This is a genomic window from Halopseudomonas xiamenensis (genome assembly GCF_014219065.1).
In the GTDB taxonomy this organism is placed as follows: Bacteria; Pseudomonadota; Gammaproteobacteria; order Pseudomonadales; family Pseudomonadaceae; genus Halopseudomonas; species Halopseudomonas xiamenensis.
This window is the reverse complement of sequence record NZ_JACLGO010000004.1, coordinates 112,344-167,851: the sequence shown is the minus strand read 5'-3', so window position 1 is coordinate 167,851 and position 55,508 is coordinate 112,344. Positions and strand designations below refer to the sequence as shown.

Here is a 55,508-nt window from a genome sequence, read left to right as displayed (position 1 = left end):
GATCTGTGCCTTGAGCGCAGCGATCTGCGCGGTGGCCGAGCGCAGGCTGGCATCGGCCTGTTCCACCGATTCCTGGCTGGTGGCATCGAGCTTGATCAGGTTGCGCTGGCGCTCGGCCTGCAGGCGTGCCAGCACCTGGGTGGCTTCGCGGTCAGTGAGCTGGGCCTTGAGGTTTTCCAGCTGCGCCTCGGTGGCCTCGACCTTGGCCAGGTAGATGGTCGGATCGATTTCCGCCAGCAACTGGCCTTCCTCTACCTGCTCGCCCTCGATCACGTGCAGCACCTTGAGCTGGCCGGACACCTGGGTGCCGACGTCGACATAGTTGAGCGGCTCCAGGGTGCCCAGGGCGGTAACGCTGTCTTCTATATCGATCCGCTCGACCGGGGCAGTGACCGGCTCGGGCGCCTTGTTGTTGGCGCCAAGCCAGAAATACCAGAGCGATCCGGCAATGATCGCCAGGGCGGCGAACAGCCATAGAAAACGCCGGGATGAGGCCATACAGAGATTCCTTTGCTGCAGATGGGGCAATGGCGCACAGTGTACCGACGCCGAGTGTCAATCGGGGCGCCGGCTGGGTAAAGAAACTGTAAAGCCCACCTGTTCCGGGGAGCGGAGCGCTGGATGTCGTCGCGCAGGCGCGCGACAACCCGGTATGGGGTGTAGCGCGCCTGCGCTACGCCAGCGAGCTGGCAATCAGTGCCGACCTCACTCCAACCAGCGATACAGCGTACGCCGGGTGATGCCGAGGATATCGGCGGCGCGGCGCTTGTTGCCGCCGGTGGCGTGCAGCACCTGATGAATATAGTTGCGCTGCACGGTTTCCAGGCTCGGCAGGCCGTCCGGGTCGCTGTTGCCGGGCAGTGGCGTGGTGGTTGTGTCCTCTGTGACCGGAGCCGCCTGCCCGGTGGGTTGTTCGATGATGCGCTGGGGCAGGTGACGGACCTCGATCAGCGCCGTGTCGCAGAAGGTCGCCGCCCGTTCCACGGCATTCTGCAGTTCGCGGACGTTGCCGGGGAAGGCGTAGCGCTGCAGCGCCACCAGTGCCGCGTCGCTGAAGCCCTTGATGCGGCGTTGCTGACGCGCGTTGAAGCGGGTCAGAAAGAATTCCGCCAGGCGCTGGATATCCTCGCCACGCGCACGTAACGGTGGTACCTGCAAAGCGAAGGTCTCCAGTCGGTAGAACAGGTCCTCGCGAAAGCCACCTTCGGCCACCGCCTCGGTCAGGTTGCGGTTGGTGGCGCCGATGATGCGCACGTCCACCTGGATCTCGTGGTCGCTGCCCACCGGGCGCAGCTTGCCGTCCTGCAATACCCGCAGCAGCTTGGCCTGCAAGGCCAGGGGCATTTCGCCGAGTTCGTCGAGCAGCAGGGTGCCGCCGTCGGCCTGCTGGAACAGACCGGCGCGCTGGTGGCGAGCGCCGGTGAAGGCGCCGGCGGCGTGACCGAAGAACTCGCTCTCCATCAGCTCGCTGGGGATGCCGCCGCAGTTGACCACCATGTAGGGGCCGTCCCGGCGGCTGCTCTGGTCATGCAGGGCGCGGGCCACCAGTTCCTTGCCGGTGCCGCTTTCGCCCTGCACCAGGACCGGACCGTCGGCGGAGGCGATCTGGCGGATCTGGTGGAACAGCTGCTGCATGGCCGGGCTCTGGCCGATGATGCCGTTGAACTGCTCCACCGCCAGCAGGCTGCGGTAGTGCTGGACCTCGTTGCGCAGGCGGCGGTTTTCCAGCAGGCGGCTAACCGTCAACAGGAAGTGATCCATCTCCAGCGGCTTGGTCAGGAAGTCATCGGCTCCGGCCTGCAGTGCCTTGACCGCCTGCTGCACCGAGCCGAACGCGGTAATGATCAGCACCGCTGGTGGCGTGCTGCACTGGCGCAGCGCCGGCAGCAGGCTCAGGCCGTCGGCGCCGGGCAGGCGCAGGTCGCTGACCAGCAGGTCCGGCGTCTGGCTGCGTAGCAACTGCAGGCCGGTTTCGGCATCGGCGCAGGCGCTGACCCGGTAGCCTTCGGCTTCCAGCTCTTCCTGCAGCAGCTCACGCAGGCCGCGATCGTCCTCGACCAGCAGTATATGTTCGCTATGGGTCATGCTGTGGCTTCCTCGGCGATGCCGGTCAGTGGCAGTTGCAGGCGCGCTTCGCAACCACCGCCGGCGCTATTGACCAGCTCCAGGCGACCGCCATGTTCTTCGGCGACGGCCTGCACTATGGCCAGGCCCAGGCCGGTGCCCTCGCCGGGTGACTTGGTGGTGAAAAAGGGTTCGAGCAGGGTTGGCAGGTCGTGCTCCGGCGGCAGCCCGGGACCGTCATCGGTGACGCGGATGGTCAGCCAGGCGGCGTCCGCCTCGGCCGCGATGCCGATCTGGCTGGTCGAGGCCTGCAGGGCGTTGCGCACCAGGTTCAGCAGGGCCAGTTCCAGGCGTCCGGCATCGCCGCAGAAGGCCGGCAGTTCCGCTGGGATACGGGTCTGCAACTGGCGCTCGGCGGCTTCCAGCTCCGGGCGGATGGCTTCGATGACGCCTTCGATCAGCAGCGCCGGCGTCAGCTCCCGCGGCTGGGTGGCGGCGGGTCGGCAGTAGTCCAGCAACTGGCGTACGGTACGGGTCAGGCGTCCGACCTGGCTGCGGATGCCTTCGACGTTGCGCAGCTGTTGCGGGTCGAGGCTGCCGGAACGTTCCAGGCGCCTGGCGCGGCCATCGATCACGCTCAGCGGGGCGCCAAGTTCATGGGCGATACCACGGGCCATGCTGCCGATGGCGACCATCTTCTCGTTATCCTTGAGCCGCGCTACCAGCTGGGTTTCCGCTGCGCGATGTTCATCCAGGTCGCGGTGCGCCTGCTCGATGCTGTCGAGCATGCGGTTCAGGCCGCGGGCCAGGTTGGCCACTTCGCTCGGCCCATCCAGCGCGGCGCGGTGCGACAGCTCGCCTCCGGCGACCCGTTGCATGTGTTCGAGCAGTTTGTCGACATGGCGCCCGACACCGCCGTAATGGCCGAGCAGCACCCCGGCGAGGATCACCAGGCTGAACGAGCCCCAGACCAGCCAGGCGATGATGGTCAGCTGTTGCAGGGCATGGCCGAAGTCGCTGGCGCGGCGGGTGATCTGGATCAGCCCCTGGATCTGCCCGGCCGCATCGAACAGCGGCAGGAAGTGGGAGAACAGGCTGCGCCCGGCGACTCGGCTGAAGGCTTCCTGGCCTTCGCCGGTGGTACGGATGCGATCGGGAATGGTGGTGCCGCTCAGGTCGGTCTCGGTAATGCCGGCCGAGGCGATGCGGTTGCCGGCGACATCGAACACCGAGGCGCCATACACCTCACCGAGCACGAATACCGAGCCCAGTGCCAGTTCCACCGCGTGCATGTCGCCCTTGTCCAGGGCGGTCCCCACCGGAATGCTGATGGCTCGACCGATCAGCTCCAGGTCGTTCTTCAGGCGTTTTTCCTGGAACTGACTGGCCTGGCCCAGCCCGAAACGAATGCCCAGGGCGGTGAACAGTACCAGTGGCAGGACCACGAACAGCAGCAGGGTGCGTTGTAGACTGCTGATGCCGAGACGATAGCGGGAGGTCGAAGATGTGTTCATTTTGACCGGGTCTTTTTTGCTCATGTGCATTATGTATACACATTATTGCTGGCGGATGCAGCTTTGGTGATCTTGATGATTCTAGCGGTTTTTAATTTTCTCCATTTTAATCAATGAGATATGGAGTTATTTCGAATTCTGGCACGCTTTGTGGATCGGTCTACTTACTTTCAACAGAAGGAGAAGCACCCATGAACCATCTCAAGACACTGACCGCCGCCATTGCCTTTGCCACCTTCGGTATCGGTGCACCCGCTGTGATGGCGCAGGCCGAGGGTACCGCTCCTCAGCAATACGAACAGGGCCAGCCTGCCGCAGCTCCGATCAGCGATGACAACCTGAAGAAGTTCGTCAAGGCTGATGAAGAAGTTTCGGATATCCGTGACGAGTTCTCGGAGAAGCTGAGCAAGGCAGAAGATCAGGAAGAAGCACAGAAACTGCAGCTTGAAGCGCAGGAAAAAATGGTCGAAGCAGTACAGGATGCCGATCTGGACGTACCGACCTACAACGAAATCGCCACCCGCCTGCAGACCGACCCGGAACTGCAGCAGCGTGCCGAAGACCTCAAGTAAGGTTGGCAGCGCCGTACAGAGGGAGCCTTCGGGCTCCCTTTTTTGGGTTCAATGCCGGTACTCCACCCGCTGACTCAATCCCTGTTTCAGATACTCCACCAGTTTCCTCACCTTCGGTGACAGGTGTCGCTGCTGCGGATACAGCGCCCAGACCGCGGTATGCGGTGGCTGGTGCTGGCTGAGCAGGGCGCGCAGGGCACCGCTGCTCAGGTGTTCCTGCACATAATAGTCCGGCAGCTGGCATAGCCCGAAGCCGCGCAGTGCCGCATCCAGCACCGCGCGACCGCTGTTGCAGCGCCAGGTGCCCTGTACCCGCACCGGAATCTCGCGGCCGGCTTCGGCGAAGCTCCAGGTATCGCTGCTGCCGATCAGGCAGTTGTGCCGTGGCAGTTCGGACAGACTGTGTGGTGCGCCATGACGCTCGAGGTAGGCCGGCGCCGCGCACAGGTACATGCGTCGCGGTGCCAGGCGGGTTGCCACCAGCCGCGAGTCCTGCAGCCGCCCGAGGCGGATGGCCAGGTCGAACTGGCCGTGCAGCAGGTCCAGGGTCTGGTTGGTCAGGCTCATCTCGATGCGCAGCTGCGGATGCTGCTGCATGAAGTCATTGACCAGCGGCATGATGAACTCCTCGCCGTAGGCCACCGAGCAGGTCATGCGCAGCAGGCCCTTGGGCTCGCTGGACAGGTCGGTGACCGCCTGCATGGCTTCGTCCCGCGCATCCTGCAGGCGTTGGCAGTGTTGCAGGAAGGTCTGTCCGGCCTCGGTCAGGGTCACCCGACGGGTGCTGCGGTAGAACAGCCGCGTCTGCAGCCGGTCTTCCAGCCGGGCGATCTGGCGGCTGACGTGCGAGGAGGACACGCCGAGCTTCTGCGCCGCGCCACTGAAATGCCCCAGTTCGGCCACGCAGACGAATTCATCCAGCCCGCTCCAGCGGCTCATGATTGACAGACCTGCATAGGTATTATCCCTGTATGGCAATAATGTTTTGTCTCGCGGGCTATTATCCACACCTGGCTGGTCTACTACACTCCCTCCTGATATTTCATTCATCAGGAGACGGAGGGTCCCATGATCAAGTCCCGCGCCGCTGTGGCGTTCGAAGCAGGCAAGCCTCTGGAAATCGTGGAAGTGGATGTGGCCCCACCGCAGGCTGGTGAGGTGCTGGTGCGTATCGTCGCCAGTGGGGTCTGCCACACCGATGCCTTCACCCTGTCCGGGGAAGACCCGGAAGGAGTGTTTCCGGCGATTCTCGGTCATGAAGGCGGCGGCATCGTCGAGGCCGTGGGCGAGGGCGTTACCTCGCTTGAGGTCGGCGACCATGTGATCCCGCTGTATACCGCCGAATGCCGCCAGTGCAAATTCTGCAAGTCCGGCAAGACCAACCTGTGCAGCTCGGTACGCGAGACCCAAGGCAAGGGCCTGATGCCCGATGGCACCAGCCGTTTCTCCTACAAGGGTCAGCCGATCTATCACTACATGGGTTGCTCGACCTTCTCCGAGTACACGGTGCTGCCGGAAGTGTCGCTGGCGAAGATCCCCAAGGAGGCACCGCTGGAGAAGGTCTGCCTGCTCGGCTGCGGTGTGACCACCGGCATCGGTGCGGTGCTCAACACCGCCAAGGTGGAAGAGGGCGCCACGGTGGCGATCTTCGGCCTGGGCGGTATTGGTCTGGCGGCGATCATCGGTGCCAAGATGGCCAAGGCCGGGCGCATCATCGCCATCGACATCAATCCGGCCAAGTTCGATATCGCCCGCGAGCTGGGCGCCACCGACTTCGTCAATCCAAAGGACCATGAGCAGCCGATCCAGCAGGTGATCGTCGAAATGACCGACGGTGGCGTGGACTACTCCTTCGAATGCGTCGGCAATGTGCAGCTGATGCGTGCGGCGCTGGAGTGCTGCCACAAGGGCTGGGGTGAGTCGACCATCATCGGCGTGGCCGGGGCCGGCCAGGAGATCAGCACCCGTCCGTTCCAGCTGGTCACCGGCAGGGTCTGGCGCGGCAGTGCCTTCGGTGGGGTCAAGGGCCGTACCGAGCTGCCCGGCTATGTGGAGAAAGCGCAGAAGGGCGAGATTCCGCTGGATACCTTCATCACCCATACCATGGGGTTGGAGGATATCAACAAGGCGTTCGAGTTGATGCACGAAGGCAAGAGCATTCGTTCGGTCATCCACTTCTGATTGATGCGGTATCGGGTTGTCGAGCCTGTCGTCGAGCTGATCGCAGCCCGGTCAACGTGACCCGGTCAACGTGACCCGGTCCAATCGCGGCCCGAGGCGCTCGACAACCCGGACGTCTGGCGAGAGGAGCTGCAAATGGACTCTGTGATTGAACTGGTGTCAGCCAACAAGTGCTTTGGTGGCTGGCAGAAGCGTTACCGGCACCGTTCCCGGGTGCTGGGCTGTGACATGGTGTTCGCGATTTTCCTGCCGCCGCAGGCGGATCAGGGCGAACCCTTGCCGGTGCTGTACTGGCTGTCTGGACTCACCTGTACCGATGAGAACTTCGTGCAGAAGGCCGGTGCCCAGCGCCTGGCGGCGGAACTGGGCATGGTCATAGTGGCACCGGACACCAGCCCGCGCGGCGAGGGTGTGGCGGATGACCCGGAGGCGGCCTGGGACTTCGGCCTGGGTGCCGGTTTCTATGTCAACGCCACCCGGCAGCCTTGGGCGCGGCACTACCAGATGTACGATTACGTGGTGGACGAGCTGCCGGCGCTGGTGGAGGCCAACTTCCCGGTCTCGGACCGGCGTGCCATCAGCGGCCACTCCATGGGCGGCCATGGTGCGCTGGTCTGTGCCTTGAAGAACCCCGGGCGTTACCGCTCGGTGTCGGCCTTCGCGCCGATCGTCAATCCGATCGACTGTCCCTGGGGCCAGAAGGCCTTCAGCAACTACCTGGGCGATGACCGTGAGCAGTGGAAGCAGTGGGACAGCTGCGAGCTGATCGCCAATGCCAGTGAGCGCCTGCCGCTGCTGGTCGACCAGGGCGAGGCCGATAACTTCCTCGTCGAGCAACTCAAGCCGGAGGCCCTGGAAGCCGCTGCGGAAGTTGCCGGCTACCCACTGACACTGCGACGTCAGCCCGGCTACGATCACAGCTACTTCTTCATCGCCAGTTTCATCGATGATCACCTGCGCCATCATGCCCGGGCGCTGAAGGGGTAGGGCGTCTTGTTATCTGCTGCATGCTCCGAGTTTCCTTTACACCGGGAGCGGCCTACCTGCGACACGCCGTGAATACGTCCCTGTAGGCTCGTTGATGCCATCCCTGGCATCAAACGGTCGCAGGTAGGCCGCTCCCGGCGCAAAGGCGCAAGCATTGGTGCTGCTGAGGGTTTAAAACCATCAGCAGCACAGATATTTGCGGAACAGGTTGGCCGGCAGGGTTGGGCCGACCGTCTGCCGCCAGGGATGGCGGCAGCGAGCCCCCAGGGATGGGTTCACGGCGTGTCGGCACGGCCCTGCCGGCCAACCTGTTCCTGGCAGGCTCTGGAAAAAGACTCCCGGCACTAAACGCGGATGACGCCGCCCCGACCAAAGTGCTTCTGCCCGTCATCCGCACACTGTAAGATCTGTCCTTCGTTTTCAGCAGGGCAGGTCTCTCATGCGTATTGGTCACGGCTACGACGTTCACCGTTTCGGTGATGGCGATTTCATCACCCTGGGCGGGGTGCGTATACCCCATGATCGCGGCCTGGTGGCTCACTCCGATGGTGACGTGGTGCTGCATGCCCTGACCGATGCGATTCTCGGCGCCGCCGCGCTGGGTGATATCGGCCGGCATTTTCCCGATACCGATCCGCGCTTCGCTGGCGCCGACAGCCGCATACTGTTGCGCCAGGCGCTGGCGCTGGTGCATGCCAAGGGCTGGAAGGTCGGCAATGTGGACGTCACCATCGCCGCCCAGGCGCCGAAACTGGCACCGCACATCGAGTCGATGCGCGAGCGGGTAGCGGCAGATCTACAGGTGGAACTGGATCAGGTCAACGTCAAGGCCACCACCACCGAGAAGCTGGGTTTCGTCGGGCGCAAGGAAGGCATAGCCGTGGATGCGGTTGCCCTGTTGCTGGCGCTGTGAGCGACACTGACAGCCAATGGCTGGGACCCCGGGCCCATGGTGAGCCCTGCGGTCGTGCGGTACTCAAGGCGCAACCGGCGGATTTCCGCGTCACCGAGGTGCTGGATATCGAGCTGAGCGGGCAGGGCGAGCACCTGTGGCTACTGATCGAGAAGTGTGATCTCAACACCGAGGAGGTCGCCAGGCTGCTGGCCCGGCAGGCGGGCATCAAGCTGAAGGACGTCAGCTATGCCGGTCTCAAGGATCGCCGTGCGGTCACCAGCCAGTGGTTCAGCCTACAGCTGCCGGGCCGCGCCGACCCGGATCTGACCGGGCTATGGCATGAGCACCTGCGCTGCCTGGCCAGCCAGCGGCATTCGCGCAAGCTGCAACGGGGCGCGCACAGTGCCAATCGTTTTGTCATTCGCCTGAGCAGTCTGCAGGCCGAACGCGAAGCGCTGGACCAGCGGCTGCGGTGTGTGGCCGAACTGGGGGTGCCGAACTATTTCGGTCCGCAGCGTTTCGGTCGCGACGGCGGCAACATCCAGCAGGCGCGGCAGTGGGCCGAGCGCGGCGCCTTGCCGCCGGCGCGGGGTACCCGTTCGCGGCTGCTGTCGACGGCGCGCAGTCTGCTGTTCAACCGGCTGCTGGCACAGCGGGTGGCCGATGACAGCTGGAATCACCTGCTGCCCGGCGACTGCCTGGCCTTCACCGACAGCCGCAGCCATTTCGCCGCCGAGCGGCTGGCCGCCGACGACCGGCGCTTCGATGAGTTGGATGTGCATGTCACCGGTCCGTTGTGGGGCACGGGCGTCCCGCCGGTGGGTGCCGAGGTGCTGCAGATGGAGCAGCAACTGGCCAATGCCGAGCCGCAATTGTGCGAATGGCTGGAAACTGCCGGGCTGGAGCAGCAGCGGCGTATTCTGCGCCTCCCCATCAGCGGCCTGACGTGGCATTATCCCGCACCGGATAGCCTGGAAATTGAATTCACCCTGCCCACCGGTTGCTTTGCCACCGCAGTGCTGCGCGAGCTGGTACTGCTGGTAGACGAGCCGGGCGGCGGACTGGAAAGCGAAATCTGATGCGTATTCTGATTGCCAATGACGATGGTGTGCTGGCGCCGGGCCTGAAGGCCCTGCACGGCGCCCTGGACGACTATGCCGACTGCGTGGTGGTCGCCCCCCATGAGGACCGCAGCGGGGCCAGCAGTGCACTGACACTGGACAAGCCGCTGCGGCCGTTCTACCTGGACAACGGCTTCGTCGGTCTCAACGGTACGCCCACCGACTGCGTGCACCTGGGGGTCAACTCACTGTTCGCCGATAGCGTCGATATGGTGGTCTCGGGCATTAACCTGGGGGCCAACCTGGGCGACGACGTGCTGTATTCGGGCACCGTGGCGGCGGCGCTGGAGGGGCGCTTCCTGGCTCATCCGGCGATGGCCTTCTCGCTGGTCAGCCGCCAGACGGACAACCTGCCGGCCGCCGCCGCCATCGCCCGCACCCTGGTCGAGGGGCATGCGCAGCTGGAACTGCCGCCGCGCACCATCCTCAATGTGAACATTCCCAACCTGCCGCTCGAACGTATCAAGGGCATAGTGCTGACCCGCCTGGGGCACCGGGAGCGTGCTGCCAAGCCGGTCAAGTGGACCGATCCGCGGGGCAAGGAGGGCTACTGGATATCGGTGGCCGGGGATGCCGAGGATGGCGGCGAGGGAACCGATTTCAACGCGGTGATGCAAGGTTATGTCTCGGTTACGCCACTGCGTATCGACAAGACCCATTATGAGGTATTCGATCATCTGGATGGCTGGTTGGGCGGCCTGAGGGTACGGCACGGTGCGTGAGGACCTGTTGAAAAGCGGTATCGGCATGACCTCGCAGCGCACCCGCGAGCGCTTGCTCGAACGGCTGTTCGAAGAGGGCATCCGCAATCTGCATGTGCTCGAGGCGATTCGGCGTACGCCCCGGCATCTGTTCGTCGATGAGGCGCTGGCGCACCGCGCCTATGAGGACACGGCGCTGCCCATAGGGCACAACCAGACGCTGTCGCAACCCTATATCGTGGCGCGCATGACCGAGCTGCTGCTCGGTGGCGGACCGCTGGACAAGGTGCTGGAGGTCGGCACCGGCTCGGGTTACCAGACCGCCATCCTGGCGCAGGTGGTGGAGCGGGTATTCAGTGTCGAGCGTATTCTGCCACTGCAGGAGCGGGCCAAGGCGGTGCTCAAGGATGTCGATATCCGCAATGTGGTGTTCCGTCATGCCGACGGCAACTGGGGCTGGCCGCAATACGGACCCTACGATGCGATCCTGGTCACTGCCGCCCCGGCCGAGGTACCCAGCGAGCTGCTGGGACAACTGGCTGACGGTGGGCGCATGGTGATTCCGGTGGGTGAGCGGGAACAATTTCTCACCCTGGTGACCCGCGAAGGGGATCAATTCATTCGTCAGCAGGTCGAACCGGTACGTTTCGTCCCTCTACTGACAGGAGCCATACGCTTTTGAACCGCCTCTTCTCGGAATATGTGCTGATTTTCTTCAAGGGCATGGCCATGGGGGCCGCCGATGTGGTGCCGGGGGTTTCCGGCGGCACCATTGCCCTGATCGCCGGTATCTATGAGCGGTTGCTGGCGGCGATCAGCGCCTGTACCCCGGATAAGCTGCTGTGGCTTCTGCGTGGCCGGGTGCGCGAAGCCTGGCGGGCGATCGATGGTACTTTCCTGGTCTCGCTGCTGGCCGGGGTCCTGACCAGTATCGCCGCTTTCGCCAACCTGATCGGTTACCTGCTGGAGGCCCATCCAGAATTGATCTGGTCGTTCTTCTTCGGCCTGATCCTGGTCTCGGTCTATGTGGTCGGGCGCGAAGTGCGTCGCTGGAATATCTGGACGGCGCTGCTGGTATTGCTCGGCGCTGTCTTTGCCTACATGATCACCGTGGCTGGGCCACTGCAGTGGTCTGCCGCGCCGCTGATGATCTTCCTGGCCGGGGCGATCGCCATCTGCGCCATGGTCCTGCCGGGCATCTCGGGCAGTTTCGTGCTGGTACTGCTCGGCCTGTATGCAACCATTCTCGGCGCGGTCAGGTCCTTCGACCTGGCGCTGCTGGCGGTGTTCGCTCTCGGCTGCGTGGTGGGGCTGCTGAGTTTCTCCCGGTTGGTGTCCTGGTTATTGCAGCATGCGCGCAGTGCCACCATGGCGTTGGCTACCGGCTTGCTGATAGGTTCGCTGAACAAGGTCTGGCCCTGGAAGCAGACACTGAGTTGGCGGGAGAACAGCAAGGGCGCCATGGAACCGGTGCAGCAGAGCAACCTGCTGCCGGGCAGCTACGAGACCCTGACCGGGGAGCCATCCTATTGGCTGGGCGGCTTGGGTTTGATGCTGGCGGCGATTATCCTGGTGCTGTCCCTGGAATGGGTCGGTCAGCGTATGCGTCAGCGTTGAGCGACCGGCCGGGTACCTACCCTAACCGAACATGGGGAGCGACTGTGAGGCAATGGAGTATCGGCAGTATCGGATTACCCGCAGTCATGCTGCTGGCGGCGCTGCTGGCCGGCTGTGCCGGCCCGGCGGGCACCGTGCCGGTGGATGATCGCAGCCGTGGCAGCGCCCGTGTGCCACAGGTCACCAGCGGCAGCCATGTGGTGCAGCGGGGCGATACCCTGTATTCCATTGCTTTTCGCTACGGATGGGACTGGAAAGCGCTGGCAGCAAACAATGGCCTGCGCGAGCCCTTCACCATCTATCCCGGTCAGCGCCTGAGTCTGGCCAGCCGTTCCGGCTCCGCCGCCCCTCGTTCCAGCGCGCCGGCCTCCACTGCCTCCAGACCGCCCAGTGGCGGGGCGGTACAGTCGCGTCCAACTACCCCGGCGGCCACACCGACTCCGGCACCTCGCCCATCTTCGCAACAAACTGTTACACAAAAGCCGGCAAGCACGCCCGCTCCCGCTGCGCTTACCGGCTGGCAATGGCCGGCGCAGGGCCCATTGATCGCACGTTTTCAGTCAAATACCAGTTTGAACAAAGGGATTGATATTGCCGGTCAATTGGGTCAGCCTGTGAAAGCTGCGGCAAACGGTTCAGTGGTATACGCGGGGCGTGGGCTCATCGGTTATGGAGACATGATCATCATCAAGCATGATGAAAACTATCTCAGTGCCTACGCCCACAACAGCCGCTTGCTGGTAAAGGAAGGAGAGCAGGTCAAGGTTGGGCAGCAGATTGCTGAAATGGGCAGCAGTGGTACCGACAGGGTCAAGCTGCATTTTGAGATCCGTCGTCGTGGCCAGCCTGTTGATCCGCTCGGTTATTTGCCCAAATTGTGAACTTGTTCAAAACAAAGCTGTATCAGCATTGTCATAGTTTCCAGACACACTGCAGGAAGCACCGGGATGGCGAGCGGGGCTGTCATTCCCGGCGGTAGTCAGCGGAGACTGACGCGCACCGGATTGCATTGAGCAATTCGATCGTGTTTCGACTGAAGATGGGGCATGCACATGGCAGTTAATAATAATGCGCCTGACCGGCACATCAGCGACGATACGGAGTTGATGGACCAGGCCAGGCTCGAAACCTGCGACGATACGCAGGAACCAGCCCGAACCCGGGTGACCACTCCGCGCAATCATCAACGCGAAAACGCGTTCGAATTCACCCGCCAACTCGATCCTACCCAGATGTATCTCAACGAGATCGGCTTCTCTCCGCTGCTTACACCAGAGGAGGAGGTGCATTTCGCTCGATTGGTGCAGAAGGGCGATCCGGCCGGGCGCAAACGCATGATCGAGAGCAACCTGCGGCTGGTGGTCAAGATTGCCCGTCGCTATGTGAACCGCGGCCTGGCATTGCTGGATCTGATTGAAGAGGGCAACCTCGGGCTGATCCGGGCAGTGGAGAAGTTCGATCCCGAACGCGGCTTTCGTTTCTCCACCTATGCCACCTGGTGGATTCGCCAGACCATCGAGCGGGCGATCATGAACCAGACCCGGACCATTCGCTTGCCGATCCATGTGGTCAAGGAACTGAACATCTATCTGCGCGCCGCCCGAGAGCTGACCCAGAAGCTCGACCATGAGCCCACCCCCGAGGAAATCGCCGAACTGCTGGATCGTCCGGTGGAGGACGTCAAGCGCATGCTCGGCCTGAACGAGCGGGTGGCTTCGGTGGATGTGCCGCTGGGGGCGGACTCGGACAAGACCCTGCTCGATACCCTGCCGGACGATATGGCCGGTGATCCCAGCGAGCTGCTGCAGGACGAGGATCTCAACGCCAGCATCGATCAGTGGTTGTCGGAACTGAGCGAGAAGCAACGCGAGGTGGTCACCCGCCGCTTCGGGCTGCGTGGTCATGAAAGCAGTACCCTGGAAGAGGTAGGCCGGGAAATCGGCCTGACCCGCGAGCGGGTACGGCAGATTCAGGTCGAGGCACTCAAGCGTCTGCGCGATATCTTCGAGCAGCATGGCCTGACGGGGGAGTCGCTGTTCACTTAGAGCCTTGGACATGCAGTAGGTAAACTTGTAGGAGCGCCGCCCCGGCGCGAAGCAGACTGGCGGCGAGTACTGTCTTGCCTGTAATTGCATAGCCTGCGAGCCCGCTTCGCGCCGGGGCGGCGCTCCCGCAGGCTACTCCCACAAGCGGTGCGCTCCTACAGGATTGCTTGCTGCCCGTTTGCCTGTTGGGCTTTGGCCTTGCCGCTGAGCATGACGTAGACCGCCGGCAGTACGAACAGGGTGAACAGCGTACCTATGGTCAGGCCGCTGGCGATCACCACACCGATGTCGAAGCGGCTCACCGCGCCGGCGCCGCGTGCCAGCAGCAGGGGAACCATGGCGAAGACCATGGCTGCGGTGGTCATCAGTACCGGTCGCAGGCGGATGGCTGCGGCGGCCTCGACGGCCTCGCGTACGCCCAGTCCCTTCTCGCGCTGCAACTGGTTGGCGAACTCGACGATCAGGATGCCGTGCTTGCTGATCACCCCGATCAGTGTCACCAGTCCGACCTGGGTATAGATGTTCATGCTGGAGATCCCCAGGAACAGCGGTATCAGTGCACCGCAGATCGACAGCGGCACCGTGACCAGGATCACCAGCGGATCGCGGAAGCTCTCGAACTGCGCCGCCAGCACCAGGTAGATCAAGGCCAGGGCCAGGACGAAGGTGACATACAGCTCGGCACCTTCCTGCTTGAACTGGCGTGATGCGCCGGCATAGTCCACGGTGTAGCCCTGCGGCAGTTCCTCGCTGGCGATCTGCTCGAGGGTGGCCAGTGCCTCGCCCATGCTGACCAGCGGAACGCCCTGGATGCGCGCGGCATTGAGTTGCTGGAACTGGTTGAGCTGGGTGGGGCGGGCATGCTCGCTGGCGCTGATCAACGAGCCCAGCGGCAGCATCTCGCCCTGGCGGTTGCGCACCTGGTACTGGTTCAGCCAACTGCTGTTGTCGCGGTAGGCCCGCTCGACCTGGGCGATGACCTTGTAGCTGCGACCCTCGATACTGAAGCGGTTGATCTCGCCCTCGCCGAGCAGCGAAGCCAGGGTGATACCGATATCCTCCATGGCCACATCCATCTGGGCGGCTTTCTCGCGGGAAATCTCCAGAGCGATCTCCGGCTTGTCGAAGGCCAGATCCACATCCAGGAAGGCGAACTTGCCGCTTTCCTGGGCGCGCTGGGCGACGCGCTCGGTGACCTGCAGCAAGGTTTCGTAATCGCCCGGTGTACCGATCACGAACTGCAATGGCAAGCCTTCGCCGGCGCCGGGCAGCGCTGGCACGTTGAAGGCGAAGACCTGCAGGCCGGCAATCTCATCCAGGCTGCGCTGGACCAGCGGCAACAGTTCCTTCTGCCCCAACTCACGCTGATCCCAGGGGGTGAGAATGAAGCCGCCGACTCCACTCTGCACGCCATCGATACCATTGATCTGGAAGTGGCCCTCGTACTCGTCGAACTCCTGGAGACGCCGGTTCAGCTCATCGGTGTAGTGGGTCAGGTAGTCCAGGTTGGCGGTCTTCGGGGCGTTGGCCAGCATGAAGATGAAACTCTGGTCTTCCTCGGGCGCCAGCTCGCTGCGGGTGAACATCAGCAGCGCCGGAATCAGCAGCAGTACCAGCACGCCGAAAGTCAGGGTCACGCCGCGGGTGTCCATGCTGCTGTGCAGGGTACGCTGGTAGCGTTGCTGCAGGCCATCGAACAGCCGGTCCAGGCGCGCCGCCAGGCCGCTTGAGGCATGTGTCGGGCGCAGCAGCCGCGAGCACATCATCGGTGACAGCGTCAGCGCGACGATGCCGGAGATGATCACCGAGCCGGCCAGGGTGAAGGCGAATTCCTTGAACAGCGCGCCGGTGACACCCTGCAGGAAGCCGATCGGCGCATACACCGCCGCCAGGGTGATGGTCATGGCCACCACCGGCATGGCGATCTCCCGGGCACCATGCAATGCCGCCTGATAGGGCGGCTGACCCTCCTCGATATGGCGGTGGATGTTCTCCACCACGACGATGGCATCATCCACCACCAGCCCGATAGCCAGCACCAGCGCCAGCAGGGTCAGCAGGTTGATCGAGTAACCCATCAGTTGCATGAAGAACAGTACGCCGATCATCGACAGCGGGATGGTTACCACCGGAATGATCACCGAGCGTACCGAGCCGAGGAACAGGAAGACCACGATGATGACGATGATCACCGCTTCGATCAGGGTCTTGATCACCTCGTCAATGGAGGCCTGGATAAATACCGTGGCGTCGTAGGCGACCGACAGCTTTAGTTCCGGCGGCAGCTGCGCCTCGATCTCCGGCAATGCTGCGCGTACTTCGGCGATGACGTCCAGCGGGTTGGAGGTGGTGGTGCCTTCGATACCGATGTAGACCGAAGGAATGCCATTGAAGAAGCTGATGGCATCGTAGCTTTCGGCGCCCATCTCGACCCGCGCGATGTCGCTGATCAATATGCGGTTGTCACCGTCGGTGCGCACCGGGATGGCGGCGAACTGTTCGGGGTCCTGCAGGTCGGTGAAGGCGTTCACGCTGGTGACCACGTACTCGCCCTTGGTTTCCCCGGCGGCGGCGAGAAAGTTGTAGCGCCGCACCGCCTGGTTGACATCGCTGGCGGTAACCCCCAGTGCGCCCATGCGCACCGGGTCCAGCCACAGGCGCATGGCGAAGGTCTGGCGACCGAGGATGGCGGCCTCGGCGATGCCGGGCAGGGTCGCCAGGCGCGGCTGCACGATGCGCGACAGGTAATCGGTGATCTGCGGGTTGCTCAGGGTTTCGCTGTAGAAACTCATGTACATCAGCGCGGTAGTATCGGCGGCCTGGCGGCTGATCACCGGCTCTTGGGCCTCGACCGGCAACTGGTTGCGCACCTCGGCGGTCTTCGACATCACGTCGGTGAACAGCCGGTCGGTATCCACGCCGAGGCGGGCATGGACCTGGATCACCGAGAAGTTCTGCCGGCTCACCGAGCTGATGTAGTCGACACCCTCGGCGCTGGCCAGGCTCTGCTGGATCGGCTGGGTGATATAGCCCTGGATCACCTCGGCGTTGGCCCCCGGGTAGGAGGTGGTGACGGTGATCAGCGCATTCTCCATTTCCGGGTATTGGCGTACGGTCAGGCTATTGAAGGCCTGCATGCCGAGCAGGATGATCAGCAGGCTGACCACCGAGGCCAGCACCGGGCGGCGGATGAAGATATCGGTGAATGCCATGATCGGGACCTTACAGCGGATTGCTGTTGTTGATGATGACCGCGGAACCGTCATCCAGCTTCAGCTGCCCGGCACTGACCACCCGCTCGCCCTGCTCCAGCCCCTGCAGTACCACGACCTGACCCGCACGCCGCTCGCCGGTGGTGACGAAGCGCCGCTGGACCTGCAGCGCCGGCGGTTCGCCATCGGCACTCTGTTCACTATCCTCGGCGCCTGGCGATGCTGGCTGGATCACATACACCGAGTGGCCGTAGAGGCTGAAGTTGACTGCGGTTTCCGGCACCACGATGCGGGGCTGGGCGTCCGGCAGCAGGACATTCAGTTCGGCGAACATACCCGGCAGCAGTTGCTCCTCGGGGTTGTTCACCTGGGCGCGCACCAGCAGGGTACGGGTGCTGGCATCGACCCGGGGGTTGATGGCGGTTATCTCGCCGCTGAAGCTCTGGTCGCTGAAGGCCGCCACGCTCAGCTCCACCTGTTGTCCCGGGGCCAGCTGCGGATAGTGCTTTTCCGCGAGACTGAAGTCGACGTACAGGCTGGACAGGTCCTGCAGCGTGGCGATCAGCGTACCGGGGGAAAGGTAGTCGCCGGGATCGACCCGGCTGATGCCGATGCGTCCGGAGAAGGGTGCGCTGATGGTCTTCTTCTGCAGAATGGCGCGCAACTCGTCGGCCCTTGCCTGGGCCTGGCGCAGGGTCGAGGCGGCCTGGTCGAACTGTGCCTGGGAGATGCTCTGGCGCTGCAGCAGGTTCTGCTGGCGATCGAAATCCAGGCGCGCTAGCGAGACCTGCGCCTCGGCGGTGGCCAGGCTGGCTCGCTCGACATCATCATGCATCACCAGCAGTTTCTGCCCGGCCTCGACCTGCTGGCCCGATTCGAACAGCACCTGCCCGACGGTGCCGGCGGTTTCCGCGGTCAGCTCCACCCCCAGATTTGCGGTCAGGGTACCGATGGCGGGCAGCCGGCTTTGCCAGTCGAGGGTCTCGGCTGGTGCGGCACTGATCTGGATGGGCGGCTTGGGTGCGGTAAAAGCAGCTATCTGCTGCTTGATCGACCAGAATTTCCAGGCGCCGAGGGCGGCTACGACAAGAATGAACACGACCAGCATCAGGATGAGTCTACGCAGCATGAAGAGCAGCCCTGCAGTGGTGTCGGTGGCGAAATCTGCCTTCGCCCCGTACAGCTGTTGTTGAATTATGTGCGAAGATTACCGGGTCTGTGGTTTGAAACAAAGTGCTGGAGTGTCTCTGGCCGCAAAAAAAGGAGCGCGGTGAATGGACTGGGGCAATGTGACGGTCGTTATCCTGGTGGCGACGTTGGTGGTGGCGCTGATCTATGGCATCACCCTGTATAACCAGTTGGTCAATCTCAAGCATGGGGTCAGCCAGGCCTGGGCCAACATCGACGTGCTGTTGCGCCAGCGTCATGAGGAGCTGCCCAAGCTGGTGGAGGCGTGCCGGCAGTACATGCAGTACGAGCAGGCGACCCTGGAGCGGGTGATCAGTGCGCGCAATGCGGTCGGCCAGGCCCGGGACCGCTCCGACCTGAAGCAGCTGGGCCAGGCGGAGACGGCGCTGCGCAACGGTCTCGGCCAGTTGTTCGCGCTGGCGGAAAACTACCCGCAACTGCAGGCCAGCAGCTCGTTCCAGCATCTGCAACAGCGTATTTCCGGCCTGGAAAGCGGTATTGCCGACCGCCGTGAGCTGTACAACGCGGCGGTGAATATCAACAACGTGCGTATCGAGCAGTTCCCCGATGTACTGGTGGCACGGCTGTTCTCCTTCCATGGCGCCGAGCTGCTGCAGTTTTCCGAAGCGGAAAAGGCCGATGTGAACCTGCGCCAGCTGTTTTCATGATCGAACTGCCCGGTGGCCTGGTCACCTCCAGCAACGTCCATGCCATCGCCACCGCGCTCAGCTCGCTGCTGACGTTGTGGCTGTTGTACCGCATGTTCAGCCGGCTACGCCGTGCGCGTTGGGTGGAGGATACACCGACCTCGAAGGTCCGCTCCGCGGCCCAGGGGCTGGTGGAGCTGAACGGGCGGCTGGAAGCGGGTGGGCACGCACCACTGATATCGCCATTGGGCGGTCGTGCCTGCCTGTGGTACCGCTTTACCGTGGAGGAATATCGCCGTAGCGGGCGTAATCGCGAGTGGCGAACGGTGGAGCGCGGCATGTCCGACCGGCCATTCCTGCTATGCGATGACACCGGTCAGTGCTGGATACAGCCCAAGGGCGCCGAGGTGCATCCGCGTCAGCGCCGGCGCTGGGAAGGCAACCGTCGCTGGCCCCTTTCGGCCAGTGCCCAGACCGGCGTGCTGGGAGTCCTGCTCGGGCGGCGCTATCGCTATACCGAGGAATGGCTGCAGCAGGATGATGTGCTCTATGCGCTGGGCTGGTTCGAAAGCCGCGGCGGGGGGCGCGAAGCCATGGACCCGCAGCGCATTGCGCGGCAGGTCATCAGCAGTTGGAAAGCCGATTACACCGACCTGCTGGCGCGCTTCGATCGCAACCGCGATGGTCAGCTCGACCAGCATGAATGGCAGCAGGTACGCGCCGCCGCGGCCAGCGAGGCGCAGCGGCAGGTGCAGGACGCGGCCGGGGCGCCGGTGGTGCACATGCTCGGCAAGCCACCGCACCGGGGATTGCCGTTTCTGCTGTCGGACCACCATGAAGAGCATCTGAGCCGCCGCTTGCGGCGTCAGTCGGGCTGGAGCCTGGCCGGCATGCTGCTGGCCGGTGGCGTCGCCGGCTGGTTGTGGCTGGCGCTGGTCTAGGCACTGCTCAGACCCTAGGATTGATCGGCTGCTGCCAGGGTCTGCTCATAGTCGTCCATCCATGTCACCAGTGCTGCGGCGGTCAGCGGGCGGCTGTAGAAGTAGCCCTGGCCTTCATGGCAGCCCTCGGCGCTGAGATAGGCTTCCTGTTCGGCCGACTCCACACCCTCGGCGATCACCTGCATGTTCAGGTTGCGGCCCAGCTGGATGGTGATACGCACGATATTGCGGTCGTCGTGATCGACCAGCAGGTCGCCGGTGAAGCTCTTGTCGATCTTGATCTTGTCCAGCGGCAGGCCACGCAGGTAGCTCAGCGAGGAGTAGCCGGTGCCGAAGTCGTCCAGGGCGATCTGCACGCCGGTGGACTTCAATTCGTTCAGGTGTTTCGCAGCTGCCTGGATATCTTCCATCAGGCCGGTTTCGGTGACCTCCAGTTCCAGGCAATTGCGCGGCAGGGCGTAGCGCTGCAGCACGCGGGTGACCATGCAGCTCAGGTCCGGGTGATGCAGTTGCACGGTCGACAGGTTGACCGACATGCGCAGCTCCGGCCTGCCGGCCTGCTGCCAGTCGCGTAGCTGCCGACAGGCCTGGTCCAGCACCCACTCGCCGATGGCGATGATCGCTCCGCTCTGTTCGGCCAGGGGAATGAACAGGTCCGGCGGCACCAGGCCGCGTTCGGGGTGATGCCAACGCAGCAAGGCCTCGACGCCTACCACGCGGCGGGAGGTAAGGTCGATCTGCGGTTGGTACACCAGATGGAACTCGTTGCGCATCAGCGCATCGCGCAGGCTCGATGCCAGCTCGCGACGCACGCGCATCTCGCTGTCGACGCTGGCGATATAGAACTGGTAGCGATTGCGTGAACGGATCTTGGCCAGCATCATGGTCTGCTCGGCCTTCTGCAGCAGTTTGCTGGCATCCATGCCGTCGTCGGGGAACAGGGTGATGCCGATGGTGGCCCGCAGGATCACGCTGCTGTCGTCCAGCGGGAACGGCTGGCTCAACTCGTCCAGCATCTGCTGCGCGAGTTCGGCTACCTCGTAGGGCTCGTTCACGTCGGCGACGATCAGGGCGAACTGGTCGCCGCCCAGGCGCGCCACGCTGGTCAGGCGGCCACTATGGGATTGCAGGCGTTCGGCGACCGCGACCAGCAGTCTGTCGCCGGCCTGGTAGCTGAATTTCTCGTTGATTTCCTTGAAGTCATCCAGCCCGCAGCACAGCACCGCCACGCTGCGCTGGCGGCGCCGGGCGTCGGCCAGCACCCGGGTCAGCTGTTCCAGCAGTATGCTGCGGTTGGGTAGGCCGGTCAGGTTGTCGTGCTGCGCCATGTGCAGCAGGCTGGCCTCCGCTTCATGGCGTTGGCTGCGGTGGCGTTCGATGGCATCCAGCAACTGGTTGATCTTGGTGATCAACAGCCCCAGTTCGTTCTTTTCCTGGCCGGGCAGCATCGGGACCATCATCCGGCCCGACTGCTCCGGGTTGATCTCACTGATGTGCTCGATGATGCGTGCCAATGGCCGGGTCAGCAGCACGTGGTAGACCAGATAGACCGCACCGGCCATCACCAGCGCGCGCAGCAGGCCCGAGACCAGGATGATCATCGAGTTGCGCAGGAAGGTCTGACCGTAGAGGCCGGTCTCCAGGGTCAGCTGCAGGTCGCCATAGTATTCGTTGTAAGGTGCGCGACCGAGCAGGGGAATGCTGAAGCGCTGTTCGACGCCGAACAGCAGGTCGGTGAGATAGCGATAGGGGAGGTCGCTCAGTGGGCGCTCGCGGCTGGCCAGCGGCGCTTCCTGTGGATGGCCGATGGCGGCGAAGTGCACCGCCCGGTTGGCGAACAGACCCTCGATGACCTGGGTGGCCATTTCCTTGTCCAGGCTGAAGATCGCCTGACTGGCCGGATCATGAAACATCGCCAGAATCTCATCGGCGTCGCGGGCGATGGACTCACGTACGGTGCGAAAGTCGAAGAGTATCTGCGCCAGGCTCAACAACATGCCGGCCAACAATGCCCACAACAACACCAACTGCAACAGTTTGACCGAAAGACTGTGCCGGGGATCTACTTTCACTCGGGTCGTCCTTTTCTCCATTTATTTGCATCATGCATTCGGAACTGCTTGCGGCGCAACTGCTGAAAACACAACACCCCGCCGGGGCGGGGTGTTGTGTTATTCACATCAAGCGGGGAGGCCTCAGCCAGCGAAGTTCTTCGCCACGAAATCCCAGTTGACCAGATTCCAGAATGCCTCGACGTATTTCGGACGGGCATTGCGGTAGTCGATGTAGTAGGCGTGTTCCCAGACGTCGCAGGTCAGCAGCGGGGTGTCGCCGGAGGTGATCGGGTTGCCGGCGCCGATGGTGCTGGCCAGGGCCAGGGAGCCGTCGGCCTTCTTCACCAGCCAGCCCCAGCCGGAACCGAAGGTGCCGATGGAAACCTTGCTGAACTCGTCCTTGAACGCCTCGAAGGAGCCGAATGCCTTGTTGATGGCATCCGCCAGTTCACCGCTGGGCTGGCCGCCGCCGTTCGGGCTCAGGCAGTTCCAGTAGAAGGTGTGGTTCCAGACCTGGGCGGCGTTGTTGAACAGGCCGCCGCTGGAGGTCTTGATGATATCTTCCAGGGTCTTGCCTTCGTACTCGGTACCGGCGATCAGGTTGTTCAGGTTGACCACGTAGGTGTTGTGGTGCTTGCCGTAGTGGTATTCCAGGGTCTCGGCGGAGATGTGCGGCTGCAGAGCATCCTGGGCGTAGGGAAGTGCGGGTAGTTCGAAAGGCATGGTCTCTCTCCATCTTCAGGTTGTCGGGGCGGTTCGTGGGCAAGCCCGGTCAGGGTCTCCTGGCGCCGGCCATATAGCGGCTGCCGCCCCTGTTTATAGCAGCAAGATCATAGCATCACCCGACCGCGCTAGCCATGTCATGCGGGCGACGAACGGCGCTCAAGTGCTCTGCAATGCCGGTGACACCAATGTCCACGCGACCTTGAGCATCATTGCCGCTACCGCCAGGTCGATCACTCGCCAGGTCAGCGGGCGTTGCAGAACGGGGGCCAGGCGGGCGGCACCCAGGGCCAGACTGAAGAACCAGAGAATCGAGGCGCTGGCCGCGCCCAGAGCGAACAGCAGCGGCAGGCTCTGCTGGGCCCCGACCGAACCGATCAGCACCAGCGTGTCCAGGTACACATGGGGGTTGAGCAGGGTGATCGCCAGGGTCGCCAGCAGTACCGTGCGGCGGGTGCGCTGCGGCCGGCTGGCGGCCTGGGCGGCCAGTGCCTGGGTGCCGAAGGCGCGGCGGATGGCCAGCAGGGCGTAGCCGACCAGGAAGATCACCCCGCCCCAACGGGTCACTTCCATCGCCAGCGGGTGCTGCTGCAGCAGCACCGCCAGGCCGAAGGTGCCAGCGACGATCAGCAGCGCATCACAGCTCATGCATACCACGGCCACGCTCAGGTGATGCTCACGGCGCAGCCCCTGGGCGAGGACGAAGGCGTTTTGCGCGCCGATGGCCATGATCAGCCCGGCAGCGACCAGCAGGCCGTTCAGGTAGCTCGAAAAATAGTTCATGGGGTGGCTCCGGCCCAGGGAAAGGCTGGTAGTCTGCGGGCAGTGCGCGTATAAGAGAAACAAATATCGCTAATGGGGTATAAGCTTATCTGATGTTGGACTACAAGCTTCTACAGGCGCTGGCCAGCGTCGTCGAGCAGGGCGGATTCGAGCGTGCCGCGCGCCTGCTGGGGCTGTCGCAATCGGCGGTCTCACAGCGCATCAAGCTGCTTGAGGCGCGGGTCGGCGCGCCGGTACTGCTGCGGGGCTCGCCGCCGGCGCCCACCGGCATCGGCCAACGCCTGCTCAACCATGTCCAGCAGGTTCGCCTGCTGGAGCGTGATCTGCAGCACGACGTACCCATGCAGTTGGAGGACGAGGTGCTGCCGCGTTTGCGGGTGGCGCTGAATGCCGACAGTCTGGCGACCTGGTGGGCAGCGGCCGTGGCCGGGTTGTGCCAGCGTCAGTCACTGTTGCTGGAGCTGCTGGTGGATGACCAGGATGTCGGCCTGCGGCGCATGCGCGCCGGCGAGGTGGTCGGTTGCGTGTGCGCCAGCGAGCAACCGGTGGCTGGCGCCCGGGCGGTGCCGCTGGGCGCCATGCGCTACCTGGCGGTGGCCAGTCCCGGCTTCATGCAGCATCACTTCGCCGCCGGCCTGGATGCGGAGGCGATCCGCCGGGCACCGGCCATCGTGTTCGGTCCGGACGACCGCCTGCAGCACCGTTTCCTCGCCAGCTGTGGCTATGACGGCGAGTTTGCGCATCACCTGTGTCCCTCCTCGGAGGGCTTTGTGCGCCTGTTGTGCGCCGGCCTTGGCTGGGGCATGGTACCGGCACTGCAGGTGACGGCCGAATTGGCGGATGGACGCTTGCAGCAGGTGCTGCCCGGCCAGCATGTGGACGTACCCTTGTACTGGCACTACTGGCGCAACGGTGGGCGCCTGCTGGAAGCGCTGACCGAGCAGTTGCTGCAGCAGGCGCCGCGCAGTCTCGGTATGGAATGAGCTACCGCTGGTCAGCGGCCAGCGCAGCACGCAGAATGGCTGCCACTTTCGATGGTCAACCAGATTTGGCAATGACAGGGGGAACTATGCGCGATGACGATATCGACGGTGAGCTGCCGGATATCCGGGCGACCGACGATGACCGCGTGACAAGGCAGCCGGGGGAGCGCCGCAGTGCCGCGGCCGAGCCACCGGTGGTGCGTGCACTGCGTGAGCCGGCGCCGCGCCGTCAGCGTAACGGCGCGCTGTGGGCGGTATGCCTGAGCCTGCTGATCGCGCTGGTCGGGCTCGGTTACTGGAGCCACCAGCAGCAGACCCGGCTGCAGCGCCAACTGGTGGCGACCCAGGAGAGCTTCGCGCGGATCAGCGAGGAAGCGGCGGGCCGCCTGCAGGATATAAGTGGCAAGGTCATCGCCACCGAATCCACCCTCAGCCAGGGTGAGCAGGACCGCATTCAGCAGCTCAGCCAGCTGGAAAAGAAGGTCGAGCAACTGCTGGCGACGCAACAGGCGCAACAACAGACGCTGCAGGAGCAACAGCAGCGGTTGCAGCGGGCCAGCGAGACCCAGGCGCAGCGGCTGACAGCCCTGGACCAGCTGAGCGGAACCCAGGGTGAACAGCTCGAACGCCAGCAACAGGATATCGCCGGACTGACGCAACAGGTCGAGAGCTCCGCCGAGGCCCAGACCGCCTTGCGCAGCGAACTGGCGCAAGCGGATGAGCGGCTGCAGGCATTGGCCGAGCTGGAGCGCAAACTGGCCGAGCAGGAGAGCCAGCTGGCACGTCAGCGCGGCGAGCTGCAGGCCCTGTTGCAGGCCTCCGCCGGGCCCAGTGTGGAACAGGAAATGCTGGTGCTGCGCAGTGAAATCGATCAGCGCCTGGCTTCGGCCGAGGAGGCGCTGCGGGCGATCGACAGCTTCCGCGTGCAGGCCAACCGCAATATCTCCACCCTGCAGAGCCAGTTGAGCAACCTGCAGCAACAGATGAGCCAGCGCTAATGAATTTCCTCGCCCACCTGCGCCTGGGGCCCGATGATCCACAGCAGGCGCTGGGTGGCCTGCTGGGTGATTTCGTCAAGGGTCCGGTGGCCGCCATGGACCTGCCGGACCCGGTACGCCAGGGCATCTGGCTGCACCGGCGCATCGATGCCTTCACCGACCGGCATCCGCTGGTGCTGCGCAGCAAGGCGCGGGTCACCGACGAGCGCCGGCGCTACGCCGGGATCATGGTCGACATGTTCTATGACCATCTGCTGGCGCGGCACTGGACTCGCTTCGCCGACCAGCCGCTGGCGCTGTTCACCCAGCGCATGTACCAGGCAGTACTGAGCCAACAGGTGCTGATGCCGGAGCGCGCCCGGACGGTACTGGTGCGCATGGCCGAGCAGGACTGGCTGGGCAGCTACGCCGAACTGGCGAACCTGCACATGGCACTGGACAACATGGCCCGGCGCCTGCGGCCGGGCAATCGCCTGCCGGGCGCCGTCATCGAGCTGGAGCGGGACTACCCTGGTTTCGAGGCCGACTTCCTGGCGTTCATGCCCGAGGTGATCGACTTTGCCGAGGCTCAGGCGGCTGCGCTCAGGGCCTCGGCGGACTGGCAGGGCTTGCTGGCCTCCAGGCCCAACGCCTGAATCACCGCCTGGCGCGTACTGCGCGCCAACCGGTTGCGCTCGAGCTGGCTGCTGTCGATCAACGGCAGGAAATGCAACTCGACCTCGATGCGCGATGAACCCAGCAGACGCCACAGGTGGCGGGAGAATTCGTCGTCATCGATGAAGGGCGCAATATCGTCCCGCCGACCGTCGCGATGATAGGCCAGGGCTACCGGCTGCACCGGTATGTCGCCGCCGGCCACACAACCCAGCAGACGGCCGTGGAACGTGCGCACCCGGTCGCCGGCGGTGGTGGTGCCTTCGGCGAAGATCACCAGGCCCTGACCTTGCTCCAGCACGCCGGTCATACGCTGGCTGACCTCGGTGCTGGTCTGCCCGCGCTGTATGAACAGGGTGCCGGCCTGGTGCGCCAGCCGGCCCAGCAGCGGCCAGTGGCGTACCTCGGCCTTGGAGACGAAGCGCACCGGCGCCTGCGCGCCAAGCAGGATGATGTCCAGCCAGGAAACATGATTGCCGACCCACAGCGCGGTGCGCCGGGGCGGGCGCCCGTGGCAGCGGATACGCAGCGGCAACAGGCGCAGCAGTCCGCGCATCCACCAGCAGGTCACGGCCTGGCGCGGGCGGGTGCGCCAGCGCAGCGGCGGCAACTGTAGCAGGCCGCTGAGCAGCAGGCCGAGCACAACCCAGCCGGCGACCGCCGGGGCCCGCCACAGGCGACGCAGCCAGGGCATCAGCTGACCGCCTTGAAGTGCCGCGCATAGCGTGGGCAGAGCTGTTCCCGGCGCAGCAGGATGAACACATCGGCGACATTGAATGCCGGGTCCCAGCAGGGCTCGCCGCAGATCTTCGCGCCCAGGCGCATGTAGGCCTTGAGCAGAGGCGGGATCTGCGCGGTGACGTTGACCGGCAGGTCCATGTCCGCCAGCGGCAGGCGTGGTACCGCGTTCAGCCACTCGCGGCTCAGGTAGCGCTCGCGCAGGCGCTGCATGATGGCGTGGGCCTGAATGCCACCATCGCCCATGCCGATGCTGGCGCAGCCCATCAGGAAACTGTAGTTGCGCTCGTTCATCAGTTGCGCCAGACCCGACCACAGCACCGCTATGGTCGCGCCATTGCGATAGTCGGCATGCACGCAGGTACGGCCTATCTCCAGGATCGGCCCGCGCAGCTGGGGGAGTCCGACCAGGTGGAACTCGCCTTCGCTGTAGAAGCCGCCGGCCCGCACTGCGCCATTGCTGTCGAGCAGGCGGGTGGTGGCTACTACCTGGCCGGTGTCGCGGTCGCGTACCAGCAGGTGTTCGCAGTGGGTATCGAATTCGTCGAGGTCGAGCCCCTCGACCGGGCTGTCCAGGCGCGCACCGCACTCCTCGCTGAAGATGCGGTAGCGCAGCGCCTGGGCTTCCCGCAGGGCGGCGGGGTCGGTGGTCAGCTCGACCATCAGTGGAGACGGGCTGATCTGCTGTGTTACCTGTGCTGCATATGTCATCGATACCTCCAGCGCATCCTTGGTCTGTGGCATATGCTGACCAGCGGCCATGTCACCTGGATGACGCATTGGTGGCGTTTGGATGACATGCACGGGCGCCGATGCCTGTGCCCGGGCTGCTATGATCAGTGAGGTGTTCGAATGGGACACTACCCAATACCCTGACAACAAAGGTGCGCATGGCAGCCCCGGTCTATCCCTGGCGTGAAGGCAACAGCTTCAAATTGATGATGGACGGGGACCGCTTCTTCCCGCGTATGCTGCAGGCCATGGTCCAAGCCTCCTGCAGCATCGATATCGAACTCTACCTGGTCGAGTCCGGCGACAGCACGCAGCAGGTCATGGATATCCTGCTGCAGGCGGTGGCGCGTGGCGTGCAGGTGCGTTGCCTGTTCGACAGCCTGGGCAGCCGCGAGCTGCAGGACAGCGACCGCCAGCAGCTGCTGCAGAGCGGTGTCGATCTGCGCTTCTACAACCCGCTGAACCTGCTGGGCGGGCGTTCCAACCTGCACCGCGACCACCGCAAGCTGTTGATCGTCGATCAGCGCCGGGTGTTCATCGGCGGCGCCGGTTTCACCGATGCCTTCTGCATCCCCGGTGCCGAGGGGCGCTGCCTGTGGCACGAACAGATGCTGGAGGTGCAGGGGCCGGTGGTGGCGGACTGGGTGGCGGTGTTCGAACGCCAATGGCAGGCTACCGGGCGGCGTAGCGGACGGCAGCCGCCAAGGTTGCGGCGGATGCGTCTGCCGCCGCATCCGCAGGGTAGTGACGGCCTGGCGCGGGTGTCACTGACCGACGGTCGCACGCACCGGGAGCTGGTGCAGGCGGTGCTGGCCAATATCGCCCGTGCCCAGCACCAGGTATGGTTGGCCACACCTTATTTCGCCCCGACCTGGCGCATTCGCCGGGCCCTGGCCCGGGCCGCCCGGCGTGGTGTGGATGTACGTTTGCTGCTGTGCGGCGAGGTCACCGATCATCCGCCGGTGCGGTATGCCGGGCAGCGCTACTACCGGCGCCTACTGGCGGCCGGGGTGCGTATTTTCGAGTATCAGCCGCGCTTTCTGCACCTGAAGACGGTACTGGTGGACGACTGGGTGAGCCTGGGCTCGTCCAACTTCGACCACTGGACCCTGCACTGGAATCTCGAAGCCAACCAGAACGTGGTCGACACTCGCCTGAGGCGGGTGGTGGAGCAGAGCTTCAGCGATGACTTCGCCGAGTCGCGCGAATGGACCCTGCACGACTGGCTGGCCTTGCCCTGGACGCATCGCATGAAGATCCGTCTGTGGGGCACCATCAACCGTATTGCCATCCAGTGGCTGGATATCCGTAGCTAGGTGCTCAGGCAAAAGCCTCATGGTGAGTCTGGGTGCAGTTGCGGCCGCCGGCCTTGGCCCGGTACAGCGCCTCATCGGCCTGACTGATACGCCACTCCAGGTCGTCCTCCGGGTGGATCAGGCACAGGCCGGCCGACAGCGTGCAGTGCACGCCCTGGGGTAGCGCCGGGAAGGGGAAGGCGGCCAGTGCCAGGCGGATGCGTTCCACGCAATGCTGCACCGTGGGCAGGTCGCACTGGCCCAGCAGCAGGATGAATTCCTCGCCGCCGAAACGCGCGACCATGTCCTCGCTGCGCAGGCTGGCGCGCACGATGCGGGCGAAGCCCTGCAGGACCTCGTCCCCGGCGCTGTGGCCGTACAGATCGTTGATACGTTTGAAATGGTCCAGGTCGATCAGCGCCAGGCCCAGGGTCTGGCCACTGCCCAGCAGGGTCATGCGGCGCTGTGCCTCGTCGATGAAATGGCGGCGGTTGGGCAGGCCGGTCAGCGCATCGGTGGCGGCCAGGTTCTGCAGCTGGTCCATCATGCTGCGCAGCGTCTGCTGGTGCTGCTGCAGGGTACTGTGGCGTTGCTGCAGGCGCTCGCGCAGCTCACGGATATAGCTGGCCAGAATGGTCAGCCAGAGCAGGAAGCAGGCCAGCACGAACCATTCGAGCAGGGCCAACGACAGCTCCTGGGGGTAGATATGGAATACCTGGTTGAGCGCGATCAGACCGCCATAGCACAGCAGCGCCAGGCCCGCATGCACAGTGTAGGCCCGGCGAGACAGGTGGAATACGCCGAACAGCAGGATCAGGCAGTAGGCCACCAGCACGGTGCCGCGAATCGGCCCGACCAGCGCCAGCAGGTAGGTCTGCAGCAACAGTGCGACTATGATCTGCGCGCTGGTCAGGCTGGGGTCGCGGAAGTGCAGGTTGAAGCCGGTGCGGAACATGACCAGAAACACCACCTGGGTGATCAGTCCGATGAGGTAATGGCTCAGCATCATGGCATTGCTGCCGATATAGCTGCCGGTGGCCCAGGCCACGGCAATCACCACGTAGGCGATCAGGTAGGTGGTCTGGGCGAGGTAGAATCGTTGCAGGCGCAGGGCCTGGAAGCGCGCCTGCTGGTCGAAGTCCGTATCTGTCACGATATATCCTTCTTGATATCATTGTGATGTCACTGTAGCTGGCGCTGCGTGCTTTGCCCAGTCGATAGCGCAAAGCTATCAGCCGAACGGCTGACCAGGCTTTGCAAGCTCGGGTATACTCTGTCGCCTGTTTTCATTCTGCCAGGGTCCCTGCGGCCCGGCCCAAGCATTCCGTGAACCTGGCCGCATCGCCTTGCAACGGTGATCCCGCGGCCAGCAAGCCTATAGAGGAGCCTGTCCGAGAATGGCCGTAATAAAGCAAGATGATCTGATCCAGAGCGTTGCCGACGCGCTGCAATACATCTCCTACTATCACCCGGTGGACTTCATCCAGGCGGTACACGAAGCCTATCAGCGTGAGGAATCCCCGGCGGCGCGCGATGCCATGGCGCAGATCCTGATCAACTCGCGGATGTGCGCTACCGGCCACCGGCCCATCTGCCAGGACACCGGGATTGTCACCGTGTTCGTCAAGGTCGGTATGGACGTGCGTTGGGACGGCGCCACCATGGGCCTGGACGACATGATCAACGAAGGTGTACGGCGTGCCTACCAACTGCCGGAAAACGTGCTGCGCGCCTCCATCCTCGCCGACCCGGCGGGCAAGCGCACCAACACCAAGGACAACACCCCGGCGGTGATCCACTACCAGGTGGTCCCCGGCAATACCATCGAGTTCCACGTCGCGGCCAAGGGTGGCGGCTCGGAGAACAAGTCGAAGATGGTCATGCTCAACCCCTCCGACTCCATCGTCGACTGGGTGGTCAAGACGGTCCCGACCATGGGCGCTGGCTGGTGCCCGCCGGGTATGCTCGGTATCGGTATCGGCGGTACCGCCGAGAAGGCCGCGGTACTGGCCAAGGAATCGCTGATGGACCCGATCGACATTCACGAGCTGCGCCAGCGCGGCCCGCAGAACCGCATCGAGGAATTGCGCCTGGAGATCATGGACAAGGTCAACGCACTGGGCATCGGTGCCCAGGGTCTCGGCGGCCTGACCACGGTGCTGGATATCAAGATCAAGGACTACCCGACCCACGCCGCCAGTCTGCCGGTGTGTATGATCCCCAACTGCGCAGCCACCCGCCACGCGCACTTCGTGCTGGACGGCAGCGGCCCGGCTGTGCTCGAGGCGCCGCCGATGGAAGCCTACCCGGACATCACCTGGGAAGTCGGCAGTGGTGTGCGCCGGGTCAACCTGGACACCGTGACCCCGGAAGATGTGCAGAGCTGGAAGAGCGGCGAAACCGTACTGCTGTCGGGCAAGATGCTGACCGGCCGCGACGCCGCGCACAAGCGCATGGTCGACATGCTGAACAAGGGCGAGCAACTGCCGGTGGACCTGAAGGGACGCTTCATCTACTACGTTGGTCCGGTCGATCCGGTACGTGACGAAGTGGTTGGACCGGCTGGCCCGACCACCGCTACCCGCATGGACAAGTTCACCCGCCAGATCCTCGACCAGACCGGTCTGCTGGGCATGATCGGTAAGTCCGAGCGCGGCCCGATTGCCATCGAGGCGATCAAGGACCACAAGGCGGTCTATCTGATGGCGGTGGGTGGTGCAGCCTATCTGGTGGCACAGGCGATCAAGAAGGCCGAGGTGCTGGCATTCCCCGAGCTGGGTATGGAAGCCATCTACGAGTTCGAGGTCAAGGACATGCCGGTCACCGTGGCGGTGGACACCACCGGCGAGTCGGCACATATCACCGGGCCGCAGATCTGGCAGAAGAAGATCGCCGACAGCCTGGCGGTCGAAGTGCAGTAACAGCTGGTGCATAAAAAAACCCGGTCTTCGGACCGGGTTTTTTTATGCAAGCTACCCGGAGCGGGTAGCTTCGAGGGCAGCCCTTAGACCAGCTTTTCACCCACCTGCAGCAGCTTCATCGAGTTGGTGCCGCCGCGTGAGTTGTAGACATCGCCCTTGGTCAGTACCACCCAATCCCCCGCCTTGACATGACCCAGTTCCAGCAGCTTGTTGACCGCGTGCTGGTTCACTTCGCTGGATGGCATCTCGGTGGGGTTGAAGGCGATGCTCTGCACGCCGCGCATCAGCGCCACCCGGCCCAGGGTCTGGGTGTTGGGTGACAGGGCGTAGATCGGCAGGTGCGAGCGGATGCGCGACATGATCAGCGGGGTGTAGCCGCTTTCGGTCAGGGTGATGACCGCGGTGACGCCGGGGAAGTGGTTGGCAGCGTACATGGCGGCCAGGGCGATGGTCTCGTCGCAGCGGCCGAACTCCATGTGCAGGCGGTGACCGGACTGCTGGCTGGTGGGGTTCTTCTCGGCGCCGCGGCAGACACGGTCCATGGCGGCGACGGCTTCGACCGGGAAATCACCGGCAGCGGTTTCGCCGGAGAGCATGACCGCATCGGTATAGTCCAGCGCCGCGTTGGCCACGTCGGAGACTTCCGCACGGGTCGGCAGCGGGCTGCTGATCATCGATTCCATCATCTGCGTGGCGGTGATCACCGTCTTGTTCTTGCGCCGGGCACGGGCAATGATGATCTTCTGGATGCCGACCAACTCGGCATCACCGATTTCCACACCCAGGTCGCCACGGGCCACCATCACGCAGTCGCTGGCGTCGATCAGGCCGTCCAGCGCGGCCTCGTCGGCCACCGCTTCGGCGCGCTCGATCTTGGCCACCAGCCAGGCCTGGGAGCCGGCGTCGCGCAGCAGCTTGCGCGCCAGATCCATGTCCTTGGCGTCACGCGGGAAGGATACCGCCACGTATTCCATCTGCATTTCCGCAGCCAGCACTATGTCGGCGCGGTCCTTGTCGGTCAGCGCGGCAGCGGAGAGGCCACCGCCGCGGCGGTTGATGCCCTTGTGGTTGGACAGCGCACCGCCTGCGGTCACCGTGCACACCGCCTCGTCGCCGGTGATGGCGTCAATACGCAGTACGATACGACCGTCATCGAGCAGCAGTTCATCGCCGGCATGGCAATCGGAAACCAGTTCGGGGTAGTCGATACCCACCACCTGCTGGTTGCCGTCGTCCAGCGGGTGGCTGGTGGACAGGCGGAACTGATCGCCGACCTTCAGCTGGATCTTGCCTTCCTTGAAGCGGGCGATGCGGATCTTCGGCCCCTGCAGGTCGCCCAGCAGGGCCACGTGGGTACCCAGGCGTGCGGCGGTCTCACGCACCAGGTTGGCGCGAGCCCGGTGCTCGTCGTGGGTACCATGGGAGAAGTTGAGGCGGGCGACGTTCATGCCGGCCCTGATCAGGGCCTCGATGCGTTCCGGGGTATTGCTGGAGGGTCCGAGGGTGGCGACGATCTTGGTACGACGCAGGGTCATGAATGTTTTCCCCTTCAATGACATATCAGTGGCTTACAATAGGGATCATACCTTTTTAAGCATGACAGGCAGAAGCCAGCAATCAATTACATTCGCAGGAGGACTTTGCAATGCATCCCCGGGTAATCGAGGTGACCGAGCGTCTGCGCCAGCGCAGCCGGTTATCGCGTGCGGCCTATCTGCAGCAGATGGCGGAGGCGGCGGCGCGTCCGCGTGGTCGATGGGACCTGTCATGCAGCAATTTCGCCCATGGCATCGCCGGCTGCCCGGCCACGGACAAGCAGCGCCTGCGCCTGCCCGATGAAGTCAATATCGGCATGGTCACTGCCTACAACGACATGCTCTCGGCGCACCAGCCGTATGAAAGCTTCCCGGCGCAGATCCGCGAGGCGCTGCGTGCCATCGGCGCAACCGGGCAGGTGGCCGGTGGTGTGCCGGCGATGTGTGACGGGGTCACTCAGGGTGAGCCGGGCATGGAGCTGTCATTGGTCAGTCGCGATGTCATCGCCATGGGCACGGCGGTAGCGCTGTCGCACAACATGTTCGATGCCGCGCTGTGCCTGGGTATCTGCGACAAGATAGTGCCGGGGTTGCTGATGGGGGCGTTGCGCTTCGGTCATCTGCCGGTGCTGTTCGTGCCGGCCGGGCCGATGCCCTCAGGGCTACCCAACAGTGAGAAGGCCATGGTCCGCCAGCGCTACGCCGAAGGGCTGGCCAGCCGCGAGGAGCTGCTCGATGCCGAGTGCCAGGCCTACCATGCGCCGGGTACCTGCACCTTCTATGGCACGGCCAATACCAACCAGATACTGCTCGAAGCCATGGGCCTGCAGTTGCCCGGCGCCTCCTTCATCAACCCCAACACCCCGCTGCGCGATGCCCTGACCGTGCATGTCGCCGAGCAGGCCGCACACCTGGCGCGGACGGGGCAAGGCAGCCTGGCGTCGATTCTCGATGAACGGGCACTGGTCAACGCCCTGGTGCTGCTGCTGGCGACTGGTGGCTCGACCAACCTGACCCTGCACCTGGTGGCCATCGGCCAATGCGCCGGTCTGCAGTTGAACTGGGATGACATGGGGCTGCTCTCGGAGGTGGTGCCGACGCTGGCGCGGATCTACCCCAATGGCCAGGCGGATGTGAATCACTTCCAGGCCGCCGGTGGCACTGCCTTGCTGTTTGCCCAGTTGCTGGACGGCGGCCTGTTGCATGCTGATGTGAATACCATCGCCGGGCCGGGATTGCAGCGCTATACCCGTGAGCCGGTCCTGGAGCAGGGGCGGCTGATGTGGCGCGATGGCCCGCAGACCAGCCTGGATGAGAACATAGTGCGCAGCCGGCACAAGCCGTTCAGTGCCGATGGTGGCCTGCGGGTGATCGATGGTGATCTCGGTCGAGGGGTGATCAAGGTCTCGGCGGTCAACCCGGAGCACTGGCAGGTCACCGCACCGTGCCGGTTGTTCGACACCCAGGAGGCCTTCGTCGAGGCATTCCAGAACAACGAATTCGATAGTGACGTGATCGTTGTCGTGCGCTTCCAGGGTCCGGCCGCCAATGGCATGCCGGAGTTGCACAAGCTGACGCCTTATCTCGGTGTGCTGCAGGACCGTGGGCTGCATGTGGCGCTGGTGACCGACGGGCGCATGTCCGGCGCCTCGGGCAAGGTCCCGGCGGTCATTCACCTGACCCCGGAGGCGCATGCCGGTGGGCCGCTGGCCTATCTGCGCGACGGTGATCGTCTCAGCCTGGATGCCGGGCGCGGTGTATTGGCGGTGCATGTCGAGCAGAGCGAATGGCAGGCGCGGACCGCTGCCACGCATGCCGCACCGGTGCGACGCGGCTGGGGCCGTGAACTCTTCGCCTTCGCCCGGCAGGGTGCCAGCAGCGCCGAGCGGGGCGCCAGTTGCTTTACCGACAGCCTTATCCAGGCCGATGGAGGTGCCATATGATTGAAGCCCTGGTGACAGCCCGTGGGTTGGGTTGGAATGAAAGTTGTTCGGCACAGGAGCAGGCCGAGGCGGTTGCCGCCCATATTCGCCGCGCACTGCAGCAGGCTATCGCGCTGCGTGGCCGCGCCAGCCTGGCGTTGTCCGGAGGTCGGGGGCCGGAGCTGTTCCTGCGCCGCCTGGAGCAGCTGGAGCTGGCCTGGGAAAAGGTCACCATCACCCAGGTGGATGAGCGCTGGGTGCCTCCGCAGGATGCGCAGAGCAATGCGCGGCTGATCCAGCAATGCATGCCGGGCGTGCTGCAGCGTGCCACCTGGCTGCCGATGTTCCAGGGCCAGGGGCTGCAGGCCGATGCCCAGTACTGCCACGTCATGCTTGAGCCGCTGCTGCCGCTGGATGTGGTGGTGCTGGGCATGGGGCCGGACGGGCATACCGCCTCACTGTTCCCGCACATGCCGCAGCTGGCCGAGTATCTGTCAGAACGCGCCAGCGCCAGCTGCATCGCGGTGCCCGCCGAGGGCGAGCGGCTGGCACGCCTGAGCATGACCGCGCGGGCAATCCAGAGTGCCCGCCTGAAGTTGCTGGTGATCGCCGGCGAAGACAAACGGCGGACGTTGGCCAGCGCCCTGGGCGAAGACGATCCTCTGGCCCGGCCGATCACAGCTTTTCTTACTCCACCCATGGACATTTTCCACACCGAGGAACATCAAGCGTAATGAGATTGGCCGAGAACAGCAGCAACCTGGATCGTATCTTCAATGGCCAGCGCATACTCCCAGTGCTCAGCATTCGCCGGGAAAGCGATGTGTTGCCGTTGGCCGATGCGCTGGCCGCGGGTGGCATCACCAACCTGGAAGTCACCCTGCGCACACCGCTGGGGCTGGCGGCGATTCGCCTACTGGCCGAACAGCGCCCGCAGCTGTGCGTTGGTGCCGGTACGGTACTGGATGGTCGCCAGTTCCAGTCGGTGCTGGATGCGGGGGCACGCTTCGTGGTCAGCCCCGGCTGCACCGATGAGCTGCTGACCCTGGGCCTGGACAGCCCGGTGCCGCTGCTGCCGGGGATTGCCACCGCATCGGAAATCATGCGCGGATACCGCCTGGGATACCGACGCTTCAAGTTGTTTCCGGCCGAGGTTTGCGGTGGCACGGCCCTGCTCAAGGCATTTGCCGGGCCCTTTCATGATGTGCGCTTCTGCCCGACTGGCGGTATCGGGCCTGCGAAACTGCCCGATTACCTGACGCTGGACAATGTGGTGGCGGTCGGCGGCAGCTGGATGGCACCGCCAGCGCTGGTGGAAGCGGGCGACTGGGCCGGCATCACCCGCCTGTGCCGGCAATTCGCCCCGTCCGAGTGAGACGGGGCGGCACTGCTCAGGCAGGTTTCGACGGGTCGACGAAACCGTCGGGTTTGACGATCAGCAGATCGCAGGGCACATGGTCGAGCAGACGCTCGGCGGTGTGGCCGATCAATGCGCTTTCCAGTCGCGAGCGGGAAATCGCCCCGATCACCAGCAGGTCGACGTGGTGCTGCTCGGCGAACTCGGGGATCGCCTGCTCGGGATAGCCGCGCCGCAGATGCTGTGCCTCGGAGGCTACCCCGGCCTGGTTGGCGAACTCGCGGAAGGCCTCGGCATGATGCTTGTGTACCTCGGCAGCGTAACCGTCGTAGTCGGCGACCATGCCGGTATCGAAGGCCAGGGTATGCGGCAACGGGTTGTAGCAATGTACCGCCTGCACTTCACCGCCGACGGCCTCGGCCAGTGAGCGGGTGGTCTCCAGCAGTTTGTAGTCCAGGCTGGCCGGCTTGTCGGCCTCATGTAGCGGGTCGACGCTGGCGCAGAATACCTGCAGTGCACTGTTCGGCTGCTTGACCAGCCACAGTGGCGCCGGGCAATGGCGGATCAGATACCAGTCGCTGTTGCTCAATACCAGTCGCTTCAACAGGCCATGATGGTGCGTGGTCTTGAGTACCAGGTCCGGCTGCTGTTCATGGATGGCACGCAGGATGTGGCGCTCGTAGCGCTTGCCCCATACTGCCTGGGTGTTGACCGTGAAACCGCGTTCACGCAGTGGCTGGGCCAGGCGGTCGAGATGCTCCTCGCGGTGACCGAGCAGCGAATTGCGGGCCTTGGCCAGTGCCTCGCTATCGAATAGCTGACCGCGGTCCAGTGCCGCGATGTAATCGCTGACGAACAGCGTGAAGCGGGCCGACGGATAATGCGTCGCCAACTGTTCCGCGCGGCGCAGGCAGGGTTGGTCGGTATCGCTGGTCGGGTCGATCGCTACCATGATGTGCTGGATGTTCATTTCGCTGTCCCCTTGTTGCGGTGGTTTTCTCCAGCGTAAGTCACTTTTTGCAGTATAGCGCTGATGCAGATCAAATCATTCGAATGGGGGATGGCATTTTGTCAGCCAGGGCTTGGCCTGGCTGGTGCACTGGTCTATTCTCTGGAACCCAGGGACGAGCCGGTGCCGAGCTGCGCTGACCCATGAACCAGGAGCACCGCCGACCATGCATGGGTCTCGCCAGGATACCAACCCGGAACCTTCCGAGCAGTTCAACCGCCGCATAGCGCGGCACCAGCTGCATGCCTACCTGAATGTCTATAACAGTCACACTGGTCAGTTCATGGGCACCCTGGGCAACGTATCCTGCAATGGTTTCATGCTGCTCAGCCCGCTACCGATGATGCTCGGCGCCGAGTACGATATGCAACTGCATCTGCCGGCGGCGAACGGGGAGGGAGTCCAGGTGCTGCCGTTCCGTGCGGTGAGCCGCTGGTGCCGCCCGGATCTGACACCAGGTCACTATGATGCCGGCTTCAGCATCCTTGATAGTGCGCAGATATTCGCCAGTCTGGCGGTAGCCCTGCAACGCTATTTCAGTTTCATGCACCCGGTTGATGCCTGAGGGAGCCCCTTGGGTTACCCTGCCTGCCAGCATGGCAGGTTATCGGGGATTTTCATGAGCAAGAGCATTTTCTGGTACGACTTCGAAGCCACAGGTATCGATCCGCGGCGCGATCGCCCGTTGCAGGTTGCCGGTGTCCGCACCGATGAGGAGCTGCGGGAGATTGGCGAGCCGTTGTGCATCGATTGCCGCATCGCCGAGGACGTACTGCCACATCCCATGGCCTGCCTGGTCACCGGTATTGATCCTGATCGGGCCCGGCGTGGCTTGCCCGAGGCGCAGTTCATGCATCTTTTGCATGAGCAGATGGCCACACCGGGTACCTGCACCGCCGGCTACAACAACCTGCGTTATGACGATGAAATGACGCGCTTTGCCCTGTATCGCAACTACTTCGATCCCTATGCGCGGGAGTGGCAGGGGGGCAACAGCCGCTGGGATCTGCTGGATGCCCTGCGCACGGCGCACGCACTCCGGCCCGAGGGTATCGAGTGGCCACAGCAGGAGGGTTTCACCAGCCTGCGGTTGGAGCTGCTGACCGCCGCCAACGGCATCGACCACGGCCAGGCCCATGACGCGCTGGCCGATGTGCGGGCGACCATCGCCATGGCCAGGTTGCTGAAACAGGCGCAGCCGCGGTTATACCGCTATCTCTATGAGCTGCGCAGCAAGCACCGGGTCAGCGAACTGATCGACCTGCAGAACCTGCGTCCGCTGGTGCACGTATCCGGGCGCTTCGGTCGAGAGCGCCAAGGGCTCGGGCTGGTCATGCCGCTTGGTTGGCATCCGCGCAATCGCAATGCGCTGATCGTATGGAACCTGGATGTCGAGCCTGAACTGCTGCAGGATCTGTCCGCCGAGCAACTATGCCAGCGTCTGTATACGCGGACCGAGGAGCTGGCGCCGGGGGAGCAGCGACCCGGCCTCAAGCTGGTGCATGTCAACAAGTGTCCGGTACTGGCCGATACCAAGGTGCTGCGCCCGCAGGATATCGAACGCTTGCAGCTGGACATGCCGCTGCTGCTCGATCGCGCCCAGCGCCTGGCGCAGTGGCGGATATCCGGACAGCGCAAGCTCGCAGCGATCTATGCCGACCAGGCGCAGCCCGCGGGCGATGCTAATGACTCTGATGCAGAGACCCAGCTCTACGATGGCTTCACTTCGGCCCGGGATCGTCACCTGCTACCGGGTATTCGGGAAGCGGAAGGGGCTGGACTGACGGCAGCACGGTGGCCACTGCAGGATCAGCGTCTGGCGGACATGCTGTCGCGCTACCGTGCGCGCAACTTTCCCGAATCCCTGGACCCGGTTCAAAGGCAGGAATGGCTTCATTTCTGCCGACAGAAGTTGAGCGGTCAGATACCGGGGGCGGCACTTACCTTCGATGCGTTCATGCGGGATATGCAACAGGTGATGACGCAGACCGATGATGAGGCGCAACGTCTACTTCTGGGTCAGTGGCGGGAGTATGCGGGGGAACTGGCAGCGAAGCTGGAAATCATTACATCTTGATGAAAAGCCCCGGCACTTATAATCGATTGCTGGGGCTTTCTCTCTGGTATCAACCAGTTGGGGCAGTGACTTAATCCAGAATGGTGGACCAGCTTTCCACTGTGTCTGCGCCGTATTGTTCTTTCCAGGCTTTCAGTGTCTTGTGGTTTCCGCCTTTTGTTTCGATTACTTCACCATTGTGCGGATTCTTGTACTGCTTTACTTTACGGGCGCGCTTGGCAACCGGCGCCTTGACAGTCTTGCTGGGGGCCGACAGTTTGTTATCCGGGTCAAGAATAGCCACAACGTCTCTCAGGTTTTTGCCGTACTGTTCCATCAGCGTGTTGAGCTTTTTCTCGAATTCGATTTCTTTCTTCAATTTGTCATCATTGGACAATGACTTGAGACGTTCGGACAGTTCACGGATGGTATCTTCGATCTGCCGATATTCCTGCAGCATGGACATATTTGCTTCCCCTTTTTTAATGGTATTGACTAGTGGGACTAATGGTAGTTTATAACCCGCTAATTGCACAAGAAGTTAGCAGGTTTATCGGGTTGAGTAGTGATTCTTTTTGTTAACTCCCGCCGCTGCGGTGATCGAGCTGAAATTTCCCGGGGCTCGGAGTAGAATACGCAGCTTTCGAACCGCCATGGTTCTGTGGAATGCCGTTCAGTGCCGTGCGGTCATACAGGTCCCCATGGCTATCTGGAGTGGATTTGATGCGTACCTTTCGCCTGGTAATTGCCTGCCCCGACCGTTCGGGGATTGTGGCCAAGGTCAGTAACCTGCTGGCAACCTACAATGGCTGGATCACCGAAGCCAATCATCATTCGGACAACCTGACCGGCTGGTTTTTCATGCGCCATGAAATCCGTGCCGATTCACTGCCGTTCGATGCCGAGGGGCTGCGTACGGTCTTTGCGCCGATTGCTGAGGAATTTGGCATGGAGTGGCGGGTCAGCGATTCGGCGCAACGCAAGAAAGTGGTATTGATGGCCAGTCGCGAATCCCATTGCCTGGCGGATTTGCTGCATCGTTTTCATAGTGGCGAACTGGACTGCGAGATCACCAGTGTTATTTCCAATCATGATGATCTGCGCAGCATGGTGGAGTGGCACGGGATACCTTTCCACCATGTGCCAGTCGATGCAAAGGACAAGAAACCTGCCTTCGATGAAGTTACCCGGTTGGTAAATGAACAGCAGGCTGATTGTATTGTGCTGGCGCGCTATATGCAGATACTGCCGGCCAGCCTGTGCGAGCAATATGCCGGTCGGGTAATCAATATCCATCATAGCTTTCTGCCGTCTTTTGTCGGTGCCCGGCCCTATCACCAGGCCGCCACCCGTGGCGTGAAACTCATCGGTGCGACTTGCCACTATGTGACAGAAGAACTTGATGCAGGCCCGATCATTGAACAGGATGTAGTGCGTATCAGCCACAGACACAATGCCGATGATATGGTTCGGCTGGGCAAGGATGTGGAAAAGATGGTGCTTTCCCGTGGTTTGCGCTATCACTTGGAAGACAGGGTATTGGTGCACGACAACAAGACCGTGGTGTTCGGCTGAGCTGACTGCCTGATGCCCCGGTAACAATGGAATGGGGCAGATGGCATGTTCAAATCAGTGAAAGTACGTGACTACATGAATACCGAGCTGGTGACATTTACTCCGCACACCGATCTGTTCAAGGCGATCGACATGCTGGTGGCACACCGTATTTCCGGTGCGCCGGTGGTTGATGAGCAGGGCTACCTGGTCGGTGTCCTGTCGGAGAGCGATTGTCTGCGGGGAATTCTCAGCGGCAGCTATTTCGAAGAGGCCTGCGGTTCGGTCGCTGCGTTCATGAGCGAGGTGGTCGAAACCATCGACGCCGATGCCGATATACTCAAGGCCGCAGCCCATTTCGTTGAGCGTGGCCGGCGGCGGCTGCCGGTGATGGAGCACGGCCGGCTGGTCGGACAGATTAGCCGGCGTGACCTGCTGCGTGCACTGAAAAACTTCAATGAGCACGGCGCGCCGAAGAAGCACTGAGGCATTCATACGGCCAGGTTGTCCGGCCGTGACAGAAGGAAGGATGAGGTGATGGAGGCTTACCTGCAATTAGGCAGTGCCGGCGGGCGGCTGATCAGCCAGCCACTGCGCATGTGCAACCGCCACGGCCTGATAGCGGGCGCGACCGGGACTGGTAAGACCGTCACGCTGCAGGTGTTGGCGGAGAGCTTTGCCAACGCCGGGGTGCCGGTATTCGCCGCGGATATCAAGGGCGACCTGTCCGGCGTGGCGGTGGCGGCCTCGGCGTCGGAGGCCATCGACAAACGCCTGGCGCAGATGCCCGGGCTGGACTGGCAACCGGCCTCGGTGCCGGTGGTGTTCTGGGATATTCTCGGCGATCGCGGCCACCCGCTGCGTACCACCATCAGCGAGATGGGGCCGCTGTTGCTGGCCAGTCTGCTCGACTTGAACGATAACCAGTTGGCTGCACTGTATGCGATCTTTGCCTGGGCGGACCAGCAGGGGTTGCTGCTGCTGGACCTGAAGGACCTGCATGCACTGATGGATTGGTTGCTGGCGCAGCCGCAGGAGCTGGCCGGCGTCAGCGCCGGTATATCCCCTGCGAGCATCCAGGCCATCCAGCGCCGCCTGGTGATCCTGCAGCAGCAGGGCGCTGAGCGGCTGTTCGGTGAACCGGCTCTGCAGTTGGCTGATCTGATGCAGCGTGACCTGGCCGGTCGGGCACATATCCACCTACTGGAAGCCGGCAGGCTTATCCAGGAATCGCCCAGGGTCTATGCCTGCTTCCTGCTATGGCTGCTGTCGGAGTTGCACGAGCAGCTACCGGAGCAGGGTGATGCGGACAAGCCCAGGCTGGTGCTGTTTTTCGACGAGGCTCATCTGTTGTTCGAGCGCACGCCCAGGGCGCTGCATGAACGCATCGAGCAGGTCGTGCGGCTGATTCGCTCCAAGGGTGTGGGTGTGTTCTTCGTTACCCAGTCGCCCAGTGATCTGCCCGATCCTGTCCTGGCCCAGCTCGGTCTGCGTATCCAGCATGCGCTGCGTGCCTACACGCCGAAGGAACAGAAGGCGCTTAGGGCGGTGGCCGATGGCTTTCGCAGCAACCCGGCATTCGACACCCGTGAGGTGCTGGCCGAGCTGGGAGTGGGCGAGGCCCTGGTCAGCGTACTGGATGAAAAGGGGCGTCCGGCGCTGGTCGAGCGTACGCTCATGGCGCCGCCACGATCGCGCATCGGCGTGCTGTCCGAAGGGGAGCGCGCCGGCGTGTTTCAGGCCTCGCCTCTGGCTGGACGCTATGAACGGGGAATAGACCGCGAATCGGCTTACGAGATACTGGCGCAGCGGGCGGAGCAGGCGACTCGGGCTGCGCAGGCCCAAGCGCAGGGCAAGGGGCGTGCGAGTGGTAAGGGAAGCGCCAGGGGCGACTCGGGCAAGAGTGTGACTGATGGGTTGATCACTACCACGGTCCGCTCGGCGGTGCAGACCCTGGCTCGGCAGATCGGCCGGGAGCTGGCACGTGGTCTGCTGGGATCGCTGACCGGGCGTAAATGAATACTGATTGATAGGTGAATGCAACAACCGCACCCAGGGGTGCGGTTGTCGTTTGTGGCCTGCGGTGGGATCAAGCGCTGGCTTTTTCCGGCTCGGCCTCGGTCGAGGTGCGGATCAGGTGGTCGAAGGCGGCCAGTGAAGCGGTCGCGCCCGCGCCCATGGCGATGACGATCTGCTTGAACGGCACCGTGGTCACGTCACCGGCGGCGAACACACCGGGCACCGAGGTGGCGCCGCGGGCGTCGATCTCGATCTCGCCGAAGCGGGTCAGGTTGACGTCGCTGTCTTTCAGCCAGTCGGTGTTGGGAACCAGACCGATCTGCACGAAGATGCCGGCCACATCGACCTTGGCGCTTTCGCCGGAGACCCGGTCGGTGTAGGTCAGACCCACCACCTTGTTGCCGTCACCGCGCACTTCGCTGGTCGCCGCGTTCATGATGATCTTCACGTTCGGCAGCGAGCGGGCCTTGCGTTGCAGCACCTCGTCGGCACGCAGGGTGTCGCTGAACTCCAGCACGGTGACATGCTCGACGATGCCGGCCAGGTCGATGGCTGCCTCGATACCGGAGTTGCCGCCACCGATCACCGCGACGCGCTTGCCCTTGAACAGCGGGCCATCGCAATGCGGACAGTAGGCCACGCCCTTGCCACGATATTCCTGCTCGCCGGGCACGTTCATTTCCCGCCAGCGGGCACCGGTGGCCAGAATCACCGAACGGCTGCGCAGGGTGGCACCGCTTTCCAGGGCGATCTCGACCAGGCCATTGCTGGTCAGCCTGGCGGCGCTCTGCTCGGTGATCACGTCCACGTCGTATTCCTTGACGTGCTGCTCCAGGCTGGCGACCAGCTTCGGACCTTCGGTGTAGGGCACCGAAATGAAGTTCTCGATACCGACGGTGTCCATCACCTGGCCACCGAAGCGATCGGCAACCAGTCCGGTGCGGATACCCTTGCGGGCGGAGTAGATGGCCGCTGCGGCGCCTGCTGGACCTCCGCCGACGACCAGCACTTCGTAGGGCTCTTTCTCGTTCAGCTCGGCGGCCTTGCGCTGCGCTGCGCCGGTATCGACCTTGTTGACGATCTCGGCCAGGGTCATGCGGCCCTGCCCGAAGTGCTCGCCATTGAGGAACACGGTGGGTACGGCCATGACCTGCCGACTCTCGACCTCGTCCTTGAACAGTGCGCCGTCGATCATCACGTGGGTGATGTTCGGATTCAGCGTGGCCATCAGGTTCAGCGCCTGGACCACGTCGGGGCAGTTCTGGCAGGACAGGGAGATATAGGTCTCGAAGTGATACTTGCCTTCGAGATTGCGGATTTGCTCGAGCAGCGCCGGGTCAGCCTTGGATGGGTGACCGCCGACCTGCAGCAGAGCCAGAACCAGGGAGGTGAACTCGTGGCCCATCGGGATGCCGGCAAAACGCACGCGGGGGCTCTGGCCGGCTTCAGCCACGGCCATGCTCGGGATGCGCTGGTTGTCCACGGCCACCAGGCCGATCTTGCCCGACATCTCGGCGATTTCGACCGCCAGTTCATGCAATTCTTTGCCCTTGGGGCTGTCATCTACGGACACGCTGATTTCGATCGGTTTAACGATGTTCTGCAGGTACGTGTCCAGTTGCTTCTTCAGATTGGCGTCCAACATAGGTGCGTGTCCTGTGAAAAAGGGGAATTTTGGGCATAAAAAACCCGGCCCGCCAACCGGGCGCAGAGCGCCGCAGCGGGCCGGGTTGTCAGGCAGATTTAGATCTTGCCGACCAGTTCCAGCGAAGGAGCCAGAGTGGCTTCGCCTTCTTCCCACTTGGCCGGGCAGACTTCGCCGGGGTGGGCCGCTACGTACTGGGCAGCCTTGATCTTGCGCAGCAGGTCGGCAGCGTTGCGGCCGATGCCTTCAGCGGTGATCTCAACGGCCTGGATGACGCCTTGCGGGTCAACGATGAAGGTGCCACGGTTGGCCAGGCCTTCGGCTTCACGCAGGATTTCGAAGTTGCGGCTGATCTGCATGGTCGGGTCGCCGATCATGGTGTACTTGATCTTGCCGATGGTTTCGGAGCTGTCGTGCCATGCCTTGTGGGTGAAGTGGGTGTCAGTGGATACGGAGTAGACTTCCACGCCCAGCTTCTGCAGCTCTTCGTAGTGGTCGGCCACGTCGCCCAGCTCGGTCGGGCAAACGAAGGTGAAGTCAGCCGGATAGAAGAAGAATACGGCCCACTTGCCTTTCACGTCGGTGTCGGAGACCTGGATGAACTCACCGTTCTTGAATGCCTGGGCGGTAAACGGCTTGATTTCGGTATTGATAACGGACATTGAAGACTCCTTGTTGAGCTTTGTGTCTTGGGGGTTGGAAACAGGACGTATAGTAGAACCGTCGCGTGGATATTAAAAATAAATTTAGCCTAACCGGCGGATAGGTTTTAGCTATATCTGGTTTGCCGAGGCGCAGTTCAAGGAAAATCAATATTCTTGATTTAAATCAAATTTTATATTCATGGTATGAATGGATATGATTCAGCCCTTGATACAAGATAGTCAGAATCTTAACGCAGACCTAGCCTTGAAGGTAAGCCCGCAACATGACGGCCGCATGAATGAACGCCGGATACCTTTCGAGGAGATGAACGATGGACTTTGCCTATAGCACCAGAACCGAAGCTCTGCGCCAACAGGTGCGGGGCTTTCTCGATCAGCACATCGTACCCCGTATCGGCCAGTGGCAACGCGAAGTCGCTGCCGGTGCCTTCCCGGTGTCCTTCATGACGGACCTCAAGGCATTGGCCAGGTCCGAGGGGTTGTGGAACCTGTTTCTGCCATCGTTGCGCGCAGAGGAGCCGGGCCAAGGCCTGAGCAACCTCGAATATGCGCCGCTGGCGGAGATCATGGGGCGGGTCAGCTGGGCCTCGGAGGTGTTCAACTGCAACGCACCGGATACCGGCAACATGGAACTGCTGCATATGTTCGCTACCGACCAGCAGCGTGAGCGTTGGCTCGACCCCTTGCTCAATGGCGAGATCCGCTCGGCCTTTGCCATGACCGAACCGGATGTGGCCTCGTCGGATGCCAGCAATATCCAGACGCTGATCCGCCGTGAGGGTGACGAGTATGTGATCAACGGGCGCAAGTGGTTCATTACCAATGCCTCGCATCCCGACTGCGCCTTCCTGATCGTGATGGGCAAAACCGATCCTGATGGCGAGCCACGTCGCCAGCAGAGCATGGTCATCGTCCCCTTCGACACCCCCGGCGTGCAGTTGGTACGCAATATCCCGGTGATGCACCACATCGCCCCGGAGGGGCATAGTGAGCTGGTTTTCCGCAATGTGCGGGTGCCGGTGAGCAATCTGCTGGGTAGCGAAGGGGATGGTTTCATGATGGCCCAGGCGCGGCTGGGACCGGGCCGGGTTCACCACTGCATGCGCGCCATCGGCATGGCCGAGTTGGCGCTGGAGCTGATGACCGACCGTGCCCAGGAGCGCAAGACCTTTGGTCGCTATCTGCACCAGCACGGCAGTATTTCCGAGTGGATTGCTTGCTCGCGGATGGAGATCGAGCAGGCCCGTCTGCTGGTGCTGAAGACCGCCTGGATGATCGACAACGTCGGCGCCCGTGCCGCGCGCAAGGAGATTGCCATGATCAAGGCGGTGGTGCCCGGCATGCTCAACAAGGTGGTGGACCGGGCCATGCAAGTGTTCGGTGCCATGGGTCTGACTCCGGATACGCCGCTGGCCGACCTGTGGATCAGCTCGCGTTGCCTGCGCATCGCTGACGGGCCGGACGAGGTGCACCTGCGCAGTATCGCCCAGCTGGAAATCGGCGATGCCCACGAGCGTCGTGGCAGCAGCAGCGATTATCTGACCCCGCCGGATGTGCTGCGGCCTGATTGAGCTCAATAGTCGCCCGGCCCCGCCTGCGACGATCGATACTTCATTTTCGCAATCCTCGTCATCCTTCGCGAAGGCGAAGGATCCAGGGCGTGGGTGAGCGCGGAGTAGCCTGTGGATCCTTCGCCTTCGCGAAGGATGACGAGGTGGGGGACTCGAGGTGGGGGACTCTGGGACGGGCCTTGCATGGTACTCGATAAGCCACCTGCTTGATCGTGATCAATGACCTTTTCCGCCCACTGGCGCACAGTCCCTGGCTGACATCGATCACAGGGAGTTTCCATGCAACTGGTCTGTCCCGCAGGTAGCCTGCCTGCCCTCAAGGCGGCGGTGCGTCAGGGTGCGGATGCCATCTACACCGGCTTTCGCGACGATACCAATGCCCGTCATTTCGCCGGTCTCAATTTTACCGATAAACAGCTGGAAAGCGGCCTGGAGCTGATCCGGCGCGAGCGCCGGCAGCTGTATATCGCCGTTAACACCTATGCTTTGCCCGATGGCTGGGCGCGCTGGAAGCGTGCCGTTGACCGCGCCGCCGACCTCGGTGCCGATGCGCTGATCGCCGGTGACCCGGGCGTGCTGGCCTATGCCAGCAAGCACCACCCGAAGCTGTCCCTGCACCTGTCGGTGCAGGGTTCGGCGACCAATGCTGCGGCGTTGCGCTTCTATCACGAGCAGTACGGCATCCGCCGCACCGTGCTGCCGCGGGTCCTGTCGCTCAATCAGGTGCGCCAGGTGGCGGCCTCCAGCCCGGTACCGGTGGAAGTGTTCGCCTTCGGCAGCCTGTGCATCATGGCCGAGGGCCGTTGTCACCTGTCGTCCTATGTCACCGGCGAGTCGCCGAATCTGTGTGGTGTCTGTTCGCCTGCCAGTGCGGTGCGCTGGAGCGAGGGTGCCGACGGGCTCAGTTCGCGGCTCAACGACGTACTCATCGACCGTTATGCCGAAGGCGAGGCGGCGGGCTACCCGACCCTGTGCAAGGGGCGCTTCATGGTGCATGGCAAGCGCTTCCATGCGCTGGAGGAGCCGACCAGCCTGAATACCATGGATCTGATTCCGCAACTGGTCGAGATTGGTGTCGAGGCGGTCAAGATCGAGGGTCGCCAGCGCAGCCCTGCCTATGTCGAACAGGTCGCCGGGGTCTGGCGCAAGGCGCTGGATGCGTACCGCGCCAACCCGCAGCGCTTCGCCGTCGAGGATGCCTGGCGGCGGGTGCTGGACACCGTTTCCGAAGGCAGTCAGACCACCCTGGGCGCCTATCATCGCGCCTGGCAGTAGGAGAAATACCATGAAATTGACCCTGGGGCCGATCCTGTTCTACTGGCAGCGTCAGCAGATCATGGACTTCTATGCCGATATGGCCGAACAGCCGCTGGAGGTGATCTATCTGGGCGAGACCGTCTGTTCCAAGCGCCGGGCGCTGTCGCTGGACGACTGGATGGGCCTGGCGCGGGAGCTGCGCCAGGCCAGCGGCGCCGAGGTGGTGCTGTCGGGCCTGACCCTGATCGAGGCGGCGTCGGAGCTGTCCAGCCTGCGCCGGTTGTGCGAGAACGGCGAGATCAAGGTCGAGGCCAACGACATGGCCGCCGTGCAGTTTCTCAGCAGCCGCGGCGTGGAGTTTGTCGGCGGCCCGGCGTTGAACATCTACAACGCCTACGCCCTGGATGAACTGGTCAGCCGGGGCATGTCCCGCTGGGTGCCACCGGTGGAGTGCTCGGCGCACTTGCTGGCGGCGCTGATCGAACAGGCGCGCGACGCCGATGTGTCGCTGCCGGAGATCGAGGTGTTCGCCTGGGGCTACCTGCCGCTGGCGTACTCGGCGCGTTGTTTCACTGCCCGGGCGGAAAACCTGCCCAAGGACGATTGCGGTTTCATCTGCCAGAACTATCCCGAGGGCATTCCGATGACCACCCAGGAGGGACAGGTGCTGTTCACCCTGAACGGCATCCAGACCATGTCCGGCGGTATCAGCAATCTGCTGGCCGAGTATCCGCGCATGGCGCGCATGGGCATCGATGCGCTGCGCCTGAGCCCGCGGGCGCAGAACATGAATGAGATAGTGCAGCAGTTCGATGAGGTACGCCGTGGTGGCCAGCCGCCGCTGGCGGTGGATGGCTGCAACGGTTACTGGCATGGCCAGGCGGGCATGCTGACGGTAGAGGAGGTCGGTCTATGTTGAATGTCGCCAACCTGGTGTTGCGGGCTGGACAGCCGCTGTTGCCGCTGGGCCGGCACGTGCCTTTCGGGTTGCAGAAGCTGGTCATCGAGAAGGCCATGGCCCGGCTGTTCGCCGAGCCGCTGGAAGACGGCGAGTTCGATGTGCTGCAGGGACGCTGGCTGCGGATCGAGATCAGTGACCTGGGCATGGCCTGGAGCCTGACCCGTGATGCCGTTGGCTTGCGGCTGGCCAGGGACTCGCAGGCGGATGTGTGCATTCGCGGCAACTGGAAGGAGTTCCTGCTGCTGGCCAGCCGCCAGGAGGACCCCGATACGCTGTTCTTCCGCCGCCGCCTGGTGATCGAGGGGGATACCGATCTGGGTTTGGCGATCAAGAACCTGGTGGACAGTCTGGATTCCGACCTGATGCCGCCGCGGCTGTGGCAGTTGATCAGTTGGCTGGGGGCGGCGGCGAAGGAAGAGGGCAAGGGGCCGCAGGTACAGGCAGCAGACCCTACATATTGAACAGCGCCGTCATTCCCACTACCAGCAGCAGCCAGCCGCTGACGATCCAGCGCAACCATTGCGGCGCCTGGCGCAAACCCATGAACTGGTCGATCAGCCACTGGCCCTTGACGAAGGTCAGGGCCAGCACACAGCCGACCACCCAGGTGCCGGCCAGGTTATGGCCCAGCAGCCAGGCGGCCAGGGTCAACAGCAGCAGGCCGGCGAGGCCGATTTCCAGGGCGAAGCGTTTCATTGGTGATCTCCTCAGGGCAGCACGTAGAGCAGCGGGAACAGTACCAGCCAGACCAGGTCGACCATGTGCCAGTAGCTGGCGGCCGACTCGCTGGCCATCCTGACCTTTTCCTGGTTGGCGTACTGCCCCTGCCGGCAACGCCAGGCGACCACCAGCAGGATGAGCATGCCGATCAGTACGTGGGCCATGTGGAAGAAGGTGGTGAAGAAGTAGAAGAAATAGAAGGTACTGCTGCGCAGGTTGTAGCCATCGGCGAACAGCATGCCGTATTCGCTGACCTTCACGCCGACGTACAGCAGGCCGCACGCCGCGGCCAGGATGAAGCCCCTGACCAGCGCGCGGTGATCGCCGGCCTGGGCGCGGTGCACGGCCCGGGCGGCGAAGTAGCTGCCGGTCAGCAGGAAGACCGTATTGATCAGCCCGGCCTCTGGGTGCAGGGTGGCGATGCCGGTACTGAACATCTCGCCCCAGTGCCCGCGGGCAAAGGCCATGCTGCCCAGCAGCAACAGGAAGGCCAGCAGTTCGGCGAGGATGAAGCACCACATGGCCAGGTCGCCGGGCAGCTGGCGCGGTTGTTCCAGGCTGTCGGCCTGGCTCAGTACGGATTCGGGACTGTGCATCAGGTCGTTCTCCCGGTCAGCAGTAGATAGAGTTTCGGCAGCAGGCCGGGCAGTTCGGCGGCCTGGCGGATCAACTGGTAGCGCTGCTGGCCGAACAGGTAGGGCAGGTAGTCGGCGGCCTGCTGGTCGATGGTCACGCAAAATGGCTGGATGCCGGCCTTGCGAGCTTCCAGCAGTGCCTGGCGGGTATCTTCCATGCCATAGCGACCCTCGTAGACGTCCAGGTCGTTGGGTTTGCCATCGGTCAGCAGCAGCAACAGGCGTTGTTCGGCGGGCTTGTCTTTGAGCACCTCGGTAGCCTGGCGGATAGCCGCGCCCATGCGCGTGTAGTAACCGGGCTTGAGCGCCTTGATACGTCCATGAATGGCCTCGCCCCAGGGTTCGGCGAAGTTCTTGATCAGATTGAAACGCACATGGTCGCGGCGCCGGGAGGAGAAGCCGTACATGGCGAAATCGTCATGCCCGGCGTCCAGTGCTTCGCCCAGTAGGTGCAGGCTGTCGCGGATCACCTCGATCACCTGGTGCTGGTTGTCCGCCCAGGCTTCGGTGGACAGTGACAGGTCGGCCAGCACCAGGCAGGCCAGGTCACGGTGTCGTGCGGTCTCGCGGCGCCACAGCGCCGGTTGCGAGGTGGCGCAGCCTCGGCGCAGGTCGGCGGCGTGGTGCAGGCAGGCATCCAGGTCGAGCAGGGTGCCGTTGGCCTGGCGTTTTTCCCATACCCGTTGCGGCTGCAGCCCCTGAAAGCGCTGGCGCAGGTTACTGGCCAGCGGTCGCAGGCGCTGCGGCAGCGGTGCCGGCTCGGCGTCGCGTGGCAGCATGGGTATGACCCGGCAGTGGTTGTCCCTGAGCTGCTGCTTCTTCCAGTCCCATTCAGGGAACAGGTTGCCATCGCTCAGCGGCATGTCGTCCTCCGAGGCGGAGGGCAGGTCCATGTCCAGCTTGATGCGCGAGGCGCTGGTACTGGGATTGCGCGAGAGGGTCAGGTAGTCCAGGTCCTCGGCGATACGTTCGGCATCCTCATCGTCCTGGTCGTCCTCACAGCGGTCCACCGGTACGAACTCGGACCAGGAGAACAGGCTTTCCAGGCGGAAGATCATCAGGCCGTTGCGTTTGTTCGGGTCATCGACATAACGCCCCTGCTTGCGCTGTTTGCTCTGCCGTACCTTGCCGCCGCCATGGCCTTCGCCATCCGCGTCGCTGTCATTGGCCGCCGCCGGCAGCGCCAGTGCCTGCTCTGGCAGTGGATACAGCCACAGCGGTACCGGCCAGGGTTGGCCCGAGGTATCCGGCCACTGTTGCCGGCTGCCGGGATCGAGCAAGGCCGCCTGCAGGCAACGCTCGCGCTGCGCCTGGGCTGCTGGCAGTTTGCGTTGGCGGCGGATATCCACCAGGCAGTGGGCCAGACTGCGATACAGTGGTTCGAGGCCGGGAAAGGCCCGCAGGGTCTTGAGCACCAGGTGCTGGTTGCCGCGCAGCCAATCGTGGTCGGTCGGTTCCCCGGCCTGGCTGGCCAGCGCCGCCAGCCACAGGTACAGGTCGCGGTTCATCGCCTGTTCGGGAAAGACTTCCAGGCTGTGCGGTACCCGTAGTGCGTCGGCCTCGCGCCAGGCCAGTGCATGGCGGCGGCCGGTGCCGGCCAGGCGCTGGGCCAGCGGCCGCCAGGTGTCGAGACTGCGTTCGGTGCTGGCCTTGATGGTCAGGCCCGGGTCTCCGCTCAGGGCACGGAAGACCATGGCCAGGCGGGGACCTTCGTCCTCCAGTCGGACCCGCGCCTGGGGAAAGCCATCGCCAGCCAGACGGGTGATCAGCCGATGCCAGCGAATACCTACGGCTTCTTCCATTGCAACCTCCCGGTGGTGATCAGTGGCGGCTGGTCAGCCGCCACCGCGAAAATGGGAAGACGCCGGACCGCGGTCCGGCGTCTCGGCTCATTGAGCAACGGCCAGTGCCGGAGCTTGCTCACGAGTGGAGCGGGCAACCACGAAGCTGTACAGGTACATGCCCAGGCCGACGGTGAAACCGATGCCGGCAATCAGGCGCATCCAGTACACATGCATGATGGCATCCTGTGTCTGCATGTAGCCGAGCGCACCGGCGTCACCGGGCAGGCGTTGCAGGTCGATCTGGATCCAGCCAGCCCAGGTCAGCAGCAGGGTGATGGCCAGCATGCTGATGCTCATCACCCAGCATGACCAGATTTCCACGCGCTGGGCCTGTGGGCTGCTGCACTCGCGGCCATGCAGTTTCGGCCAGGCGTAGGAAATGATGGCCATGGCGATCATCGCGTAGGCACCGAAGAACGCTAGGTGGCCATGCGCTGCGGTGAGCTGGGTGCCGTGGGTGTAGTAGTTCACCGGGGCCAGGGTATGCAGGAAGCCCCACACGCCGGCACCGAGGAAGGCCATGATGGTGCAACCGACGGCCCAGGTAACGGCAGCCTTGTTCGGGTGTTCGCGGCGACGCTGACGGAGCATGCTGAAGGCGAACAGCATCATCATGAAGAACGGCAGCGGTTCGATGGCGGAGAAGATCGAGCCGATCCACAGCCAGTACTCGGGCGCACCGATGAAGAAGTAGTGGTGGCCGGTGCCGAGGATGCCGGAGATCAGCGCCATGGCGATGATCAGGTACAGCCACTTCTCGACTACCTCACGGTCGACACCGGTGGTCTTGATCAGGATGAAGGCCAGGATCGCACCCAGGATCAGTTCCCAGACGCCTTCCACCCACAGGTGCACGACCCACCACCAGAAGTACTTGTCCATCACCAGCGACACGGGGTTGTAGAAGGCGAACAGCCAGAATACCGCCAGACCGATCAGGCCGGTGATCAGCACCATGTTGACCACGGTCTTGCGACCCTTGAGCACGGTCATCAGGATATTGAAGATGAAGCCCACGACCACCAGCGCGATACCTACCTTGGTAATGGTCGGCTGCTCGAGGAATTCCCGGCCCATGGTCGGGAAGTAGTCGTTGCCGGTCAGCTCCGCCAGTCGTGCGTAGGGCACCAGCAGGTAGCCAAGGATGGTCAGCACACCGGCTATGGCAAAGATCCAGAACAGCGCATAACCGAGTTTCGGGCTCCAGAGTTCGGTCTGGGTCTCCTCGGGGATCAGGTAGTAGGTGGCGCCCATGAAAGCGAACAGCAACCAGACGATCAGCAGGTTGGTGTGCACCATGCGGGCCACGTTGAAGGGAATTTCCGGGAACAGGAAATCGCCGATGATGTATTGCGTGCCGAGGATCAGACCGAACAGGATCTGACCGACGAACAGGAGCATGGCAAAGGCAAAATACGGTTTTGCCACTGCCTGTGAAGCGTATTTCATGATGTGATTCCTTATGCTATCAGAGTCGGTTCAGTCGTATTCAGCCTTCCTTGTTTGGTGGCCAGTCGTTGGTGTCGATCCGCGATGACCAGATCAGGAACTCGGCCATGGCATTGAGTTCTTCTTCTGACAGGTTGAATTGCGGCATCTGCCGACGACCTTCCACGCCGGTGGGCATGGCCTTCATCCAGGCACCGAAATAGGCCTTGAATGCAGCCTCGTTACCCATGCCGCGACGGTCGAACACATTGCCCAGCTCAGGTGCGAAATAAGCGCCTTCGCCCATGAGTGAGTGGCAGCCTACACAGTTGTTCTTCTCCCATAGATGCTTGCCATGAGCGACTTCGGCGGTGAGCTGGTCGCGGTTTTCCCGTTCCGGAATCGCGGTGACCGTATCCACCGTCAGGCCAATGAACAGCAGCATGAAAAACATGCCGCCACCGTAGTAGATGTTGCGGGCCATGCCCTTGGTAAAGCGCTCCGACATGTTGATCTCCTCGGTTATGCGGATTGCATGCTCGCCGTTCAGGCGAATCTTCTGTTGGGTTGTTGTTGTCCGGGTTCGGCAAAGTGCGCTCTGACCACATCCATGATTGCCGCCTGGGCGGTGGGTTCGTCGGTGAGTGGCTGTGCCATGCAGGCTTCGCAGGCCTGGCGCGGGTCCATGCCGGCGGCGATCAGGCGGCCGGTATGGATCAGCAGACGGGTCGAGGGCGCTTCTTCCAGGTCATGCTGGCCGAGGTGGCGCAGGGCATTGCCCAGGGCTACCAACTGGTCGGCATTGACGGGATCGAGGCCGGATTCGTGCTGCAGGATGCGGCTCTCCACCGCCGCCTCGGGATAATCGAAGGCCATCGCCACGAAGCGCTGGCGGGTACTGGGCTTGAGCCCCTTGAGCAGGTTGCGGTAGCCGGGGTTGTAGGACACCACCAGCATGAACCCCGGTGCGGCCTGTAGTTCTTCGCCGGTGGCTTCCAGTGGCAGGATGCGCCGGTCATCGGCCAGCGGGTGCAGGACCACGGTGATATCCTTGCGTGCCTCGATGACCTCGTCCAGGTAGCAGATGGCTCCTTCGCGCACGGCGCGGGTCAGCGGGCCGTCCTGCCAGAAGGTGCCGTTGGCACCGATCAGGTGGCGACCGACCAGGTCGGCGGTGGTCAGGTCATCATGGCAGGCGACGGTATACAGCTTGCGTCCCAGGCGTTCGGCCATGTGCTGGATGAAGCGGGTCTTGCCACAGCCGGTCGGCCCCTTGATGAGTACCGGCATGCCGAAGCGGTCGGCCTGCTCGAAGAGTTCAACCTCGCTACCGCTGGCATGGTAGAAAAGCCCACCTTGCGGCTGCGGATGGAGGTCTAACCGGGTTGCGTCCATGGGTGATTCCTTGAAAGATGCGTTCGCTGTTTCTCTATCAAGGAATGTGCCATGTTTTAACTTGTTGATTTTAAAGATTTATTTGTTTTAAAGGTTAAAAAAACCGTAAGCGGTTTTGGTTCTAAAAACCTTTTATGGTTTTTTTGACCATTTTCTGGGTGCGATGGTATGTCGCACCCAATCGGCTGCGTCAGCATGACGCACACTCCCTTGACAGAGGTCAAGCACTCCCTTCCCCGGACGTTCCATCATGCAGACATGTCATGAGGAGCGATCAGGATGAAAGCCAGGATTTTCATCGGAGGGTTGTCACTGCTGAGCCTGTCGGTAGCGCAAGCGGCGCTGGACAATGCGTCCGTACGCCTGGCC

General features: G+C 63.3%; 53 protein-coding genes (2 of these 53 cut by a window edge). 30 read left to right on the top strand and 23 right to left on the bottom strand.

The genetic code is table 11. From position 1 onward, the window contains the following. The 3 genes from H6X51_RS04355 to H6X51_RS04345 form a co-directional block, all read right to left on the bottom strand. Window positions 1–498, bottom strand: partial view of an efflux RND transporter periplasmic adaptor subunit gene (locus tag H6X51_RS04355; RefSeq protein WP_185266286.1) — the 5' end (the start) only. 726 nt of this gene lie to the left of the window's left edge; the window shows 498 of its 1,224 coding nt (coding positions 1–498); its start codon is at window positions 496–498; its stop codon lies beyond the left edge, outside the window. Between the two features lie 207 nt (window positions 499–705). Further along, window positions 706–2,085, bottom strand: coding sequence for a sigma-54-dependent transcriptional regulator (locus tag H6X51_RS04350; protein ID WP_185266285.1), 1,380 nt, complete (start codon window positions 2,083–2,085; stop codon window positions 706–708). Beyond that, window positions 2,082–3,578, bottom strand: coding sequence for a sensor histidine kinase (locus H6X51_RS04345; RefSeq protein ID WP_185266284.1), 1,497 nt, complete (start codon window positions 3,576–3,578; stop codon window positions 2,082–2,084). Before H6X51_RS04345 ends, H6X51_RS04350 begins: the two co-directional genes overlap by 4 nt. Before the next feature lie 191 nt (window positions 3,579–3,769). On the opposite strand from H6X51_RS04345, the gene H6X51_RS04340 reads away from it, so the two are divergent. Beyond that, window positions 3,770–4,150, top strand: coding sequence for a DUF4168 domain-containing protein (locus H6X51_RS04340; protein WP_185266283.1), 381 nt, complete (start codon window positions 3,770–3,772; stop codon window positions 4,148–4,150). 48 nt (window positions 4,151–4,198) lie between these two features. Here the strand turns inward: H6X51_RS04340 and H6X51_RS04335 are convergent, their stop codons facing one another. Then, window positions 4,199–5,089 (bottom strand): LysR substrate-binding domain-containing protein, encoded by an 891-nt coding sequence (locus tag H6X51_RS04335; RefSeq protein ID WP_185266282.1) that lies wholly within the window; start codon window positions 5,087–5,089, stop codon window positions 4,199–4,201. 129 nt (window positions 5,090–5,218) lie between these two features. On the opposite strand from H6X51_RS04335, the gene H6X51_RS04330 reads away from it, so the two are divergent. From H6X51_RS04330 to rpoS, 9 genes are all read left to right on the top strand, one after another. After that, window positions 5,219–6,331, top strand: a complete 1,113-nt coding sequence (locus H6X51_RS04330) for an S-(hydroxymethyl)glutathione dehydrogenase/class III alcohol dehydrogenase (RefSeq protein ID WP_185266281.1) — start codon at window positions 5,219–5,221, stop codon at window positions 6,329–6,331. A gap of 135 nt (window positions 6,332–6,466) precedes the next feature. Further along, window positions 6,467–7,318, top strand: coding sequence for an S-formylglutathione hydrolase (gene fghA, locus H6X51_RS04325; protein ID WP_221627210.1), 852 nt, complete (start codon window positions 6,467–6,469; stop codon window positions 7,316–7,318). Between the two features lie 439 nt (window positions 7,319–7,757). Then, on the top strand, window positions 7,758–8,231 hold the full coding sequence (ispF, locus tag H6X51_RS04320) for a 2-C-methyl-D-erythritol 2,4-cyclodiphosphate synthase (RefSeq protein ID WP_185266280.1): 474 nt from the start codon (window positions 7,758–7,760) through the stop codon (window positions 8,229–8,231). After that, a complete protein-coding gene (truD, locus tag H6X51_RS04315; RefSeq protein WP_185266279.1) occupies window positions 8,228–9,292 on the top strand; it encodes a tRNA pseudouridine(13) synthase TruD in 1,065 nt (354 codons plus the stop codon). The genes ispF and truD overlap by 4 nt, the downstream gene beginning before the upstream one ends. Further along, window positions 9,292–10,056 (top strand): 5'/3'-nucleotidase SurE, encoded by a 765-nt coding sequence (surE, locus tag H6X51_RS04310; protein ID WP_185266278.1) that lies wholly within the window; start codon window positions 9,292–9,294, stop codon window positions 10,054–10,056. The genes truD and surE overlap by 1 nt, the downstream gene beginning before the upstream one ends. 25 nt (window positions 10,057–10,081) lie before the next feature. Continuing rightward, window positions 10,082–10,717: a protein-L-isoaspartate(D-aspartate) O-methyltransferase gene (locus tag H6X51_RS04305; protein WP_185266310.1), complete on the top strand. Its 636-nt coding sequence runs from the start codon at window positions 10,082–10,084 to the stop codon at window positions 10,715–10,717. A gap of 41 nt (window positions 10,718–10,758) precedes the next feature. Then, window positions 10,759–11,652: a DUF368 domain-containing protein gene (locus H6X51_RS04300; RefSeq protein ID WP_185266309.1), complete on the top strand. Its 894-nt coding sequence runs from the start codon at window positions 10,759–10,761 to the stop codon at window positions 11,650–11,652. Between the two features lie 86 nt (window positions 11,653–11,738). After that, window positions 11,739–12,533 carry a peptidoglycan DD-metalloendopeptidase family protein gene (locus H6X51_RS04295; protein ID WP_185266277.1) on the top strand — a complete coding sequence of 265 codons (795 nt, stop codon included), beginning with the start codon at window positions 11,739–11,741 and terminating at the stop codon, window positions 12,531–12,533. 165 nt (window positions 12,534–12,698) lie between these two features. Next, window positions 12,699–13,697 (top strand): RNA polymerase sigma factor RpoS, encoded by a 999-nt coding sequence (gene rpoS, locus H6X51_RS04290; RefSeq protein WP_407925942.1) that lies wholly within the window; start codon window positions 12,699–12,701, stop codon window positions 13,695–13,697. 155 nt (window positions 13,698–13,852) lie between these two features. Here the strand turns inward: rpoS and H6X51_RS04285 are convergent, their stop codons facing one another. After that, on the bottom strand, window positions 13,853–16,909 hold the full coding sequence (locus H6X51_RS04285) for a multidrug efflux RND transporter permease subunit (RefSeq protein WP_185266275.1): 3,057 nt from the start codon (window positions 16,907–16,909) through the stop codon (window positions 13,853–13,855). A 10-nt stretch (window positions 16,910–16,919) separates the two neighbouring features. After that, complete coding sequence (locus tag H6X51_RS04280) at window positions 16,920–18,038, bottom strand: efflux RND transporter periplasmic adaptor subunit (RefSeq protein ID WP_185266274.1); 1,119 nt, start codon at window positions 18,036–18,038, stop codon at window positions 16,920–16,922. A 145-nt stretch (window positions 18,039–18,183) separates the two neighbouring features. Here H6X51_RS04280 and H6X51_RS04275 point away from each other — a divergent pair, with 145 nt between their 5' ends. Together H6X51_RS04275 and H6X51_RS04270 are read left to right on the top strand one after the other, a co-directional pair. Further along, entirely contained in the window at window positions 18,184–18,765 is a 582-nt protein-coding gene (locus H6X51_RS04275) for a LemA family protein (protein ID WP_185266273.1), read from the top strand. Further along, window positions 18,762–19,685 (top strand): GIDE domain-containing protein, encoded by a 924-nt coding sequence (locus H6X51_RS04270; RefSeq protein WP_185266272.1) that lies wholly within the window; start codon window positions 18,762–18,764, stop codon window positions 19,683–19,685. Before H6X51_RS04275 ends, H6X51_RS04270 begins: the two co-directional genes overlap by 4 nt. A gap of 14 nt (window positions 19,686–19,699) precedes the next feature. Here H6X51_RS04270 and H6X51_RS04265 read toward each other — a convergent pair whose 3' ends face one another. From H6X51_RS04265 to H6X51_RS04255, 3 genes are all read right to left on the bottom strand, one after another. Further along, window positions 19,700–21,757 (bottom strand): putative bifunctional diguanylate cyclase/phosphodiesterase, encoded by a 2,058-nt coding sequence (locus H6X51_RS04265; protein WP_185266271.1) that lies wholly within the window; start codon window positions 21,755–21,757, stop codon window positions 19,700–19,702. A 123-nt stretch (window positions 21,758–21,880) separates the two neighbouring features. Next, a complete protein-coding gene (sodB, locus tag H6X51_RS04260) occupies window positions 21,881–22,462 on the bottom strand; it encodes a superoxide dismutase [Fe] (RefSeq protein WP_185266270.1) in 582 nt (193 codons plus the stop codon). A 159-nt stretch (window positions 22,463–22,621) separates the two neighbouring features. Continuing rightward, window positions 22,622–23,245 (bottom strand): LysE/ArgO family amino acid transporter, encoded by a 624-nt coding sequence (locus H6X51_RS04255; protein ID WP_185266269.1) that lies wholly within the window; start codon window positions 23,243–23,245, stop codon window positions 22,622–22,624. 92 nt (window positions 23,246–23,337) lie between these two features. Here H6X51_RS04255 and H6X51_RS04250 point away from each other — a divergent pair, with 92 nt between their 5' ends. From H6X51_RS04250 to H6X51_RS04240, 3 genes are all read left to right on the top strand, one after another. Continuing rightward, the gene (locus H6X51_RS04250; protein ID WP_185266268.1) at window positions 23,338–24,228 is read left to right on the top strand and encodes a LysR family transcriptional regulator ArgP; all 891 of its coding nucleotides are present in this window, start codon (window positions 23,338–23,340) and stop codon (window positions 24,226–24,228) included. Window positions 24,229–24,314: 86 nt separating this feature from the next. Further along, window positions 24,315–25,226: an ATPase gene (locus tag H6X51_RS04245; protein WP_185266267.1), complete on the top strand. Its 912-nt coding sequence runs from the start codon at window positions 24,315–24,317 to the stop codon at window positions 25,224–25,226. Continuing rightward, the gene (locus H6X51_RS04240; RefSeq protein WP_185266266.1) at window positions 25,226–25,861 is read left to right on the top strand and encodes an acyl carrier protein phosphodiesterase; all 636 of its coding nucleotides are present in this window, start codon (window positions 25,226–25,228) and stop codon (window positions 25,859–25,861) included. The genes H6X51_RS04245 and H6X51_RS04240 overlap by 1 nt, the downstream gene beginning before the upstream one ends. Here the strand turns inward: H6X51_RS04240 and H6X51_RS04235 are convergent. Continuing rightward, entirely contained in the window at window positions 25,795–26,574 is a 780-nt protein-coding gene (locus H6X51_RS04235) for a lysophospholipid acyltransferase family protein (protein WP_185266265.1), read from the bottom strand. The two genes, H6X51_RS04240 and H6X51_RS04235, sit on opposite strands and share 67 nt — an antisense overlap. Further along, window positions 26,574–27,329: a GNAT family N-acetyltransferase gene (locus tag H6X51_RS04230; protein WP_185266264.1), complete on the bottom strand. Its 756-nt coding sequence runs from the start codon at window positions 27,327–27,329 to the stop codon at window positions 26,574–26,576. The genes H6X51_RS04235 and H6X51_RS04230 overlap by 1 nt, the downstream gene beginning before the upstream one ends. Before the next feature lie 179 nt (window positions 27,330–27,508). Here H6X51_RS04230 and H6X51_RS04225 point away from each other — a divergent pair, with 179 nt between their 5' ends. Beyond that, window positions 27,509–28,666 (top strand): phospholipase D-like domain-containing protein, encoded by a 1,158-nt coding sequence (locus H6X51_RS04225; RefSeq protein WP_185266263.1) that lies wholly within the window; start codon window positions 27,509–27,511, stop codon window positions 28,664–28,666. 4 nt (window positions 28,667–28,670) lie between these two features. Here the strand turns inward: H6X51_RS04225 and H6X51_RS04220 are convergent, their stop codons facing one another. Further along, window positions 28,671–29,798, bottom strand: a complete 1,128-nt coding sequence (locus H6X51_RS04220) for a GGDEF domain-containing protein (protein ID WP_328795617.1) — start codon at window positions 29,796–29,798, stop codon at window positions 28,671–28,673. Window positions 29,799–30,042: 244 nt separating this feature from the next. On the opposite strand from H6X51_RS04220, the gene H6X51_RS04215 reads away from it, so the two are divergent. Next, window positions 30,043–31,566 carry a fumarate hydratase gene (locus H6X51_RS04215; RefSeq protein WP_185266262.1) on the top strand — a complete coding sequence of 508 codons (1,524 nt, stop codon included), beginning with the start codon at window positions 30,043–30,045 and terminating at the stop codon, window positions 31,564–31,566. 83 nt (window positions 31,567–31,649) lie between these two features. Here H6X51_RS04215 and pyk read toward each other — a convergent pair whose 3' ends face one another. Continuing rightward, window positions 31,650–33,101 carry a pyruvate kinase gene (pyk, locus tag H6X51_RS04210; protein ID WP_185266261.1) on the bottom strand — a complete coding sequence of 484 codons (1,452 nt, stop codon included), beginning with the start codon at window positions 33,099–33,101 and terminating at the stop codon, window positions 31,650–31,652. Window positions 33,102–33,211: 110 nt separating this feature from the next. Between pyk and edd the strand changes: the two genes are divergently transcribed. From edd to H6X51_RS04195, 3 genes are read left to right on the top strand one after another with little or no spacing between them, the layout of a single operon-like run. Further along, complete coding sequence (gene edd / locus H6X51_RS04205; RefSeq protein WP_185266260.1) at window positions 33,212–35,044, top strand: phosphogluconate dehydratase; 1,833 nt, start codon at window positions 33,212–33,214, stop codon at window positions 35,042–35,044. After that, complete coding sequence (gene pgl / locus H6X51_RS04200) at window positions 35,041–35,757, top strand: 6-phosphogluconolactonase (protein WP_185266259.1); 717 nt, start codon at window positions 35,041–35,043, stop codon at window positions 35,755–35,757. The genes edd and pgl overlap by 4 nt, the downstream gene beginning before the upstream one ends. Further along, window positions 35,757–36,398: a bifunctional 4-hydroxy-2-oxoglutarate aldolase/2-dehydro-3-deoxy-phosphogluconate aldolase gene (locus tag H6X51_RS04195; protein WP_185266258.1), complete on the top strand. Its 642-nt coding sequence runs from the start codon at window positions 35,757–35,759 to the stop codon at window positions 36,396–36,398. Before pgl ends, H6X51_RS04195 begins: the two co-directional genes overlap by 1 nt. A 16-nt stretch (window positions 36,399–36,414) precedes the next feature. Here the strand turns inward: H6X51_RS04195 and H6X51_RS04190 are convergent, their stop codons facing one another. Then, window positions 36,415–37,350: a universal stress protein gene (locus H6X51_RS04190; RefSeq protein ID WP_185266257.1), complete on the bottom strand. Its 936-nt coding sequence runs from the start codon at window positions 37,348–37,350 to the stop codon at window positions 36,415–36,417. Between the two features lie 205 nt (window positions 37,351–37,555). Between H6X51_RS04190 and H6X51_RS04185 the strand changes: the two genes are divergently transcribed. Both H6X51_RS04185 and sbcB read left to right on the top strand, forming a co-directional pair. Next, on the top strand, window positions 37,556–37,954 hold the full coding sequence (locus H6X51_RS04185) for a PilZ domain-containing protein (protein ID WP_185266256.1): 399 nt from the start codon (window positions 37,556–37,558) through the stop codon (window positions 37,952–37,954). A gap of 54 nt (window positions 37,955–38,008) precedes the next feature. Beyond that, the gene (gene sbcB, locus H6X51_RS04180) at window positions 38,009–39,466 is read left to right on the top strand and encodes an exodeoxyribonuclease I (RefSeq protein ID WP_185266255.1); all 1,458 of its coding nucleotides are present in this window, start codon (window positions 38,009–38,011) and stop codon (window positions 39,464–39,466) included. Window positions 39,467–39,536: 70 nt separating this feature from the next. On the opposite strand, the gene mvaT is transcribed toward sbcB, so the two are convergent. Beyond that, window positions 39,537–39,911 carry a histone-like nucleoid-structuring protein MvaT gene (gene mvaT, locus H6X51_RS04175; RefSeq protein WP_185266254.1) on the bottom strand — a complete coding sequence of 125 codons (375 nt, stop codon included), beginning with the start codon at window positions 39,909–39,911 and terminating at the stop codon, window positions 39,537–39,539. 257 nt (window positions 39,912–40,168) lie between these two features. Between mvaT and purU the strand changes: the two genes are divergently transcribed. The 3 genes from purU to H6X51_RS04160 are packed head-to-tail and all read left to right on the top strand — an operon-like array spanning window position 40,169 to window position 43,018. Next, on the top strand, window positions 40,169–41,020 hold the full coding sequence (gene purU / locus H6X51_RS04170; RefSeq protein WP_185266253.1) for a formyltetrahydrofolate deformylase: 852 nt from the start codon (window positions 40,169–40,171) through the stop codon (window positions 41,018–41,020). Between the two features lie 45 nt (window positions 41,021–41,065). Continuing rightward, entirely contained in the window at window positions 41,066–41,485 is a 420-nt protein-coding gene (locus H6X51_RS04165; protein WP_185266252.1) for a CBS domain-containing protein, read from the top strand. A gap of 51 nt (window positions 41,486–41,536) precedes the next feature. Continuing rightward, window positions 41,537–43,018: a helicase HerA-like domain-containing protein gene (locus H6X51_RS04160; protein ID WP_185266251.1), complete on the top strand. Its 1,482-nt coding sequence runs from the start codon at window positions 41,537–41,539 to the stop codon at window positions 43,016–43,018. A gap of 70 nt (window positions 43,019–43,088) precedes the next feature. Here the strand turns inward: H6X51_RS04160 and ahpF are convergent, their stop codons facing one another. Next, window positions 43,089–44,663 carry an alkyl hydroperoxide reductase subunit F gene (gene ahpF, locus H6X51_RS04155; protein ID WP_185266250.1) on the bottom strand — a complete coding sequence of 525 codons (1,575 nt, stop codon included), beginning with the start codon at window positions 44,661–44,663 and terminating at the stop codon, window positions 43,089–43,091. A 98-nt stretch (window positions 44,664–44,761) separates the two neighbouring features. After that, on the bottom strand, window positions 44,762–45,325 hold the full coding sequence (gene ahpC / locus H6X51_RS04150) for an alkyl hydroperoxide reductase subunit C (RefSeq protein WP_185266249.1): 564 nt from the start codon (window positions 45,323–45,325) through the stop codon (window positions 44,762–44,764). A gap of 314 nt (window positions 45,326–45,639) precedes the next feature. On the opposite strand from ahpC, the gene H6X51_RS04145 reads away from it, so the two are divergent. The 4 genes from H6X51_RS04145 to ubiT all read left to right on the top strand — a co-directional run bounded on the left by H6X51_RS04145 (window position 45,640) and on the right by ubiT (window position 49,578). Next, window positions 45,640–46,899 (top strand): acyl-CoA dehydrogenase family protein, encoded by a 1,260-nt coding sequence (locus tag H6X51_RS04145; protein ID WP_185266248.1) that lies wholly within the window; start codon window positions 45,640–45,642, stop codon window positions 46,897–46,899. A 279-nt stretch (window positions 46,900–47,178) separates the two neighbouring features. After that, window positions 47,179–48,174, top strand: coding sequence for a ubiquinone anaerobic biosynthesis protein UbiU (ubiU, locus tag H6X51_RS04140; RefSeq protein ID WP_185266247.1), 996 nt, complete (start codon window positions 47,179–47,181; stop codon window positions 48,172–48,174). 10 nt (window positions 48,175–48,184) lie between these two features. Then, entirely contained in the window at window positions 48,185–49,075 is an 891-nt protein-coding gene (locus H6X51_RS04135; RefSeq protein ID WP_185266246.1) for a U32 family peptidase, read from the top strand. Further along, window positions 49,069–49,578, top strand: a complete 510-nt coding sequence (gene ubiT, locus H6X51_RS04130) for a ubiquinone anaerobic biosynthesis accessory factor UbiT (protein WP_185266245.1) — start codon at window positions 49,069–49,071, stop codon at window positions 49,576–49,578. The genes H6X51_RS04135 and ubiT overlap by 7 nt, the downstream gene beginning before the upstream one ends. Here ubiT and H6X51_RS04125 read toward each other — a convergent pair. From H6X51_RS04125 to H6X51_RS04100, 6 genes are all read right to left on the bottom strand, one after another. Beyond that, window positions 49,568–49,813 (bottom strand): cytochrome C oxidase subunit IV family protein, encoded by a 246-nt coding sequence (locus H6X51_RS04125; RefSeq protein WP_185266244.1) that lies wholly within the window; start codon window positions 49,811–49,813, stop codon window positions 49,568–49,570. The two genes, ubiT and H6X51_RS04125, sit on opposite strands and share 11 nt — an antisense overlap. 11 nt (window positions 49,814–49,824) lie before the next feature. After that, window positions 49,825–50,433 (bottom strand): cytochrome c oxidase subunit 3, encoded by a 609-nt coding sequence (locus H6X51_RS04120; protein ID WP_185266243.1) that lies wholly within the window; start codon window positions 50,431–50,433, stop codon window positions 49,825–49,827. Next, window positions 50,433–52,274: a nitric oxide reductase activation protein NorD gene (locus H6X51_RS04115; protein ID WP_185266242.1), complete on the bottom strand. Its 1,842-nt coding sequence runs from the start codon at window positions 52,272–52,274 to the stop codon at window positions 50,433–50,435. Before H6X51_RS04115 ends, H6X51_RS04120 begins: the two co-directional genes overlap by 1 nt. Window positions 52,275–52,361: 87 nt before the next feature. Further along, a complete protein-coding gene (locus tag H6X51_RS04110) occupies window positions 52,362–53,765 on the bottom strand; it encodes a cbb3-type cytochrome c oxidase subunit I (RefSeq protein WP_185266241.1) in 1,404 nt (467 codons plus the stop codon). A gap of 40 nt (window positions 53,766–53,805) precedes the next feature. Then, window positions 53,806–54,252 carry a c-type cytochrome gene (locus tag H6X51_RS04105; protein ID WP_185266240.1) on the bottom strand — a complete coding sequence of 149 codons (447 nt, stop codon included), beginning with the start codon at window positions 54,250–54,252 and terminating at the stop codon, window positions 53,806–53,808. Between the two features lie 38 nt (window positions 54,253–54,290). Beyond that, complete coding sequence (locus H6X51_RS04100) at window positions 54,291–55,139, bottom strand: CbbQ/NirQ/NorQ/GpvN family protein (protein WP_185266239.1); 849 nt, start codon at window positions 55,137–55,139, stop codon at window positions 54,291–54,293. A 279-nt stretch (window positions 55,140–55,418) separates the two neighbouring features. Between H6X51_RS04100 and H6X51_RS04095 the strand changes: the two genes are divergently transcribed. Beyond that, window positions 55,419–55,508: the beginning of a TonB-dependent receptor plug domain-containing protein gene (locus H6X51_RS04095; RefSeq protein WP_185266238.1), read on the top strand. The gene runs 1,959 nt beyond the window's last position; only the first 90 of its 2,049 coding nucleotides appear in the window; its start codon is at window positions 55,419–55,421; its stop codon lies beyond the right edge, outside the window.

What these genes read in the sequence shown, in the direction of transcription:
- H6X51_RS04350 (WP_185266285.1), bottom strand. Translation starts at nt 2,085, where the DNA reads ATGACCCATAGCGAACATATACTGCTGGTCGAGGACGATCGCGGCCTG.
- H6X51_RS04345 (WP_185266284.1), bottom strand. Translation starts at nt 3,578, where the DNA reads ATGAACACATCTTCGACCTCCCGCTATCGTCTCGGCATCAGCAGTCTA.
- H6X51_RS04340 (WP_185266283.1), top strand. Translation starts at nt 3,770, where the DNA reads ATGAACCATCTCAAGACACTGACCGCCGCCATTGCCTTTGCCACCTTC.
- H6X51_RS04335 (WP_185266282.1), bottom strand. Translation starts at nt 5,089, where the DNA reads ATGAGCCGCTGGAGCGGGCTGGATGAATTCGTCTGCGTGGCCGAACTG.
- H6X51_RS04330 (WP_185266281.1), top strand. Translation starts at nt 5,219, where the DNA reads ATGATCAAGTCCCGCGCCGCTGTGGCGTTCGAAGCAGGCAAGCCTCTG.
- fghA (WP_221627210.1), top strand. Translation starts at nt 6,467, where the DNA reads ATGGACTCTGTGATTGAACTGGTGTCAGCCAACAAGTGCTTTGGTGGC.
- ispF (WP_185266280.1), top strand. Translation starts at nt 7,758, where the DNA reads ATGCGTATTGGTCACGGCTACGACGTTCACCGTTTCGGTGATGGCGAT.
- surE (WP_185266278.1), top strand. Translation starts at nt 9,292, where the DNA reads ATGCGTATTCTGATTGCCAATGACGATGGTGTGCTGGCGCCGGGCCTG.
- H6X51_RS04305 (WP_185266310.1), top strand. Translation starts at nt 10,082, where the DNA reads ATGACCTCGCAGCGCACCCGCGAGCGCTTGCTCGAACGGCTGTTCGAA.
- H6X51_RS04300 (WP_185266309.1), top strand. Translation starts at nt 10,759, where the DNA reads ATGGCCATGGGGGCCGCCGATGTGGTGCCGGGGGTTTCCGGCGGCACC.
- H6X51_RS04295 (WP_185266277.1), top strand. Translation starts at nt 11,739, where the DNA reads ATGCTGCTGGCGGCGCTGCTGGCCGGCTGTGCCGGCCCGGCGGGCACC.
- rpoS (WP_407925942.1), top strand. Translation starts at nt 12,699, where the DNA reads ATGCACATGGCAGTTAATAATAATGCGCCTGACCGGCACATCAGCGAC.
- H6X51_RS04285 (WP_185266275.1), bottom strand. Translation starts at nt 16,909, where the DNA reads ATGGCATTCACCGATATCTTCATCCGCCGCCCGGTGCTGGCCTCGGTG.
- H6X51_RS04280 (WP_185266274.1), bottom strand. Translation starts at nt 18,038, where the DNA reads ATGCTGCGTAGACTCATCCTGATGCTGGTCGTGTTCATTCTTGTCGTA.
- H6X51_RS04275 (WP_185266273.1), top strand. Translation starts at nt 18,184, where the DNA reads ATGGACTGGGGCAATGTGACGGTCGTTATCCTGGTGGCGACGTTGGTG.
- H6X51_RS04270 (WP_185266272.1), top strand. Translation starts at nt 18,762, where the DNA reads ATGATCGAACTGCCCGGTGGCCTGGTCACCTCCAGCAACGTCCATGCC.
- sodB (WP_185266270.1), bottom strand. Translation starts at nt 22,462, where the DNA reads ATGCCTTTCGAACTACCCGCACTTCCCTACGCCCAGGATGCTCTGCAG.
- H6X51_RS04255 (WP_185266269.1), bottom strand. Translation starts at nt 23,245, where the DNA reads ATGAACTATTTTTCGAGCTACCTGAACGGCCTGCTGGTCGCTGCCGGG.
- H6X51_RS04250 (WP_185266268.1), top strand. Translation starts at nt 23,338, where the DNA reads ATGTTGGACTACAAGCTTCTACAGGCGCTGGCCAGCGTCGTCGAGCAG.
- H6X51_RS04245 (WP_185266267.1), top strand. Translation starts at nt 24,315, where the DNA reads ATGCGCGATGACGATATCGACGGTGAGCTGCCGGATATCCGGGCGACC.
- H6X51_RS04240 (WP_185266266.1), top strand. Translation starts at nt 25,226, where the DNA reads ATGAATTTCCTCGCCCACCTGCGCCTGGGGCCCGATGATCCACAGCAG.
- H6X51_RS04235 (WP_185266265.1), bottom strand. Translation starts at nt 26,574, where the DNA reads ATGCCCTGGCTGCGTCGCCTGTGGCGGGCCCCGGCGGTCGCCGGCTGG.
- H6X51_RS04230 (WP_185266264.1), bottom strand. Translation starts at nt 27,329, where the DNA reads ATGACATATGCAGCACAGGTAACACAGCAGATCAGCCCGTCTCCACTG.
- H6X51_RS04225 (WP_185266263.1), top strand. Translation starts at nt 27,509, where the DNA reads ATGGCAGCCCCGGTCTATCCCTGGCGTGAAGGCAACAGCTTCAAATTG.
- H6X51_RS04215 (WP_185266262.1), top strand. Translation starts at nt 30,043, where the DNA reads ATGGCCGTAATAAAGCAAGATGATCTGATCCAGAGCGTTGCCGACGCG.
- pyk (WP_185266261.1), bottom strand. Translation starts at nt 33,101, where the DNA reads ATGACCCTGCGTCGTACCAAGATCGTCGCCACCCTCGGACCCTCCAGC.
- edd (WP_185266260.1), top strand. Translation starts at nt 33,212, where the DNA reads ATGCATCCCCGGGTAATCGAGGTGACCGAGCGTCTGCGCCAGCGCAGC.
- pgl (WP_185266259.1), top strand. Translation starts at nt 35,041, where the DNA reads ATGATTGAAGCCCTGGTGACAGCCCGTGGGTTGGGTTGGAATGAAAGT.
- H6X51_RS04195 (WP_185266258.1), top strand. Translation starts at nt 35,757, where the DNA reads ATGAGATTGGCCGAGAACAGCAGCAACCTGGATCGTATCTTCAATGGC.
- H6X51_RS04190 (WP_185266257.1), bottom strand. Translation starts at nt 37,350, where the DNA reads ATGAACATCCAGCACATCATGGTAGCGATCGACCCGACCAGCGATACC.
- H6X51_RS04185 (WP_185266256.1), top strand. Translation starts at nt 37,556, where the DNA reads ATGCATGGGTCTCGCCAGGATACCAACCCGGAACCTTCCGAGCAGTTC.
- sbcB (WP_185266255.1), top strand. Translation starts at nt 38,009, where the DNA reads ATGAGCAAGAGCATTTTCTGGTACGACTTCGAAGCCACAGGTATCGAT.
- mvaT (WP_185266254.1), bottom strand. Translation starts at nt 39,911, where the DNA reads ATGTCCATGCTGCAGGAATATCGGCAGATCGAAGATACCATCCGTGAA.
- purU (WP_185266253.1), top strand. Translation starts at nt 40,169, where the DNA reads ATGCGTACCTTTCGCCTGGTAATTGCCTGCCCCGACCGTTCGGGGATT.
- H6X51_RS04165 (WP_185266252.1), top strand. Translation starts at nt 41,066, where the DNA reads ATGTTCAAATCAGTGAAAGTACGTGACTACATGAATACCGAGCTGGTG.
- H6X51_RS04160 (WP_185266251.1), top strand. Translation starts at nt 41,537, where the DNA reads ATGGAGGCTTACCTGCAATTAGGCAGTGCCGGCGGGCGGCTGATCAGC.
- ahpF (WP_185266250.1), bottom strand. Translation starts at nt 44,663, where the DNA reads ATGTTGGACGCCAATCTGAAGAAGCAACTGGACACGTACCTGCAGAAC.
- ahpC (WP_185266249.1), bottom strand. Translation starts at nt 45,325, where the DNA reads ATGTCCGTTATCAATACCGAAATCAAGCCGTTTACCGCCCAGGCATTC.
- H6X51_RS04145 (WP_185266248.1), top strand. Translation starts at nt 45,640, where the DNA reads ATGGACTTTGCCTATAGCACCAGAACCGAAGCTCTGCGCCAACAGGTG.
- ubiU (WP_185266247.1), top strand. Translation starts at nt 47,179, where the DNA reads ATGCAACTGGTCTGTCCCGCAGGTAGCCTGCCTGCCCTCAAGGCGGCG.
- H6X51_RS04135 (WP_185266246.1), top strand. Translation starts at nt 48,185, where the DNA reads ATGAAATTGACCCTGGGGCCGATCCTGTTCTACTGGCAGCGTCAGCAG.
- ubiT (WP_185266245.1), top strand. Translation starts at nt 49,069, where the DNA reads ATGTTGAATGTCGCCAACCTGGTGTTGCGGGCTGGACAGCCGCTGTTG.
- H6X51_RS04125 (WP_185266244.1), bottom strand. Translation starts at nt 49,813, where the DNA reads ATGAAACGCTTCGCCCTGGAAATCGGCCTCGCCGGCCTGCTGCTGTTG.
- H6X51_RS04120 (WP_185266243.1), bottom strand. Translation starts at nt 50,433, where the DNA reads ATGCACAGTCCCGAATCCGTACTGAGCCAGGCCGACAGCCTGGAACAA.
- H6X51_RS04115 (WP_185266242.1), bottom strand. Translation starts at nt 52,274, where the DNA reads ATGGAAGAAGCCGTAGGTATTCGCTGGCATCGGCTGATCACCCGTCTG.
- H6X51_RS04110 (WP_185266241.1), bottom strand. Translation starts at nt 53,765, where the DNA reads ATGAAATACGCTTCACAGGCAGTGGCAAAACCGTATTTTGCCTTTGCC.
- H6X51_RS04105 (WP_185266240.1), bottom strand. Translation starts at nt 54,252, where the DNA reads ATGTCGGAGCGCTTTACCAAGGGCATGGCCCGCAACATCTACTACGGT.
- H6X51_RS04100 (WP_185266239.1), bottom strand. Translation starts at nt 55,139, where the DNA reads ATGGACGCAACCCGGTTAGACCTCCATCCGCAGCCGCAAGGTGGGCTT.